Origin of the sequence: Roseovarius sp. B08 (assembly GCF_051417955.1) — a bacterium.
Lineage (GTDB): Bacteria > Pseudomonadota > Alphaproteobacteria > Rhodobacterales > Rhodobacteraceae > Roseovarius.
The window spans coordinates 113631-169395 of sequence record NZ_JBPRLW010000002.1 but is presented as its reverse complement, the minus strand read 5'-3'; the positions used below and the strand labels follow the sequence as shown (position 1 = coordinate 169395).

Sequence of the window (55765 nt, the reverse complement as noted above, 5' to 3'; positions counted from 1 at the left end):
TTTCCACGCTGCGTCCGATTGCGGCGGCGCGGAGGGCCGCGGTCATATCACCAAGACCAAGCTCGACCTGCATGTTGCGCAACTCTTCACGCCCCATGACCAATTCGAAGATCATGCCGAAGGTCTTGGTGACATCGCGAACCCGCTGGACATTTGGACTGTTGCTGCGCGTCGCGCTGTTTCGGCTGCTGTTGGCGGCCTCGCATAGCTGTTGCATGGCCTGCTTCCAGGCACCGTTTTTGTGAACATAGCGCTGGCATCGCGCCCAATCGAAAGCGCGATCGATGGCCTCTTCGAGAAAAGTGAGCAGGTGTTTCAGTTCAATTAGTGGAGGAGGGGCGGTGGCGGCGATATTGAGGGCTTCGGCAGAGACCACTCCGGTTGTGTATGGACGGGTACTGCAAAAGCTGTCGTTCTTGACGAGCTCTTTTGCACACATGGTCAGGACCGCATTGTAGACCACCTTCAGGCGGGATTCATTGCCCGCCTTGATCATGGTGCCGTCCAGCTCATCGAATGCCGCATCACCGTATTCGGGAACAAGGAGATCAGCTAAGTCAGCCGGGTTAAGTGATTTTTCGGGATCAACCCTGTAGTAGGAAAAGAGCAGCTTTGCGATTGCGCCGGTATATAGAATCGCGTAGACAGCCGGTCCATGCTTCGGCTTGCGATTATCTTCTTCGATAATTGCCACTCACTAATCCAATTCTGACAACTCCCACAGAGTTCCATCTCTCAAACATCATTGAGAGTTGCAAGTCTTTCGTTGAGCGCGGAGTTGGTGAGCGGCGCTATCAAGATTACTGGTATGGAAGGATGTGGCGTCTTGCCAGAAGGCAAGAAAATGGGATTTTCTGCAGTTGCGAAACATCAGAGTCCCCCAACGCCACAAGCAACAAGTACCTATGTAGTAAGTGCGGTCAAGGGGTTCTTCCAACAGGAGAGCCAACTGTGACAGGCAGTGAACCATCCGGGTATCGGCGCACGTGTTGTAGCTGCCCCCGAAACAATACTCGCGCAAGCGACGAAAATACACCGTTTCCCGAACACGCAGATTGCAGCCTTGGTGCTTGTCCGATCTGCTTGGCCATGGTGACAGACAGTGATGTCATTGTAGCGCGAAAGTCGGATTGGGACGCTATCTGCGGGCCAATCACTTACCCCCGTCAGGCCAAAAAGCGGCGGTGGGTATCTCATGACTGAGCTGTTGCAATTTGAACCGCCAAGGGATTTCCGGTTGCTCTTTGCCGCCCGGCACGTCCTCGAAGACCAAGCCACCGCACCTGCGATCTCCGGTCAGTATCCCAGGTATCATCAGGAAATTCGCGAAGCTCTGGAGGCCGTCGCCGGGTCGATCGACGTGACCGACAGTGAAGTTGGCATCGAGGACCTGATTCCCGCGTCAGACTACGTTTTTTCGCTGATGAACAGGGTGAAGATGAACAACGGTGAGGTCTTTGTGTCGACTCTCTGCGAATATGCCGGTGTAAAATACCTAGGTGCTTCTCCCGCGGTTCGGGCTCTGGCAGAAGACAAGCATCTCGCCAAGCATCTGGTGCGGGCGTTGGGGGTGCCAACTACCCCGTCGGTGATCAGCTCCCGCTACCTGAGAGCGCCTGATGAGCAACCGTTCGCAGGCCCGTTTTTCGTGAAGCCGCGCCTTGGCGCTGCGTCTGAACAAGTGACGCAATATTCTCGGCAGACAACGTGGCAGGGCGCGTGTGCACAAGCTGACGCACTTCATACGGATCGCTTGGACGCACTGATCGAGCAATTCGCGCCCGGGCGTAACGTGACTGTGCCGATCATCGGCAACGCCGAACCGATGGTCTTCGAACCCGTGGTACTGCACGGATCGGGTCCATTTCAGATCATCACCCAGGATGACAAATTGCAGACGGGCTCAGATATGAGCTTTGAATTTTTGGACAACGCCGAGCTCGTCGCAGCGCTGAAGTCCGCCGCGCTCAAGATCTATCGAGAACTCTGTCCACTGGACTACGCACGGTTTGATTTCCGCGTCGACGACGAAAGCGGCACGTTCCAGTTCCTGGAAGTGAATATCTGCTGTGATATCTCCAGCTTCGGCAGCTTGATGTTCTCGCTTGGAAACGCCGGCATCAGCCAAGAGGCACTGGTCTCACATGTACTAGCATTCAGCTATCTGCGGCAGCAAACGTCGGGGCAATAGTCCAAGAGCATCAAACGACCAATATTCCAGAAATCCAGGGCTATACGCTTTTAACACCGCTCCGGGGGTCGGGGACTCCCGGACAGACTCTATCTTCCGCACGATGCCATCCGCCACGACTTTGTTCTGGCCCTGGGCAGACGCGACAATTTCATTCAGTTCTTCGATCGAACTACGTTCATCACCCAAGAGCAACTGCAAGAGCGCCGTATTCAGTTGGTGCCGGATTTGCGCGACCGGAACCTCAACAGAGACACAAAGCGCATCGCCTTCACTTATGTAGTTTCGTGCCTTATCGTGGTGCCCCAGCATGGTTTCCAAAAGGGCCATGTGATCAAGTGCATAGAGCTTCGGCATGTTCGGCTGACTGTACCGCAGCATGTCGCCGAGCCGGTGCGCAGCGCTTCGGTGATTCCCGTCTCTCACATCAAGGAACGCCAAGTTGCACAGCACTTCTTCCATATGCCCAAAGCCGAAAGGCGACAGGGCAGTTAATGCTCCGTTGAATTCCGCGGTGGCCGTATCGAAATCTCCGGCATTTGCCCGTATCGAACCAATATTCGCTTGACAGGTGCCAGCGCCAAAGTGGTCTTTCTCGCGCTCGAACGCGACCTTTGCGTCAAGAAGGTACCGGATCGCCTCTGTCGCTGGGAAAGCAGCAGCCCCGTTCCTTAGGAAGTAGCCTTCGTTGCTTGCGCCTTTCGCTTTGGATGCAAGTCCTTCGAAAGTCCGTTGGGCGCTCTCCACCTCGCCAAGGTGCATCAACCCTGCGATCTTAATGGCACCGAGCACGCTAATCACTTCGGGCTCTCTGATCTTGCGCAACAGGTCGCCGATGAGCGCGTTCGCTTCAACGTGTTTGCGACACCGATTAAGTGAGATTGCGCGATAAACTTGTGCAGTCTCCGACGCGGACCACGCGGTTTCTGGAGCCTGGTCAAGCGCAACTAGGGCATCTTCATAGCGTTTGGTCGCGATCCGAAAGGCCACCGTCAAGAGGAAGGCTTGCTCATCTCTTGTTGAATTTGGTTCGGGCAGGGCATCGGCGAAAACTTTCGCCGTCTGCAGGCTTCCCGATCGGATGGCGCCGGCCACCAATTCCAGCGCGTAGCGCTGGCTCCTCTCGGGATCAACATCTAGCGAAAGAGTGTAGAGCAACGCTGCCTTGTAGTCTTTTGAAGGTTCGGTTTCGACGTGATCCCGCACTAAGGCCTGGTAGAGACTATTGCGCGCCGTGAGCATCAGTACACGGTTGGCCCGTAGACCGGCGACTTCCTCATCAGAACTCACAGAGATCTCAGCGGCGAAGGGTTTGCCGAGATAGGATTTCCAAGAGATAGTAGATTGCCGCTCTAGAGATGACAGGGCCCGCGCGACTTCGCTATCGTCCATGTCCTTGACCGTCGGGTCGAATTTTGTCGCCCCCGACAGTACTGAGATCGGCAGGGGCTGTTCGGCTGCAACCAAGTATTGCAGCAAGGCTTTTGCTTCTTTGGACAAGTCTGCGGTGATCCCTTGCGGTGCACCTGATTTGAGCGTCCTTACCACTGAAATCAGGCGGTGTGCGTTACCCTCAGTCTCTTCGGCAATCCTGGCTGCCTGAGATTCACTTTCAAACACACCCGCGGCAGAAAGAATATCCTCGGCCAGTAGGTGATCCGGTATCTTGAACGGGCTGACAGTCACAGACTGACCAACACTTTCGATGCGATCTTTCAGGTCAACAAGCGACACACGTGAGTTTGGTCGGTCCACATATCCCAGCAGAAACCTGACGTTGGACTTTGCATCACCGATGGCATCGCGAAAAACATCGAGATCATCGGATGCAATGAACTGGGCATTGTCGATCAGAAACAGGATCGATTTCGATTTCAAATGCGTCGTCACGAGACGCGCAAATCGATCCGCCGCTTGGGACGAGTGGTAGGTAGATCGGATACGATCAAAAGCCTGCTCGGTCGCGGGTTTGAGCATCGCGCCGCCGGGTAGGAAGAATGACAAACCGCCACCGATAGTATCTCGAACGAATTTTCGGAAGGCCTCTGGTCGCTCGATCCTACGAGCAAGTGCTTCCATTTGCTGACTCAGGGACAAAAAGAAATCATCGTAGATCAGGGACGAGCCGCTACGAAGACTGCTTGAGTAGATTGTGAGGCAGTCTTCGCTCTGAACAAGTTGGGCGGCGTGCTTCAGAAAGCTTGTCAGTCCGGCTGCAGGGGCAGCGCGCAGGATGCACACGCGCGCATTATCGGGGGCACCCAAAGCGACTTCTCGCACAATTTCGGATTCAAGCTTTCTGTTTTGAAACGCAATGTCTGATGTAGTGAGCAATGTACCTCTAAGCCTAAAATCTAAGGTGAACACCTTGAGGCAAGGTGCCACTGATTGCGTGTTCCTGCCAGCCAGATTTCGGGCCCGCGGCATCTAGACTTGAAATAATTCGGCCGGCACAGATTTTCTTGTGCCAGATGGCTTAATCCAATTTTGTAAGTCGCTACGAACATCGGCCGTCTGCCGACCTGGACATGACTCAAGCATGAAAGCTCGCACCTCCAGTCCTAGTTGGCTAAGAGAGTGAAAGTGGGCTTTGGGCCCTGTCGGATCCGGAGAAGGCTGGAAGGGGGTCTGGCAGGGTTCCGTAGAAAGACTGCCGCTCTTCCGTGGAACTGCTAAGGATGCCGTTTGCTGTTACAGCCTGTTCAAATGGACAGCTCGAAAAGTTTTGGCTTAACTTCGGTAACGCATTGGAAGCTACGAGGGGGAGACATGGCGGAATACAAAGGGTTTCGGTATGCGGTAATGCACCATGAAACCGATCAAGGGTCCACGACTGGCGTCAATAGTCTTGCAGTTGCGGACAATCCTATGCCGGTGTCGGCGATTGGCAGTACGATCGACTTGGACGATCAGGTCGATGGAAAAAAGATTAAAGGCGTCGTCACCCATCACCATGTTCGCATCGAAGGCAAGGTGAGCGGTGGGATAAACATCCTTTACCACTCAACCGATGTCTACGTAGCAAAATAGCTAATCTGAATTCCGGTTAACCTTTACCCAAGCAAGGCGGACCCTTCTTAGTAGATCCTCCGCCCACTCTACACACGGCTTCTGGAAAAAAACCGTCTGCGCACCGAGCGCGGCGTATCGGCAAAATAGTCCGTCCACCAATCGTCCGTCCGCAATGGCTTGGGCGGCTTTGACCCGCGAAACCTCAAGGACTCCCTGAAGGCGTGATGGCTGTAGAGCCGCATGAACTCGCCCAGATAAATGTCGGCCACCCGTTTGTCGCCGCGCACGACAAGCATGTTCTCGTCATTCTTCTCGGTTGATGCCTTCGAGAAGTTGGCCGAGCCGCCGACGACGATCGGGTCATTGCCAAGCGGATCGATCAGCATGAACTTGTTATGGACGTAGCGCACATGGCTGTTAAGCCCGGTCAGCCGTTCTTTCACCCAGCCGTCGATCTTGTTCGTTTTGATCAAGCTGCCAATTGCGAAGGTGTTTTCCGGCATGTTCCGCAGGACCTGGATTTTGCGCTCTTCCGCCTTCCGGGCCTCTTTCGTACGTTTCGGACCGGCCGCCTTTTCCATCAGAGCAAGCCGGAACGGCGCGTTGCCCGAACGATAGACCTCCTTGAAGACGTCATGCATGCCGAAGGCAAACGTCATCATCAGACCTTCGCGCGCCTTGAAGGCGATGTCGGCGTACCAGTTGAGCGCATCGATCGAATCGCGCGGGCTGAAAATGGCGATCGTTCCCGCCGGCGTCTTGCCGGTTGGCAGAAACGATATTGCCTCGACCTTGTGTCGTGTCGGTTCGCCGTTCAGGTCTTCGTGCAGGATCGCCCAGTAGTCGAGAAACGACTGCGCGACATCGGGGTTCTCGACGACATGGGCGACGTTGGACTGGCCGAATACCCCGCCCTCGGAAAAGTTGGTGCCGCCGGTCCAGACGCTCTCAGGTGCGCCCTCTCGAAGCTTGACCATGAACTTGTTGTGTTGAATGGCGCTCTTGAATTCCATGCGCTCCTTACAGACGCTGGCAAGGCCTGCCGCGGCAACGGCCTTCCGGTTCTCGTCGCGCGGGAACTCCTTGCGCGCATCGTAGATAATCTGCACATCGACGCCGCGGTCGACGGTTGCCTTCAGCCGATCTAGGATCGGGCCGTAGCGAAACTCGTAGGCTGCAACACGCAGGCCGTCGCGACCGCCATCGCACTCGTCGATGAAGACGGCCATGGCCTCCATGAGGCCGCGCGACAGCCAATCGTAAGCTGCATTGTTCGGAACCTCTTCCGGCCCGCGATCGCCGAAGCGTCGCGCATAGGCCTGCGAGCCCGCAACGCCGCGGTTGAAGTAGATGTCGTGATCGCCCGCTTCAGGTGCTTCGGTCGTGATTTTGATTTCCACTTCGGCATGGACCGTCAGGTTCTTCGGGTCGCCTTTCAGCGCTGAAACCCGGTAGGTGTAGTCATGCCCGGGCTTGGCAGTGTAGTCGGACCACTGGAAGGATTGGACGGGATGGTCCTTCGTCGAGTGAGGCGTTCCAGGCGGAAAGCCTGGATCAGTTTCTTGGAACGCCTTTTGGCCGCTCAGGTAATAGGCCTCGTCTTCGGTGTGGTCGGTTCGGTGAATGGAAAATCCCATCAGACCGTCACAGTCATCCTCGGGCAGATGCCAGCCAAGCAGGACCACATAGCTCCCAGCTACCACATGCAGTTTCAGTCCGTCCCTGGTTTTGTCTCGCGCATTTCTTCCTCCTCCGCTCAGTCCTCATCGTCGGATTGCTGCAGTTCCTCCAAATCGCCGATCAGCTTCTCGAAGACCTCAAATTCCTCGCTGCCTGGTTCGATGAGGCGGGTGCCCCCGTCGGGAGTGACGATCCGCATGTTGCCCCGGCCGCTTTCGTCGCGGGCACGCTCGTAGTCGTCGAGGAGCTGCTGCGAGGTATCGGTCGGCGCGATCGCGTGGTTCATCTTGAGCAGGCGGTATTCCAGGTTTTCGTGCGACTGGCTGTGATCCCAGAAGACGTCCGGTGAGCCGAGGACGCGGCAGCCGAAACAGTCGAGAGAGGCTTGGGCGCTGATCACGACGGACAGGTTTGAGACGAATGTGATCGCCATCACTCCCGGAATGAACGCTTCGCCTTCGTCCATGGCGGTGATCTCGTCGCGCAGGATCCCGGCCGCGAAGGCGTCCGCATCCTCCTCGCGCTCCTTCGAAGCTGTCGGGTTCAGATTGAGGGCCGGTGCCTGATCGGACGGGATGAAGCCGCCATAGTGGTCGAGATGAATATGGCCGAGCTCGTGCAGAAGCAGAAGCGCGAGCATCTCCTTTTCATGACCCTTGATGAGCACGTTGCCCTCGGCGAGCTTTGGGAAAGACTCCTCGAATTCCTGAGTGCCAATCAAGATGGCCCGGCAGCCCTGCCGGACATGGGCCACCATCCCGTTGGCATCGGAGGGTTTGACGGCAAACACTGGGATCTCCGATCCTTGCACTTCGCCGTCCTTGGCCAGTTCAAGACGTAGCTCGGGATCGCCGAGGAGACCGTTGACGATCTTGACTGCGTCCGTGAGCTGCGTCTCAGTCGGCTCGATGAGCCGACTTTCGAAAGAGCAGTCCTGCGCTGGCGCTGGCTTGACCCCAAAGGTGACCGCTATGAGGAAGGCGCCGCAGACAGAAATTGCCCGCGAAAATCTCATGCGGGACACCGCGCGACCTTGCGTTCCATTTCTCCCAGATACTGATCAGCAAGCGCCGCGTCGCTCTCGGTGCGGATGTCCTCAACCGTCTTGCGGACCTGTTTCTCGATCTCCGAAATGCATCCGAAACTCTGCTTGGCCTGTCCGTCCAGATACCCGGCGGCATAGGTCGAGACCGCCGAAAGGCTGCCGAGCAGGCCGATCGCCACGGTGAGCCAGACCTTCTTCTTCTTGAGGTCCTCATACATTTTCTGCAGGCCGGCGAAGAAGGCTATCAGCGACCCGGCGACGAGGACGAGAAAGAGGAGACGCTGTGCCCAAGTCTGATAGCTAATGCCGCTCTCGTTGAGCGTGTCGGCGCGTTCGTTGGCGGCTTCGACGGCGGCCCGCAATCGATCCGGATCGATGGCGATCGTGTCGTTGGCGCCGAACACCGCGTCGGGCAGGTCGGTCGTGACGCCGACTGGGCTCGGAAACACAAAGAACGCCCCAATCCCGGCGAGAAGCAGGACGACGCCCAGTCCCATGAAAAACTTGCCCATGTCCCGGCTCTCCTTGCCGCTATCCCTGTTACCGTGTCACCAGCTCGATCATCACCGGCAGATGGTCTGAAACGCCGGTTCCGTTTTCGGGGTTGAAGCGCTTGGATGATACGAAGCCTTCGCCATTCGCCTCGATTTGCTCTCCGCTGGTTACCGCGGTCCGAAAGGATCCAAGATTGACGAACCAACCGGACATTGAGCGCTGTTCGGCGAGCATGTTTTCCGAAACAAGGAAGAAGTCGAGAAACGACCATGTGAACCACGTTCCGAACCCGCGCTCCCGATGCTTGCTGGTGCCGGGTTCCGCGCAGCCACTCGTGACCTCCGGCGGAACACCCCACCTGCCGAACCGGACCATGCGTTGAAACAGATCGCCTCGCGTTTCGCTACAATTGAGATTGAAATCGCCGCCGGCGATGACGAGTGCGTCTTGTGGAAGTGCGCTACGGGTCGCGATCAACGTTCGCATCGCATGTTCGCGGCAGGTCAGCGGATTGCCACCGGAGGGCAGATGGACGCCGAAGACATGCAACGCCTTGCCATCGGGGAGCGTCAGGGGGACCTCAATGATGTCACGTGTGCCCCCGCAGAGCTCGGTATCGGTTCCGAAGTCAACCTGATGCGCTGTCGCAGCCGCCGCGAGCGGCAGGCGGCTCGCGATGGCAACGTCGATGCCCCGGTCGCTTGTCACCGAGGTCGAGTCGAGCTGGACCAAGGTCTGAAACCGTAGCTCCGAAGGTAGCGCGTTGTTCAACCGTGCCACGATAGCCGGGTTCTCAGTCTCCGGCATAATGAGGATGTCGGGATAGGGAGCGGCGGCCACGATCACATCAGCAAGTGCGGCGAGCTTTTGGTCGAGAACTGCTTCGCTCCAGTCGAGATTGATGCACTGCTGGGCGTAGAAATCGATGTCGTTGTGGGCCCGGCAATTCGCTTCGTGGTCAGGATCGGCCTGTTTCACGGCGAGCGGCAGATAAGTATCATCGCCAGTGTTATCGGGGTCGTCTTCCGCATCGAACAGGTTTTCAACGTTGAACGCCATCACCGTCACACGGTGGAACTCTTGGGCTGAAGCTGTGCTGACGATCGCGATGAAGGCCGCTGTAAATGCAATTGGCCGGAGTTTCATTTGAACGTCTCCCGAATCTGTTTGCGTGCTAAAGTGCTTCAACATCAACTCGGTCCTTATAACCCATTCTTTGCAGAAAATCATGTCGGCATACCGGCAGTGCAGAAGGCTTTTTGAGCTCATGCCACTCGTCTGGATCCACTTCCCATGTCATCCTCTTGGATCCCGCGCATTGTCTATCCGTTCGCTCTCTCAGCGACGAAAAGATATGGATTGACGAGATAGCCGCGGAAACCTGAAAGACTGGCTGCTGCGCACAGGCAATCAGCGCAACGAGAGTCATTAACGTAAGGCAGTTGACGGAGGAAGAGTTGAAGAAGCCAAGCCCACCCCGCCGTGTCTACAAGTATCGTGCCTTCAGCGGCAGGGTGCTTGACATGTTGGTCGCCGACCAACTCTACTTTTCCGATCCGGCCGATTTCAACGATCCGCTTGACAGCCGTCCCAACGTCGAAGGTGACATTTCAGCTGACGAGCTTGAGCGGATCCTGAGCCATCTCGTCGAGCAGCGGACGAACGCCGAAATGACGACGGCAGCGAAGTCCCTGAAATACCGCGGGCCAAGGACCGTCGAACACATTGCGCGCCATAGCCGCAAGCAGGCTGACCGGCTGTTGAGCGAGATCCGGTACAACGCCGGAGATCCGACCTATGAGATGGCGGATCCTGAGCTATTTCTGCTGACACTCTATCTCGAGGAAGAGCTCTTGAGGCGCTACGACAGGGGCATCGTGTCGTTTGGCGCCCGAGCCACATGTCCTTTGATGTGGAGCCACTATGGCGATCAGCACCGGGGCATATGCGCCGGATATTCGGTTCCCGAGGACACAGCGGATCGGCTGAACAAGATCAACTATGGCGGTAGCCGCAACGTCAAAGCGAGTGATGTGGCAATCAAGGATCATGACCCGGCCGCGCGGCGACGTGTCGACGAAGCCGTTCTGCTGCGCAAGGCGAGTTCCTGGCGCTACGAGCAGGAGTGGCGGCTCATCGGCAACCGGGGCTTGCAAGATTGTCCTTTGGAACTGGAAGAGGTCGTGTTCGGGATAAGATGTGGGTCCGCCTTGAAGTACACGATCTTCAAAGCGCTCAATGACCGTCAACGGCCGATCCAATTTTACGAAATGCGGGAGCAACGTGGGACCTTCCGGCTTCGCAAGTGCCGCATGGATGTCGACGAGCTTGCGGCTCACTTCCCGCGCCGCGCAAGGAGTTACATTGAGGCTTTTGACGATCTCGATGTTGAGGAAGCGCCTCGTGAGGGCTCTGAATAGTCACGGGGCGGCGATGGGATTGCCAGACGTATGACAGACGAGACGACAGAGAAACCTTATTTCCAATCCCTTCTTCGAACGGACTTTCGACGGCCGATAGAAGGAGATTTGCCGTTTAGGCAGTCGGATAACTGGGTGCAGAACGCCTATATCGACCAGTTCGGTCACGGCCGCATGGTCATGATAATTCTCGGTTATCGTTACTTCATGAAGTATCAGGGTGGTCAGGGTTGCAGGATAGCATCTGCCAAACATCGTTCGTGTCAGCCTGCCATCTTGATGATGGCATTCGCAAGAGGGGCTTCGGATGTATCGCTTCCTGAAATTACATCGACTTTCTGAATCACAAGGATTAAACGCCACAACATATAGACGTCTTCTCTCGGGTTTTGCCGGGGGAAGACGTGAGTTTCAGGGTAAATCACACCACATCTTGTTTTCCCCACTTTGGTCACGATGTAGACCGCTTATTCTGACGGCGCGGTGGACATTTTCCCTGGGAAAATGTCTACATCAAACCGCCTGGCCGGCATCGAGAGACAGACAAACTGACAGGGAGGAAGATTGGTCGGCGTCACCCGTCCGGACCACCATGATCGCCGCCGCGAACACCGCCTTCTGGCCCCCCATTGACGACGTAAAATAGACCGAAAAACAGGATCGCTCCAATCCACACCGGAAGGGCTGCGGCCAGGTTAACGAACGCGATAAGCGCGCCGATAGCGGCAAGGCCCCAGAATGTGCTCTTGATGTTTGTCCATGTCAGCCAACTCTTCACTACCAATCTCCTTAAATCTCCGTGGGATGCGTTCCCGACACCATCGCGCACGACTTTCAGTATGAAAACCGGTTTTTGTTCGGGTGTTCCAAAATCTTTCGCTTCACCCGAGAACGTAATACTGTGGCAGCGTCATAATGGGGTGTGGTCGTATTCATGACGGAGACCAAACGCAATACATCCTTATTTCTCGATGCTGATGTTCTCAAGAGCGCATCGGAGCTTGGGATCGACGTCTCTGCAGTCGCCGAGGCGGCACTCATCAACGCTGTCGCGGAAACCCGACGCAACAACTGGCTTGCTGAAAACGCGGACGCGTTCGCGGAGCAATCTGATTGGCACGAGCGCCATGGACACCCGCTCCGAGACATCTTTATAGCTCCTGGTGGAGCCTCGTGGACCCGCTAACTCTGCGCGCAATCACTCCTCATACAATGACCCCGATAGAAGGCTATTCGTGAGGCTCTGCACTCTGGTCTATCTCACCCGAGCTCTGGTGTTGGCACAGCAATCCATGGCGATCGATTCAATCCGCCCGGTCGGCTCGCCCTCTACACATCAGTCGCCAGAGGCGCGCTCCCTGCGCTTGCGAACCAATTTCCTCCCTTGGCAGTTCGAGTTTGCCTTGGTTGTCCCGTCCACGCGTAGACGTCTTGGAAGAAGCGGTGATGGATCGCCCGATAATGCTCATAGTCGAGGGCACCTTCAGGCAGCGCCTCCTCGGATCGAGTCAAGAACATGAGCTGTTCGAACTGATCTAGTTCATCTTGATCGGTCAGGTCGGCCTTGTTTCGAAGAACGTTGGTGCCGGGGTAACAGAGGGGGTCCTCTGTGACGTCGTACCGACTCATTTACCTTTTTTGGTGACAAAGGAACCCGTAATCGCGGAGCGAAGGGCGTCGCCATTGAGCCGACTATCGGAATAGGTTTTGAGAGCCCTAGCGGATTTGGTACTGGTCGTAACGCCCTCGACCTTCGCGAACTTTGTGGCTTTGCTCTTACCCAGGGGCTTTGTCACAAAGCGTCCTGTGGTCGCCGATCTCTTAAGTGCGGAGTTTTTGTTCATAGTTGCAGCATACCACGCACCGAATTGAATGTGTATGAAGATCCCGTACGTCATCTTGATGATCGAAGCGGGGATGCCGGGCGTTTGGGCAAGTGTCCGGGCTGCCATCAAGTGCGTCGGGATCGAAGGCCAGCCAGGTCACGATAATGGCCCCTCCTTTTCAGCTTCGGAGTTATCCCCAGAAATTGTGGATAAGTCCGAGCGCCTAGGCAAGCCCACCGTCGAGCCCCAGCTTTTGGAACTCTAGGCCGTAATCGACACGGATTTTGTTTCGAAGATTTTCGACAGCTAGAAGCTGAAGTCCCCGACTTCAGCTTGTCTGGTCGTCGACCCGCGCACCGGGTGCATTGGATTTCACTGACGCGATTCCAGTTTCGCGTGCCGACGCGCTGCTATAGAATTCGCTGGTTCCAATGACTTGGCCGTTGCTGGCTTTGAGATTGAACATTGGCTTTCCGGCGGAATTGGTTTTTCGTTCATACCGCTCGTCCAGGGGCGCATTCGATTTTACCGATGCGATGCCGTTTTCTGCGCTGGCCTTTTGTTTGTAACCCTCGCTCGCCAAAATTATCTCTCCGTTGCCCGCTTTCAGGCGGAAACGGAACTCTCCTGCCTTGTCTTGGTACAGTTCGAATTTACCCGCCATTAACTAACTTCCCCCGGCTATGTCATTGATACCGATAATTGAAACGGCTGGAGACCAATTGGCAAGGATAGATTTAGGGGATCAGCCATATCTGATCCAGCTATGTTTAAAGTTCATAATCCGCCTCGATTCCGCCGGGATAAGGGTACAGTGTCAGCCTGACCGAGATCTTCGGCAAAGAGATCGTCCGCGATTTGTTGGTCTGGTTGCGCTGCAAGGAACTGATTGCCAGCGCACCGTAGTCGCCGCGCCATGGCGCGGCGCAGACCTTTGCGACGACGGAGATCGTTCTGGCGTCCTTCGATCTTTAGAGCCTCAGGGACCTGCCGGAGTTGGAGCTGCATAAACCTTGATGTCCGAAATATATAGAATTCTTCTGACAAGCGAAGGCGCCTCTTTTCGATCGGTCGGGCTTTGACTTTCAATCAGTCGGAGGCTCGCCCGAACCTGAAGTACATGGGCCCAGGTCGAAGCCATGCTCGCGACACCATACTTGGAATTTGTAAGTGATTGGCGAAAGTTCCGCAGAGTGATTGATGCGAAGGCAGCCTCAGAGCGTTCTTGATATTCTCGTATCAGTTCATCGTGATGGTTCTTGGATACATCGGCCAGCTATACGACTGTCGCCATGCGTTCCGCTTCTCGATCAAATTCAAGTGCCAGTGTCCAGCCCTCCACAAGCAAATGCAAATTGGGTCATGATACGTATCTTCGGAGCCTTGCGCCGCAGCAACGCCGCGATATCGGCGGCTGAAACTGTATGGCAGCCGGGATTCATCACCGTTGCCCCAAGAGCGTCGGACCGCATCTCCAGCAGGAAAAACGTTCCGCGTCTTCGTTGGAGATCAGACTTACACATAGTTCTACGAACAGGGGAATCTCAATTCTCCCCGTCTCGCCAGATGGTTCAGCCCCGCCGAGGTTTAGGTCGTAAAACCATGCCGCCTCCTTCTATGGCGATACTCAGTATCATTATCCCAACACATTCCGATGCCGTCAGGCGGAGGCATCTACGCCGTCAAAAGTTATCGCATGACATTCGCCGAGAGTGCGATCGTCATCGCCAAGACAATATAGCGAGCACCACCAAACATCGTTGACGCAACGTCACGCGGACGCGGATTTCCGGCGGCATGGCGTCGAAGACATCTCCCTGTCAGGCGCCGGAGAGACCGGCGTCGGAAATGAACTTAAAGGAGAACAAGAAATGGCTTCCACCATCCACTTAGCGGCGACCTTCGCCACGGAACTAACGACATCGCCCTGGTTGCGGCAAGTTGTCGGACTGCTTGGAGATGTGACGAAATCGGACGCTGGTCTAGTAGGCGTTGACATCGGCCATGTCGACGTCCCGGGACATGTCGTTTCGGAACCCTGCGTCGGCTTTGTGTCGCGGGGTGCGCAGATCGAAGCTGTCTGCACCAGCTTTCGTCCCGAAGAAGGACGGAAATTCGAGTGTGTGCGCAAGATCGTTTCGGCCAATATCGTTCCCTCCCGCATGACCCATTGGGCTCTCTGTGACAAGCGCCCCCAGATCAACACTGTGGTGTTTCCTGCTTTCACCCTGGTCTACGGCTACGATTGCGATCTGACGGGGCCTGCGCGCGTGGATTCCAACCGGTTTCGCCTGATCATGCATGCCACGGCAGAGACGTACGAACCTCGCACTTTGAGCCAGTCGATCCAGGAATGTCTCGACGCCGTCTCGTCGGCACATGATGATCTGCGGGAACTGCACATGGTGGCGCCCGGACCGCAGGATTTGGAAGTGGTGCTCAAGAAAGCGACACTGCACTCGTAAACCCGATCTCAACGGGACCGGTTCGAGTACACCCAACATGTTTGAAGGATTGGAAGCGGCTCCGAAGTGCGTAGAGCTCAAGCGGATCGACCTGTTGACCTGCCACGGGATTTTTCCTCCATTTGGAATTAGAGTCCGCCCCAACGAAGGGACGGACAATGAAGCGAACGAGATACAGCGAAGAACAGATCATCGGCATCCTTACCGAGCATGAGGCAGGCGCGAAGTGCGCCGATCTGTGCCGCAAGCACGGGATGTCGGAAGGCACCTTTTATGCCTGGAAAGCCAAGTTTGGTGGGATGACGGTTTCGGACGCCAAACGACTGAAGGCGCTGGAGGACGAGAACGCCAAGCTGAAGAAGTTGCTGGCGGAGCAGATGCTCGACGCTGCGGCGATGAAGGAACTGCTCTCAAAAAAATGGTGAGGCCCGCCGTGAAGCGCGAAGCCGTTGCGCATCTGCGGGCCAGGCTTGGCCTGTCGGAACGGCGGGCCTGTCAGATTGTTGGAGCGGACCGCAAGATGATCCGCTACCGGTCCGCGCGACCGCCCGAGACCGGGCTGCGCCAGCGGCTTCGGGATCTGGCCAATGAACGCCGCCGGTTCGGTTATCGGCGGCTATTTGTGCTGCTGCGCCGGGAGGGAGAACCCTCCGGGATCAACCGTATCTACCGGCTGTATCGAGAAGAAGGTCTGGCGGTGCGCAAACGCCGGGCCAGGCGCAAGGCGGTAGGAACCCGGGCACCGATCCTGGTCGAGGCCCGGCCCAATGCGCGCTGGTCGCTGGATTTTGTCCATGACCAGCTCGCCTGTGGCCGGCGGTTCCGCATCCTGAACGTGGTCGATGACGTGACGAGGGAATGCCTGGCGGCCGTTCCGGACACATCGATCTCGGGGCGGCGTGTCGCGCGGGAATTGGCGGCCCTGATCGAACGGCGTGGAAAGCCCGGCATGATTGTCTCGGACAACGGCACCGAACTGACCAGTAACGCGATCTTAACCTTCGCTACCGCGCAGGGGATCGAATGGCATTACATCGCCCCGGGCAAGCCGATGCAGAACGGGTTTGTGGAGAGTTTCAACGGGCGCATGCGCGATGAACTCCTCAACGAAACCATGTTCCGCAACATGCCCCATGCGCGCGCCGTGATCCGTGCCTGGGCAGCAGATTACAACGAGGAGCGCCCACATTCGGCGCTTGGCTATCAGACGCCCAAGGCGTTCGCCGAGCGCCTGTTCACCGCAACCGACACCCGCGCTGCGCCATCTGAAAGCTCCGCGCGGATGTCGGTTGCTCCACCTGCGCCAATCGGCGTATCAACCCGAAGGGCTCTGGTTCCGGATGGGTGAAAGTTCAGTGGCAGGTCACTGTCGCTCAACATGCGTCGTTTCTACCGCATGAGTTTGCAGCCTGATCTCTTCGGCGGCTTTGACCTCGTGCGTGAATGGGGCAGGATCGGATCTCGGGGTCAGTGCCTCATCGAGCGACATGCTTGCCAGGACGAAGCCGTATCGTCGATGCTAGGCCTTGAAGCGACCAAACGAAAGAGAGGCTACGTTTCGGTTGCGTGGAGCAGATCCTGAGGACAGTCCACGAAACCAGGCGTGAAGGCATGTTCTTCTGGCTTCTGGGGCACGTAGTAATCAGCTTGACCGGCGGTCCAAGTCTTGTGGATTTCGAGCTCGGTGGATAGAAGCCAGTTTGTCAGCGACGGTTGATCATGGATTGTCGATGACAATCCTCCCCTGTTGGACTTTGGCCGAGCTTGTCTCGGCTATCTTGGGGCCCGATCGATATCATCCGTTGAATGGGTGCGCCGGCGCACACGACACGCGCGGGTTGACGTGACTGAGAGCCGTGGGCACGGTCAGCACTCTTGTCAGACGGCTCGCCGGTCGGCCCAGCCCCTGCCGATAAATGTTGATCAGACGTCAGCGTTGTCAATTCTTCCTACGCTAAAGTGCAGGCAAACCTCTCGAAAATGTCTTCGAGAGGTTTTCATTACCAACGGCACTTGTGCTATATGTTGTACTGCTTTATGTGTATCAATATGCACACTAATCCGCTTGAAAGCGAGGTTATCATGCCTTCACCACTGAATATTCGTGACATCGGTGAGGATCGCAAGGCGGCTCTCGAATTGGAGGCGAAAGCCACAGGCAATTCCATTGCCGAGGTTGTTCGGGACTGGATCGACGCTGGCATCGCAAGGTCCAGGGCTGAGCGCGACCGTGCCGCCTGGATCGCGTCCGCTAAAGAAGGCATTGCCGATGAAAGCTCTTATCTTGAGCAGAACGGACCCAGCCTTGCACGCTTCCGACAGGTTTAAGCGAGAAAGACATGATGCAAGGAAACATCCATCGCATGCGCGATGGGAACGAAATTGTGTGCCGTGTTCAGAAAGATCTCGGCATTGAGACACCCTATATTCTTTGCGCGCCGGTCCTCGTTCGCTCCGAATGGGGCGCACTGATTCCAAAACTGCATATTCCCATTCACTTGAACGGCGTCCCGCACATCATAATCATGTCGCAGTTGGTTGCCATTCCGGGCACACAAATCGGTTCTGTTATCGGTGATGCATCGGCTTGGCGCGACGAGATAGTCGCTGCCATAGGTCTCTTGGTTTCTGGTTTTTAACCAATTAGAAACCCGTCAACATTTACCGACAGAGGCTGGCCGGTCAGCCGCCCTTTTGCGGGCGATGCCTATCTTCATATCAATGTCCGTTGTCCAGCAGCGGCATGAGTGTTCAGCAAGCGGGCTTTTCCCGATTTGATCGTTTGCCGATTAGATCGGCTCACGTTTTTTATTGACCCCAATTGAACGCGATCTCGACCAGGATCCGTCGACCCGGCCCGTAGTCGTTGACGCGGTAATCGACGATCATGTCCTTACCGCGCGTATCGAATTCGTCTGCGCCCTTCACGCTCGGAAGGCCGATCGACCAGAGGTATGGGAGATACTGCATCAGCTGCTCTGCACAGTAATACTCCCGAGTGTCGAGATACGCCCTGATCCGATCCTTGAATTGCGATTCGATACTCCCGGTGTGGCCCGTCTCGATCGCCTCGACGGCCAGGGGTTCAGGGATCCCAAGGCCGTCTGCCGTTTCAACGAATATGTCTTGGAAACTGGTTTCCGGTTTGACCCATACCGCCTTGAAACTGTCGAAACGGCTGGCGGAGGTTTCCTCAAAACGTTCCGAGACAACACCGAAGATTTCGAGGGAAGGGTCATCGAACTCGTTGCGAAACTCCGCCGTGCAATACTTTTCGACGGCCTGGGTCAGCGTTGCCATATCGCAGTCCTGCGGCAGCGCGAAATCCGCTTCGTCCAGTAACAGGCCCTTGTGTCTGAGGTCGTTTCCCATTGTGTGCTCCTTGGGTGGTGCGTGTTGGAGATTGAGGGGTCTTGGCCGTTGCGGCGGCCTTTTCGTTCAATGTCTGTCTGGCGTGAGGTCGAGCGGTGTGGCCGTTGCGCTGCGCGCAAGATGCTCAACCCGGGGCAGTTTCAGGCCGTCGCACGGCACGGACTCGGCGTGCAGGTAATCGAGCCAGCGCCGCACTGTTCTGTCGAACGGATCTTTGCGAACGAAAAAGTCCTGCGTGCGATGAATATCTCGCGTCACAAGACACATCGTCGCTTTGGCGGTCCCATCGAGCTTTACTTTGAGGCTTTGGTTCATGATGCCGATCGCGTCGGGAAAATACACCACCTCGATAGGACCATGGATCTGGCCTGACTGCAGCATGTTCCGGGCGCGAGGCAGGACGACCGTGGGAAGGTAGCGATCGTATGCAATCGCGCGGGCGAATGCCCAGCATTTCTCGGTCTCGATGGTTGAAGTCATGCTCAGGGACCCCTTGTGCATGGATCTCCAGGTCTCCGGGTCGAGATGCTGGCGGGCGATTGCGTCACTTGCTTGATCGAACGGGCCTCCCCCTATCAGATCCTCGATCACCTCAAGGGTATGATCTTCGTAGAGGCGTTGGACGGGATGGACGGGCAGCAAAGTCATTGTAAAGTTCTCTCGTAAGTCATGGTTCGGGCTTGTTCATCGCCGAGCGAAGCAGTCTTCTCTCGCGTGTTGTCCGTCGGATCGCAGGTCATGGGTCGAACCGAAGACGTGCCTCCGGTTTCAAAACGGCTCCTGGCGCCTGCTGAACAGGAAGTGGTACCGGTCCCGGTTCTTCGGGAACCCGATTGATGATGACGGCAGGTCAAGTTCGGTGGCTCTCATTCGAGCCGTCGTGCGCCGTCGCGTGAAGGCCGGGCTTCAAACCCGGCCCCGCACGTCAGCTCAGGTTTCGGCCCAGGCAGAGTCGTCGAGACGTATTTCGAAACGGGTGTCGTGGAAATCCGAATGGGCATCCGACAGCCCCTCGAGGCCCATTTCGATCTCGGGCCTCAGTTGCTCAAGATCCCGATCGGTGCATTCGCCGTGAAGGAACAGCCGGGACTCTGGAATGAGTTCGTAGCAATCGCCCGAGCCCATTCTCCGATAACCGTAGACGAAGGTGAAATCACGGAAGATGAGGGTGGACGTTTGGAGCTCCGGCCAGTCGAGCGCGTCGAACGAGGACGCGAACTGGTCGCCGCGACGGTCCACGACCGTGGAAATCAGATCGCATTTGGAGCGTTCCTTCTCGGGGATCTCCAGGATGTGAGCACGGCAGAGGTCGTTTTCCTTGAAAAAGTACGCGCATGTTTCTGTAACGGGTGGTCTGCCGCTGGCTCTACGTAGATGACCCAGATCAACGCCGATGAGGGTCCGGTCTGGCGCCTGAGATGGGCTGCCGAGCAAGGTGATGAAGGGTTTCCAAGGGATCTCGAGGTTCTTCGGGAGAGGGCGCGGGGTGAGTGTGCAGAGTGTCGGTTTTGTCATAGTTGCCTCCAAGGCTGAAACAAGGGTCTGAAGTTGGCGTGGGGTCTCCCCGCCATGTTGAGACGGCCGGTCTCGACCGCTGGAAGGGATTTGGCTGCGATGCTCAGCCGCCGGAAATCAGACACAGCTTGACGTTGCGTCAACATGCGTGGGGCAGCATGGTTTGACCTTTGTATTGAAGGCGGTCTCCGAGTCGCTTGGAGGGTGAAATTTAAAAGTAGACACGGCAAATTTGGCGCTCAGGACTGGTTGGCCTGTGTGCTTCGCACAGAGGACATTCAGACGACCATTCGCGGCACAACCAGATAAGACCACGGCCGGAGATTTGGACAGCGCATTGAAACACGCGTCTCGCAAAAATCGTTGGCCGTATCGCCTGCACCCAAGCATTTGATAATCTGCCCGGGAATTTTGGCTTTCATCCGTCCCTCGAGCAAAGCGAGCAAGGGAAGCTATCTCCCGCGTCGCGCGACCCTATTTCCAATCAATTCTCTGACTCAGGGACTCATGTCCACGGCCTCCTTGGGCACAGGACGCGTGTGAAGCGAGCTGCGGTGGCGGCGCGAGGGAGACGGTTTCCGGAAGCGGAACCGCACCCTGCGCGGCGCCAAACGCAACTTTCGAAAAGGAAATCCCCAATGATTAACCAACTCCCCGTCACTTTCGAGAACATCGAGGGCATCGCCGCAGAAGCGTTCGCAGATGCGCGCATATGCGCAACCGCCCTGCGCGAAGATGTTGTCCCGAACCTCGCGCGCATGGAGCGCAAAGCGCCGGAACGGCTGATCAAGGCGATCGAGACGGGACAGATCTTCGACGATGAGACGCTCGTCGAACTCGACGTTCTCATCAACAAGCTCTCGCGACGGATTGCGGACGGCACGACGCAAGTCGAACGCGTCGACGATCACCCTTACTGTTTTTCCGAGGATCCGTCCTGGACGGAAACACATCGGACGTGTGTGGCCGAAGATATGTCACGCGCGCTTACCGTGCTGTTGAGCTTCCACGCTTCTCTGCAAGCAGTGCATGATCTGATGAATGCGCAGCGCGAGCTCGAGAAGATGCGCCAGCGCACGCAACCGTAAAAAGATCATGAATGTGGGTGCGCTTTCTCTCTTTTCCCCGAAAAGCGTGAGCGCGTCGGTCGCATAGCTTGATCATTTGCAGCCCGCACTTGAAACCGTGCGGGCTGCTCAGCGCCAGGAGCGCCTGGCCACGGGTCCGAGCTGGTGTTTGCCCAAGCCTCTGCTGAACAAAAGGGCAGGGCGCGTGGGTCGTTCCCCCGTGCTCGCTCAATCCCGCCGGAGCCTTCAGCCAAGGAATGAACGCGAACGATTGTGAATCCGGCTTCGGAAAAAACATCCTTCGCTCAAGAAAATCGTCCATCCGGTTTTGCCGCTCGTCCATTCGATCCGACGTCATTCCCGGGCGCCGAAAAGGTCGTCCGTCAGGAAATCAGGAAAAGGACAATACCATGCAACATTCAACGAAATCCGCGAGCGCGTCCGGCACTGGCTCAAGCCTCTCGCTGCTGGACATCGTGATGCAAGCGCTCGAAGTGACCGGACGCATTCCCACCACGCAGCCCGAGACAGGTTTTCCGGACGCGTTCACGGCCGACCGGATTTCTGATTTCTATGTCGAGGAACTGAACGGTGGTTGGGTTTCGACGCTCCGGTTCCGCGACATACCGGAAGGCCTGCCCGACGCGTTGGGGTCGCCGGATATCATGCCGTACCGTGAGCGCCGCGATGCCTTCCTGCACGGCGCTGGCATCCTTTGCGAGATCGTCACCGGAAGCCGTGAGTTGCCATTCACGATTGTCGGCGATCAACTCATCGTCGCGGCTTATGGCGCTTGAAGCCGTACGGGAAGGCTTACGCGACCGGGGCGGTTCAATCCGCCCCGGTCCGTTCCGCCGAACGGTTCTCACGTTCCCAATTGATCATGGTTCGCGATGCCCGGCCTTTGGGCCGGCTGGTGACCAGCACCTCAGGCGCGGATCAAGCACGGCACCTGCCACCGCGTGACAGCCTTACGGATCGACCCGCACGGTATATTGCACGCCACCTTGCGGGCCCCAGGTCCAGGAAATAAGAACCGGCGTCTCATTGAAGCGTCCGCGGACCGCGGGCTCTCCGCGTCCGACCGTTGTTTTCTCCAGTTCCGTGATGCGCCCGCTGCGGGCAATGTCTTCTGTCATCTCGGCGGCCTGGTCAACGGATACGGCCGCGTCCGAGATCCAGCAGGTGCGCGATCCTTCCGAGACCGTCGCAATCGTCTCCCCGCGAACTTCCTGAACAACGCCGTTCTGGCCGTCGATCGGGGTCGCGTCGGGAAAACGACGGTCGACCGGTTGCCCCGAGAGCACGACGTAAAAGCACTCCCCCATGGCGGTCTTCAGCGACCGCTCATCCGCGAGCGATCCGGTCGCGACGCCGATACAGGCAATAATTGGTATTAATCTCATTTTGGTCCTCAAAGTCTGTTCAAACTGTCGAAGGATGGCGAGGACGGATCGCCGCGAGACAAGCGCTGGCATCCGCCAATCGACCCCTGCAGCACGGAGCTTATGCTATTGTCGATGATGCCGCCATGGTTGGGGTGGAGCCGCTGGCGTCGGGTTTGTGAATCTAGCACCCGTACTAGCAATCACCTTACCGGATATTTTGAAGAAACACGAAAATTGCGAACGCGATATGGTGTTGAATTGGCCGAGGCCGTTGCGGAAATCTGCAGGGCAGTTTCATCGTTGCGGATGTCGGATGTGCGGACGAAGGATGAATTCGCTGCAAACGCGCGCATGTCTGCTCGCGAGAAGTTCGGCAATTTCATATATTTTTTGGAAGGCGAAACATCTTTTGACCCTCGCGGTGTTGCCTGTAAAAGCCCCCCGAATCATCATGTGCCAAATAACATGCTCCTAAGGAAAAAGAAGAAAATTACCAACACCACGCCGAGCACGGCCATGGCAAACAGGCCTCCCAGAATTGCGCTGAGCGGTCGATGAAAGATCAAGATGAGAACGACAAGGAAGAATGTGACAAGGTTTTCCATTTGGCGGATTTTCTCACTATCCGCCCTGGGGATTAGCGCGCCCGATTTTTTGGGGATTGTTTCTCGCATTCTGCTCCGCGAAAGCAGATTCACCTGCGGCGCGTGCATCTTTGATGTGGTGGAATTTCCCAGGAAGTTGCTGACTCAGGATTTCAACAGAGTAAACGTCCTTTTCTGTGGTTGAGTGGTTTGCACGCTTGAATATCGTTCCAACAACGCGGCCTTCGTGAAATGCTCGAAACGAGTATATCTTGTAATCCGGCGGACGTTTCTCCCATCCGAGCAGGCCAGTCTTTTCGAGGTTTTGGGGTTGAGAGTTGACATCTTCGAAGGCATCCAGCTCTTGGAGAACACGATGGGCATCTTCAGGCTTTTTTTGTAAGTTATCTTCGGCGTTCTTACGCAGTCTTGCTCTCGCTCTCGCGTCCATAAATGGAATGCGGGCAATGGTGGATTCGATATGGCTCATGGGTTTTCCTTTGGTCAAATCTGAAACGTTTCAGCTTTGCTATTCCACCAGGCGGTGAGTTTGCGAGCGGCCGCCAGCCCCTCTTCAACTTCCGAGACTTGCGCGTCGAAGGGCTGCTGGATGTGGAGTTGAGGCGTGTCGAGTACGAGACCCAGAGATTGCCCGGCGGGGCGGATGTATCCTCCGATTCCGGCCAATGATTGCGGGGCGGCGATACTACCTGCCTGACGACCCATTCCGCCCAGCATGATCTTGACCGAAGCTGACGGCGCGCCGAGGTCACGGCATTGAAGAGACATGCGCGGGCGTGGCAAGTGCGACCAATTCTTCAGTGTGCGCGGCACATCGAAATAGATCGTATTGGAGCCGGCCGGCCGCACGCCGTTCCCATTCGGGTTCTTCTTGATGATCAACTCGGGGAAATGCAGAGATGCGAAAGTTTTAAGATCAGCATGGAAGGCACCGCTGCTGGCGTTTGGAATCGGATCGTAAGGTGTAGCAGCCTGCACGATGGCCGCATCGAGAAGCGCCAGATCCTCGCCGTTCAGAGTGCAGCGTAGCGCTTCATAGCTGACGAGATGATCGAAGGCGTCCGCATGACGGGTGCCAGCCAAGTAAAGATCGGGTGCGAGCAAGACAGAAGCAGCTTTTTGCCTCCGGTTCCTGAGGGCCTCCACGCTGGCGCGGTAGCGTTCGGGCTGAGGCTTGCCTGTGCTGGTGACGCTGTACCCCGCGTCGATCTTGTTCTCGACCAGAAGGATCGTTCCATCGGCGCGAGTGATTTCCAGATCGATACTGCCGCGGTGTCCGGTGCCCCGGTGACGGATCTGGGTGGACAAATCGATGATCGGGTTCGCCAGACGCCCGTCGATGGCGTTCAGAAAGGTCGTGGCAAAGGTCGAATTATCGACCAGGGCTTTGGCAAAAAGTGCATCTGTCTGGCGTTCGCAAATGCGGGTCATGAGCAGTTTCTCTGTTCTTTCTCGTCAGCCTTCCAGCGCTTCAGTAGCGCATTGCTGTGTTGTTCACGTGCATGGTGCCATTCGGTCTGCAAGGCCCCAACTTGGTCTTTCAGCCGATCAATGGCGGCCTGAAGTGCCTCTTCGATCAAGCCATTGTGCAAACAGCACTCGATCCAAGTCGCGAAGCTGAAATCGGGGAAATTCAACTCATGAATCGGCGGAAGCTTGCGGTTCCATTTGCCTTCCAGATTGTCCGTTTCAAAGTTCAAACGGTTCCACGGACACACGCCTGGTTCAATTCCGAGACGCCAGTCCTGGGTAAACCAGTGACGCAGATAGGGCGCCGTTGCCGGGGTGTAGGATAGATACCAAGGCTCGCTGGACCAGTCTCCAGGGTGGCGGATCGGATCTGGATCGAAGCACCAACCGGTGGTTTCCGGGTCTCGCTCTACAAAGCGACCCAACCAACTTTCGTCTTCGTTCTGCAGCACGAGACGCAACCGCCAGAGCATGCCATTCGGGTCGCAAATATGCGGCCAGACTTGCCCACCATCCTCGGCACGAGCATAGAACAGCCCACGCTGTAGGTCAGGTTCATATCCACCGATGACATGGTGCCGACCTGCGAAGGGAGACTCCTCTTGGAACTCGACCTCGACCCTCGGGCGGGATTCGATCGCTGGGGCAAAGCCCCCATGGCCATCGGGCACAAGGCAGAGCCGGAGTTCACGCGACCAGATGAGTTTTCCATCCACCTTGCGCATGCCGGGCGCGTTTTCCGGAACATTGTAGTGATGGCCCCACATTGCCGCTCCGACATCCGGATGATCGCCATCAGCAATGCGCCTCGCATCTTCCTGTCGCAGCATTGCTTCAGGTGCCAAGGCGAACTCGGCCTCCCCTACAAGATAGGGAACGTGAAGCAGCGGAATTGACGGGAAGGGAAACATTTCTTCGAAATAGAGGCTTTCCTCGCAGACAGGGCTGATCGGGCTGTTGATCGCCTCCATGCAGATCGTGTCGTTTGTGACTGGGACCAGCCGCTCCTCGAACATCTCCCACCGACAGCTCATGCGCTGAACGGCGTCGAAAGTGGCACCCAACTGGTTCTTGCGAGCCAGGTTTTCGCAAAGTGCATTGAGCAATATCGCGAGGGTTTCGGCGGGCCGGTCATCTTGCGGCGCAACATCCGGTCGTACTGTTGGTCGTGACCAGACAGAAAGATCGCGCATCATGTCGAGCTTCCAATCGTCCGGGTCCACTTCGCAATACTCTGCGGCGACAGTGACCCCCACGAGGTATTGTTCCAGCGCCTTCTGAGGCGTGCTCTTTCTTTCATATGCGTCCGTCAGATCTTGCTGAAACGGATCCTCGCTGCGTCGCAGGGCCCAGTTTGTCAGGCGAAACTCCTGGCGCTTCCCGTGCGTCCTCTGAAGGCGGGCAAAAACGCCATCCTGAAAATCTGCCTTACGCAATCCTGCCTTGTTCGCTTCGTTCCAGGCCCGTGTCAGGTGAAACGCGGCCTTGAGCCGGTCCCTCGGACCGAGTTTTGTTCCGGAGCGGACTGCCTCTTGTTCAAATTGACGAAGCTTTTCGACCTCTGCGGAGCGCAGTGCCTCGCGGGCCTCGGCTTTGTTCGTTTGAGATTCCATAATGCGCCTCTTCAGTTTTTGCGCCGGTAGCGGCGACCTGCGGGCCCATCATGGAGCGGCATGACTGTAACGATCCGTGCGGTATCTTCGCTCCAGATGATCGCGTAGCGGCCAAGCCGGTCGTCGATGTTCAGCCGCGCAGAGCGCCGACGGCTCACACGCAATAAAGTACAGTTGTCTCCGATGGGGTGCTCGACATCTGCGTGAATAAGAATGTGCTCGACAAAGCGGGCCGTTACACCGCGTTGGGAAGCACGAGTCTGGCTATGTTCAGAATGTATCATCGAATTCTCCGTCGTATCTGCTCACTGAAGATGCGCGACGGCAGAATGCATTTCGAGTCCAATTCTGATTCTCAGGGTCACATTTTTCTGACTCTGTATTATAGGATTTTCAGACCCTACTCGTTAAAAACGACTTCATATCAAACCTGCAGAATTGCGAGCAGAAACAAACCTTGCTTTCCAATAGGTGTTAGTAGTCGCCTGGGCGGGCATTCATTCACGTTGCAGCATCGCGCGACTTGGGATCAATCCAGACCTTTGCCGCTGGTTGTAAGAGCGACGGCACAGCGGGACGAAGCATGGGTAATCGGGCTGGCCTGATGGATGGGTTGGGTTCTCGATAGAGTTGCAGTGATTTCTGCAATCTGAGGAGAACAAGATGAAATACTATGTTGGATTGGACGTATCGCTGCGGTCAGTGGCTGTCTGTGTGATTGATTCCGAAGGTGGAACCGTACTTGAGCGCGCGGTCGCTTGCGAGATTGATGACATCAGCGGCTGTCTTTCTGTCTTCCCCGCCAGTGATCTTCGGATCGGGTTCGAAGCTGGTGCGATGAGTCAGCACCTGTTTTTCGGGCTGCAGGCCGCTGGCTTCAACGTGGTCTGCATGGAAGCACGTCAGGTGAATGCGGCGCTTTCGGCCATGCGCAACAAGACCGATAAAACAGATGCACGGGGGATCGCCAACGTACTTCGTTCTGGCTGGTTCAACCCTGTCCATATGAAGAGCCGGAAGGCTCACGCCGTGCGTGCGCTGCTGAGCAGCCGCAAAGCAGTCCAGCGAAAATGCATTGATCTGGCAAACGAGATCCGTGGGCTGTTCAGGATCTTCGGAGTGCGCCTTCCATCTCGTATCGACCAGGCGTCTTTCGATGAAAAGGTGCGTCCCATCATCGAAGCAGACCCAGACCTGTCACATGCCTTGCTGCCGCTGTTGGATGCGCGAGCGGTGCTCTTTTCCACGTACCGGGAACTGGATCGACGCGTGAAGCGGGTCGCCAGCAATGATGAGACCTGCCTGCGCTTTATGGCGATCCCCGGCGTCGGGCCGATTGCAGCTCTGACATTTAAAGCAGCGGTGGATGATCCCAAGCGCTTCACCAGTTCAAGAACGGTTGCCGCGCACTTTGGCCTGACGCCGAGGCGCTACCAGTCCGGGGAGATGGACAACCCCGGCCGCATCTCAAAGGCTGGTGATGCCGACGTTCGATCCGCGCTCTACGCAGCCGCGAACGCGATGATGATGCGATCGGTTGCCAGCTCAGAGATCAAATCTTGGGGCCTGCGCTTGATGCGCCGGAAAGGTCGTCGGCGTGCTGTCGTCGCGGTCGCCAGGAAGCTTGCCGTCGTGATGCACCGTATATGGGCCGACAACACCGAGTTCCGTCAAAGACCTTTGGAGGGTGCCGCATGAATTGAACCTCCAACGATCAACGACGGGATCGTCCCTCACCGGACGAGGTCAGCGGAAGACGCCGAAAATGGCTGCTGCGCCACTCGAAGCGCGAGACTAAGCTGGGCGCTCCGCGACCGATCCGACACATGCATGCAGCGGCCCAACCGAACCGGACCAACAATGACTGCGAAGAGAAGCTTGACCCGGATGAGAGACCTGATCCCAACAACACGGAAATGAAACGATGAAATGAACTTGACCCAAACGCCCGATTAGAGAAGCTGCTGTTCGATGGCTGGTTCTCTATGTCAGCTTATCGATTTTCCCAGCTCGATTGCGGCCGAACCTGCCGAACATCACGGCATTTCCCAACAGAGCCAGGGCAACACCGAGGACCGCAGTGACGGTCCACTCATAGCCCTCGAAGAAGGTGGAAATCACCAGGGCGACGACTGGGAAAATCACGGTGGCATAGCCCGCCTGTGCCGAACCGATCTGCGAGACAAGCATGAGATAGGTCGTGAACCCGATGCCAGAAGCGAACACGGCCAGATACAGCAGGGCGGCGAGGTAGGTCGGGTCGGTCGGTACAACCAAGTGCTGGCGTGTCGCGAGCGTCAGGGCGAGCAAAACACCCGCGCCGATCCCCATGCCCCATGCGTTGGCAATGATCGGGGTTGTTCCTGACGCGCTGTTTCGACGGGACGCCATGTTGCCCCAGGAAAAAATCATGGTGCCCATCAACGCCCAACCTACGCCACGCAACGTGTCCGGATTGAACGAGACGGCCAGACTGTCCCAGAACAGCAGCACAAGACCGGACACTCCCAGACAGCCCGCCAGAACGACACGGAGCGTGATCTTTTCACCGAAGAACACTCGGGCGTTCAGCGCGTTGAAGATGGATGCCAAAGAGAACACGACCGAGAGCAGCCCGGAAGGGATCAGGGCCGCGGCGTTGTAGAGCGCCACAAAGTTCAGGCTGAACAGGCAAATCGCCTGAAGAACCACGAACCGCCATTGCGCAGGAAATCTGAGACGCCGGGTCGCGGCCAGCGCCACCAGCAGGAGAATCGCTGCGAGCGCGATCCGATAGAAGACCGAAACGCTGACCGGCACCGGGCCGATCTGCAAAGCGATTGCGATCCAGCTCGTTCCCCAGATCAGAACCGTGACGGCAAACAAGACTACGCTGTTCAAGACCCGCACCTCCCGTGCGGGCAATACCAGCGGACGGGGGTGCCGGGCTTGCACGATCTTGCGGTTTTCCGCGGGCTGCCCGGTCTTGCTACTTTGGCCAGGCCGGAAAAGCGGCTATAAGAGCTTATGTTTCCAACGGTTTCAGACTATCTGGAGCGATCACCAACCGCTCAGGCGCACGCTCGGCTCGATCTGGGTGCAGGCCGGACCGTGACCATTTGGGAGAACCGCAGCGACCGAATTTACTATGACAAGCCCAAAGGCCACACCTTCAGCCTGTATCTGAGGGGTGGCACGGGGACGCGAAGGCTGGACGCCGGTGGCATAGCTGGCTGGCCGGGCGCGATTTGTGTACTGCCGGAAGGGCAGACCTCCGATTGGGAAATCACGACCCCGTTCCGGTTCCTGCATCTGGTCCTGCCGGATGAGCTGCTGCGCGCGTGGTTTTCCCGTATCCATGATCGCGACGCCAGATATTTCGACGTTACCGAGATCATGTATGACGCAGTACCCGCCATGACGGCCCCGCTTGCCCAATTGGCGTACGCCGCCGACACCAATGATCCTTTGTCAGCGGACGGGGCAGTTGCAGAATTGATCTATCGCCTGCCGCAAGGCCCTAAGGCGCTGCAAGGCGGTCTTACTGCCCGTCAACTGAGGCGGACAGACGAATGGATCGATGCGAACCTCGCGGCTTCCATAAGGCTTTCCGATCTTGCAGCGGAGGCGGGGCTGTCAGAGTTCCACTTCCACCGGATGTTCCGTGCCTCACGCGGCACGTCTCCGCACAAATGGGTCGTGATGCGAAGGATTGAAGCGGCGAAAGCCGGATTGAGCGGCAGCGGGAGCATCTCCGACATAGCGGCGGCCTGCGGCTTTTCCTGCCAGAGCCACCTGACCCGCGCATTCAAGACGCAGACCGGCATGACACCTGCGGTTTATCGTCAACGGCTCTCGGGCGGCTGATGACGGAATATCTTCCCCAGCTTGCACTTGCCTGGTCAATCCAGTTCATGGGGGTGATTTCGCCGGGGCCGGGCATCATGCTCATTCTCGGTGTCGCCATGAGCCAGGGACGGCTGGCTTCAATGATCACCGCGTTCGGTAGGTATCGCCTGCGCGTCGATCATCCTGTCTTCTGCCACGGTTCTTGGCTTGGCCGTCATACTGGCTGAGACGGCCCAATTGGTGACAGCCGTTCGATATCTGGGGGCCGCCTACCTCGTCTGGCTTGCATACAAGGCGTTTAGAACCGTCGCGGTCAAACCTCCGCTGGGTCAACTGAACACTACGCCCCGAAGTGCCTTGCGGAAGGGCCTGACGGGGTTCGTTCTCCAGCTTTCGAACCCGAAAGCCATCTTCTTCTGGCTGGCCGTTGCGAGTGTCGGCGGTGTGGGAAACGCGCCCGCCTCGGCCACGGTGCTTTTCATCGCAGGTGCATTCGTGATTTCGTTTGTCGGTCATGGCGGGTATGCGCTTCTTCTTTCGTCCGAACCGCTTCGCAGAGCCTACAAGAGGTTTCGGAGTTGGGTTGAAGCGACCATCGGATGCTTTTTTCTCTATGCCGGGCTAAGGCTCGCAACGTCAGACACGCGTTGATTGATAGTATTGCAGAATGCCGTTGAAGCGGCCATTCGTTCGTGGCGCAGCATTTGGAACTTTGGGCTCAAACCGGTTATTAGCCGCAGATTTCATCGATGGCTGCAATGCGGGACTTTGCTGCCATTGGGCAATGTGCTTAAAGAGCGCCATGTTACAGCGCACGATCAATACCGAACGACTACTGCTGCGAGGCTGGAAGCCTGATGATCACGCACCATTTGCGGCAATGTGCGCTGACCCCGACGTCATGCGCTACATCGGAAATGGGAAAACGCGAACCGCGGACGACGCGGCACGATACATCGCGTCCTTCAAGAAAGAGTGGAACGAGCGGGGCTTTGGGTTGTTTGCTGTCGAATCCAAGCAAACCGGTGACCTGATCGGCTTCACAGGGTTGTCTTGGCCGGACTTCTTACCCGAAGTGCTCCCCTCCGTCGAAATCGGTTGGAGGTTTTCTAAGCCGAGTTGGGGGAAAGGCTTCGCAAGCGAAGCAGCGGCTGCCGCTCTTTCATTCGGCGTCAACGAACTGGGCATCACCGATATCGTGAGCATTTACCAGCTCGAGAACGGCGCGTCGGCGCGCATCATGCAAAAGCTCGGCATGATTTTTGACCGACAAACGATTGATCCAACCTGTGAACGCGAGGTTGAGGTCTATCGTCTACCTAAACAATAACGGTAGGTGTGGGCTCATTCCGGTCATTAGCTGCCAACGCTTGCTCAGCGGACGGAGCTGCCTTTCACAATCAGAACCCGAATGGCTGGTCAGGTCCGCGTCCCCGCCTCGCCGTTCTTGCTAAGTCGATCAACGATACGTCCGTCGATCGCCAGCAACCCGACGCCAATCAGGCCCATTCCGGCATAGTGCCGCAACGCGAGTTGCTCCCCGAGAATGAGCGTGCCAAGCAATATGGCGCTGACCGGGACCAGAAGCGTCACCAGCGCGACATTCACCGCCCCGGCCGACGCGAGGATGCGAAAGAAGATCACATAAGCCAGCGCAGTCGAAACGATGGCCAGTGCCAGAATCGATGCGATTACAGGCAGGCTTGGCGCAGACGAAGCCCAGGGCCGGTCAACGGCCGACATGATCGGAACCATCATGAGGGTCGTTGCAACAAGCTGGCCGAACGCGACCTGCGGTACGCTCAGGTCCATCGCCTTGAATCTGCGCCCATAGACCCCGGCGAAGCCATAGGACAAGGCCGCTCCCAAACAGGCGAGCATCCCCAGAGACGCTATGCTGGCCCCATTGAGAACGTCGCCCCCCAGCAGAACAATCACGCCCAGAAAGCCGAACAGGATGCCGATAGCCTTGTTCGCCGCCATGCGCTCATCTGCCAGCAGGAAATGCGCAACGATGATTGAAAAGATTGGCGTGGTGGCGTTGAGGATCGAAGCAAGACCACTCGGGATCATCGTCTGCGCCCAGAACAGCAGACTGAACGGAAGCAGATTGTTCAACAAACCCATGACAAAGAAGGCCGCCATAACCTCCTTGGCGAAAGGCAAGGCTTCGCGGCGCATCTTCAGAATCACGATCAGCGTCAGTGCGGCAATGCCAGTGCGCAGTGCCACGACCGTCAGTGGAGGCACCTCCCGAACCGCAACTGCAGCGAAAAAGAATGATCCTCCCCAGAGGAGCGAGAGAAGGAAGAGCAGCGCCCAATCCTGCACTGTCATGCGCATAGCCGGTGTCCGTGAATCAGAGATTTGTCAGAGACCTACAGCCATGCGTTCTCCAAAACTGGCCATTTTCGGACGTCATCACCTGAACGGCCTCGCACCACGCCGATCCGGCAGCTAGACTTCTGCCATGCTGGATTTCGAGACCTGCAACGCGGCGCGACTGAGGCGCGACCCCGCCTTCGACGGGAAGTTCTTTACGGCTGTCCGCACGACGAAAATTTACTGCCGTCCGGTCTGCCCGGTGAAACACCCGCTGACGAAGAATGTCAGCTATTACCCGACCGCGGCAGCGGCCGAGCGGGCCGGCTATCGCCCCTGCCTCAGATGCCGGCCGGAAACGGCCCCTTTCTGCGCGGCGTGGAACGGCACACGGACGACCGTGGAGCGGGCGCTGAAACTGATCGAGGCGGGCGCTCTGGATACCGGCACGGTCGAGGAACTGGCCGACCGTCTTGGTGTCGGCACGCGGCACCTGTCGCGCCTGTTCGAAACCCATGTCGGGGCATCGCCGCTTCAGACCGCCCAGACCCTGCGCATTGGGCGCGCCAAACGCCTGCTGGATGAAACCGCGCTTCCCATCACGGAAATCGCGTTCAAGGCAGGCTTTGGCAGCGTCCGGCGGTTCAACGCGGCCTTTCTGAAGCTCTATGGCCGTCCGCCATCCGTGATCCGAAGGCCGAAGCCATGACCGAGCTGTGTTACACCCATATCAAGAGCCCGGTCGGGCCTCTTTTGGTCGCGGGCACCGACGAGGCGTTGCATTTCCTGAGCTTCCCGACGGGCCACAAGGCGTTCGGCCCGCAACCGAACTGGCAGCGCATCGATGCGCCATTTCAAGAAGTCAGGCGGCAACTCGATGCGTATTTCGCCGGTGACCTGCGCCAATTCGATCTGCCCCTTCACTTAGGCGGCACAGCGTTTCAGAACAGCGTCTGGAAATATCTTGCCGGTATCCCGTTCGGCGAAACGCGAAGCTACGGCCAGATCGCCGAGGCCCTTGGCCGCCCAAAGGCCAGCCGTGCCATCGGAGCCGCAAACGGCAACAATCCCATACCAATCATCCTGCCTTGCCATCGCGTGATCGGTGCGAACGGCTCACTGACAGGGTTCGGCGGCAGCCTTCCGGTGAAGGAATTTCTTCTGCGGCATGAAGGCGCTCTTCACCAATGCGGTTCTCCCGGAGCAGCCATTCATCCGCAGCGCAGCATTCGGTAAAATGGGCTCGAACCAGACCTTCGCCGCAAAACGGTTGAAGGTCAGCAATTCGGGTCCTTGCTGCTATTCTCGAGATCTGTTCCGACGTTTGTCTTCGGTTCACCGACTTAAACCTGTCGTATTTTGGGCAACTATGGTGTCGACGACTTGCATCGATCACCCTTTCGCAGCATTGCGAAACCACTTGAGGCGGCAAAGAACCAAGACATTCGAGTCGGCAATTAGCGCTCCGCCCGCACCGGGGGAGGCGAAGGCAGAGCGCTACTATTTGGGAAAGGCGATTGAGACGGTAAACCGAGCTCAGGAAACACCCGCGATTTTGCGTGCATCAATCTCAATTTTTGCGCGCTCGTGCGCGGAGGCATTCAACGGCATGTCTTGGACTCTGAAGTCCGCCCGCAGCTTTTTCGCGGCATAGAGTTCAGCGGCAATGGTCTGACAAGGTGACAGGCATACATCGCAGATGCTGCGATCGCCGGACCTAACATGTGCTTCCGTCACCTGCACCAGGAACCAATCCCGGGCTCCGCGCTCAAGAATCAGGTCTGTAGACTTCGCAGGATAGCCATAAGAGCTTGCAGAGGGGCCAGCGGGCCGGCATTCGACCCGGGCCCCTTTCCATCCTGCCTTCGGCAGAATACCCTTGAGCTTTTCTTCGGCGCGCGCGGCATAGTCCCCGAGAACGTCAGGGTTTGTCACGGTAAAGGCCGTGGCACGTTTGTTCACCTGGTCCAAAGCCGTTTGGATCTTGGTCTTGTTCGTTTCAGAAAGTTTGATGCGCATCGTTTGGTTCTTTCATGTTCAGAGTTGGTATCGCCGTGATTGCATCGGCTGAACATGAAATCGGAGCGCTTCCAAAAGATCGGAAGAATAATCGAAAACTTTTCTTAAGAGCAGTGCCACTCCACGACCCTGCGGAAACATCGAAAATCCGGCTCTGATCGCTTGCTTCAAATTTTCGCCAGATTCCGATGTTTCCAACGCCATATGAAAAAGAAACCTGAACGACATTCGGATCCTGGTGTTGGGCGCTCAGCACCGGTTGGTGCTCGAGTTGAATGCCCGGGCTGCGCGGTAGGATTCGTCAAAACACGCAGCAACAAGCTTTTCTGCAGTCGTGCCTGCGCGAAAGCCCGTTCGGCACGCCTGGCACTGGAAAACGCCGACGCTGAGTTCATTGAACGACGTCGGCGTCGGAAAGCCGACGAGAACGCGCGGCTTGTCGAGAGACTTGACCAGTTGTCGGCGGACTACATCGAAACAGTCTTGCGCGGACAGAAGCCGGACGATGTCGATCGATTGATGGAAGATGTCTTGGTTTCCGCGCGAAGCGGCGGTCCGTTGCGACTGGCATTGCTGAACCGGCGAATGAATGGTGATCTGCCGCGGCCCTCGGGCCTTCAGCGCGGGCGCCGCGCGTACGCGGCACGCATAGCAGGACGTCGTCTGAAGTTCGTCGCGGCACTCAGGCACCATTGCAGCAAAACGCGGGGTGTTCCACTCGCGCGTTACCTTGCGCGGCCGACAAAAGTGCGTCTGACACCTTCAAGAACGCGCCGTGCAAAAAATAGCTAATTGTCTGATATTAGATAGATATTCGTTCCTTCCCATCATGTATTGAGCTTGACCGCTGCGCGGTAAGAGCGCGCGGAGAATGATAATTGCGCTTCTGCGTCGATGCTTTGGCGATCGACCCCGGGTGTGGCTCGTGCCACCCGGGGTCGCCGCTGCGCATCTTTGAGGGTGGTTCATTCCAACCCCCAGGAGAACTCTATGACTGTTTTCGCATCCGCCTCATCAAACCTGCAGACGCAACGATTCCACTTGGCACGCAGTATTGCCAGCACTTGGTCCAGCTATACGTCGTCTCGAGGCAAGACACTCCACTGCCGTATGCCGCGCCGGCAGAACGGCCTTGCGCGCCATGACTTGATCCCGGGCGATATCGTGTCGTTCCGCTTCCCCTATCTCGACGAACGGGAAGAGGGTGTGTCGGGCCCTCTTCCGAACGCGCGGCCTTGTCTTGTCGCGGAGGTCGACCCTGAGACGGAGAGCGCGCTGATCGTTTACGGAACATCGCGTTGGACGCGCGCCAATACGGGCTATGAGTTGCGAGTCAATCATGATCTCAACGCGTGTGGCTTGAGCCGACCCACGCGGTTCGTGTTCTCCAGGCGTGTCAGGGTTTCGCTTTGCGACCAGCGTTTCGAGCTGCTCGCGCACGGGATGCCGGTCACGGGACATCTGCCGAAGTTGTTGATGGCGCGGATGACGTGGTTACTGAGCTTGATTTCCAGCAAGTACGACGGAGATGAAGAGCTGCGACACGTTCACGAGTGGCTTGGAGCCAATGAAATCAAGGATCGGGACATCGTGGGCAAGCTGATGCGTGGGAACGCTCACGTCGTATCCTGAACTATGCAACTGAGGCAAAGCACCCCGGAGGCCAGATTGGTCTCCGGGGTCCGGGGAAGCGACGAATCCTTGGATTTCGGGAAGCACGAGACCGAAGGGATGCGCTGTCGGTCACGGACAGGGCGTCCGGCCTGCGTCTCTGTCAACTTAACCATTCTTGGCACAGTTGTGCCCCCAATCCCCGTCATTGCGCCGGCCCGACGTGCGCGCTCGGCACAAGATGCGCCGTGTACGATTTGGCATCGACCTCGATCGGCCAATTCAAGCATTGAACCTGTGCTGACTGAAAAGATCAGTGCGACGCCTGCCTATGCATCGCAAGCCAGAGGGTCACTTTTCAATTCCGCGGAAATCGCAACTCCCGCTTTGCTAGTCTTCCCCTGGTCTTGAACCGTAGAGATCTCGGTTGTCCTCGCAAAACGCGTCCTCCATACACATCTCGTACCCCTCGATTGCCTCGATCAGAAACTCGCGAAAGCAACGAAACTTTACGATATACGCCGCTGGAACAACGATGTCTTCAAGAATTTCACACCCAACCTTTATCGAGTGGTCTCCTCCAGGGATGAAGTCTTTCGATACCTCAAGGAAAAAACCTTGAGAGTCTTCCCTCGTCGACCATGCGGAACAACGAACGTCGATCTCGATTAGCCCTTCTTCTGTAAATATCCTCTTAAGATCTTGCTCGGAAAATTGTCCCAGCAGGTAGTCAGTAGCTTCGTCCAACACCTTGTCCGTGTTCAGCCCAAAAAAGGCCGCCATCTCGCTACTCTGGTAAAGGCAGGTATCCATTCTGGTTCTCCATATCAGCCGTGAGCAACATCGCTCACGAAAGAGACATGGATATTTGCCAAAGGAGCAGGAAAAATTTTTTCAAACTTTTTTAAAGTCGGCGCTCTTTGCCGAGTAGCATGGCGTCTTCCGACGGAAGTGGCTTTCTTGTCGCGGCGCTCGAGATCCCCATTGAAAACAGTGCCATCAAGTCCCGACCCTTTGCATTTCGTGGTGCAGATGACTGCGAACTGCTGCGGCAGCGCAGAAAATGTCGGCAATGAGCCCAGTTTGCATGACGCTGCACGGTGTGCCAACGTCTGCTCTTCGTGGAGCGGCCAAAAACGTGACAAAACGAAAGGTGGTTTGGCCAAGAGATTGTGTCTACTAAGCTTCTAGCGATTTGAGCGCTTGGACACACACCAGCGTTTTTGACACGCCGGTTTTAATCATTGCCCAATTCAAAGCCCTAATTTTGCCAGGAAGTTTGACTACGCACACAGCATGACTCGGGCTCCACACATGCTGGCATTCCTGTTGGTGTTTTTGTTTACCAACTTAACCGCTTTCCCTCAGGCTGTCTCGGCGCAAGTCCAGTATTCAGAGGGCAATTCCGGAGATCATTTTGTATATCAGCCTGGGGGATCACAGGAAATAACCGGCATTTTGGTCATAGCCCACGGGACGCGCCACAGCGATGAAATCGCGAGAGATACGTCAAAGCGTTTCTTACTTCGATGGACAGGCTTTGCTGACGAGAACGGCCTTCTCCTCATCGCGCCGGTTTTTGATGATGAGCGTTTTGGAAATACAGGAGGTGGCTATGGTGGTTACAGGGGGCTGTTCGGACGCGATCTTGCGGCAGACGAGTTTGTTATAGATATCGTTAGACATCAACAATCAGTTCATGGGCTGACTCCTAGCCAGTTTTTGCTCTACGGCCACTCTGCCGGTGCACAATTTGCAGGGCGATTTACTGTCAGGCATCCTGAGTTAATCTCGTTCGCTGTTCTGTCTGCGCCTGGCCGCTACTCTTACCCAACTCTTTCCGCGAAGTGGCCTTATGGTGCTGGTGTATTGCAAAGGGTCGTTAAATGGCCGGACGGCACGATTGAAGAAGTTAGGGTGCGTGGCGACCTTGGCAAATTTGCCGCTGCGGCAGGTCGTATGTTTGTTCTCGTTGGCGCGAAAGATACAAGCACGCAACCAAGTAGGCCGGGGCACACGGGCACAAATCGGGTGGAATTGATGATCTCTTGGCTCGGTGAAATGAACGAAAATGCAGCGCGGCAAGGTTATCAGGATCTCGTTCGTGGCTACATAGTTCCTGATATTGGGCACGACTCAGAGGCACTCACACCATATGCACAGCGAGTTTTTAAAGAGCATTTGTCACTGAATTAAGTCATTGATTTCAGATCCAGCCTGCATGGAATCAAGGGCTTCAGCCCGCCGTGCAGCGCCAACCCTCCCCACGGCTGGCGCTTTATCTGACGCATGTGCCGCGTTGGAGAGTTGTGATGAATTTGGCTGAGATAAACTTGCAAACGGAGATTTCTGAACCCGCCATCCAGGGCTAGCGCCGCCCGGTTCCCGTTTAGAAGATCACAAAATCCAGCCCTTAAGTCAGCCATACTGACTTAAAATTCTTGCCTCTTCTTATTTCTTGGACGGGTTTTGTCAGGAGTTTTGTGGGCATGGCGAACACCAGAGTTTTGTCTCTTCGCGCCAATTCGGACATTGGCGCAGCCTCGGCAAACGACGGCTTCGTCCGCTGAGCAACCGTTGGCAGCTAATGACCGGAATGAGCCCTTCCACGACATCCGCCTTTAATCCCAGCTTGGTCTTGAACATCGGCACGGATCGTAACATATGATGTTACATGAAGAGAGACAGCCGCCTTTCCTCCGTCCTCCACGCGCTCCTGCACATGGCAGAGCATGATGCACCGATGACCTCCGAGCAGCTTTCGCGCTGTCTGGGCGCCAATCCCGTGGTGGTGAGGCGGACCATGGGGTTCCTGCGCCGGGCCAAAATAGTGTCGTCTGACCGAGGGCACGCAGGCGGCTGGCGCATCACCGCTGATCTGTCCGCGCTCACGCTGCGCGATCTGCACGTTGCGCTCGAAAAGCCGGACGTCTTCGCCATCGGGCACCGAAACGAGGTGCCCGAGTGCCTCGTGGAACAGGCGGTCAATGCAGCGCTCGACGGGACGCTCGCCGAGGCGGAAGCGCTCCTGCTGCGGCGGATGGGGGAGGTCACCCTCGCGGATGTCGCCGCAGATTTTGCCCGCCGCCACGCGGCGCGGGGCCACCAAAACAAGGATCAACGGAATGATGCATGACGTGATCGTCATAGGCGGAGGATATGCCGGAATGGCAGCCGTGCTCCAGTTGCTGCGCGCGCGCCGTTCGGTACTCGTGATCGACGCTGGACTGCGCCGCAATCGCTTTGCCAACCACGCGCACGGCTTTCTCGGTCAGGATGGCGTGCCGCCGGACCAGATCGCGGCCGAAGCTCGAGAGCAGCTGAGGGCCTACCCTGATCTCACCTGGTTCGAGAACGAGGCGGTGTCGCTCGGCGGCGACCGGGACTCCTTCGAGGTGACCTTGCGCAATGGCCAATCCTGCCGGGGGCGGCGCGTCCTGTTCGCCACCGGTGTCCGCGACACCCTCCCTGCGATAGACGGCCTCGAAGAACGTTGGGGGCGTTCGGTCTACCACTGTCCCTACTGCCATGGTTACGAGCTCGACCAAGGGCGGATCGGCGTCATCGGCAGCGGACCGATGTCGGCGCACCAGGCCGAGCTACTGACCGAGTGGGGCGACGTGACGTTTCTGCCGAATGGTGCCGTGTCGTTGGATGACGAGACACGCCAAAGGCTGGAGGCGCGTGGCGTCACGCTTGAGGAGGCGCCGATCGAACGGGTGGTAGAAGACGCCGATGTCGCGCTGGCCGACGGCCGGGTGCTGTCCTTCGCGGGATTGTTCGTCGCGACCACCGTGTCACCCGCCAGCCCTCTGCCGGCGCACATCGGCTGCGAGATCGATGAGACGCCCATGGGCACGACACTCCGCACGGACGCGGCCAAGCAGACCACCGTTCCCGGCATCTACGCCTGCGGAGACATGGCGACCACACCGCATTCGGTCTCGCTGGCCGTCGGGGACGGCGCGATGGCCGGGATGCAGATCCACCGGTCCCTCGTGTGGCTAGAGCACTAAGTTCGGCGTGAGTGCCATCTGGGTGCGCGGCACCTTGAAACGGAGAACCACGATGCAGACACCCCGGGCCTTCGGAAAGCAGACGGACTACGTGGAGCGGACGACCAAGGTCGTGCCCGGCGTCCGCGACATGCACAGGATGGCGGGTGTTCTCCTTGCCGAACGTGTTCCGGACGGCGGTCGGGTGCTTGTCCTAGGCGCAGGCGGCGGAATGGAGCTGCGGGCTCTGGCCGAGATGCAGCCATCCTGGCGATTTGACGGCGTCGATCCGTCTGCGGACATGCTGGACATCGCAAGGGAGACCATCGGACCTGCATGCGACCGGGTCACGTTCCACGAAGGCACGATCGAAACGGCACCACCCGGACCTTTCGACGGGGCCACATGTCTGCTGACGCTGCATTTCCTGCCCGAGGCGGACCGCGTCCGAACGGTTTCGGAAATCCAGAGCCGTCTCGCGCCGGGAGCGCCGTTCGTGGTTGCCCATCACAGCTTTCCCACCTCGGATGCGGAGAAGGAAAAGTGGCTGACACGCTTCGCCCGCTATTCGCAGGCTGCGTCGTCCGAGAAAGGATCGGGGGGCATCGACGTCTCTGCCATGAAGGACCGTCTGCCGGTCCTTTCGCCCGCACAGGACGAGGATGTCCTGCACAGGGGCGGCTTCAGGGATGTCGAACTCTTCTACGCAGCCCTGAGCTTCAGAGGCTGGATCGCGTTCAAGGAGTAAGCACCTTCTCGTGGTCGTTCGCTCGCTTGATTTTTTTGATCGCGACGTCGGCTTTGTCCGCACAGCGGACCTTGGAGGGTCTCGGAGCCTCGCAGGTGCGCATATCCACATCGACATCGTCCAGATGGACCAGACGCCGGTCATGCACTAATAATCAAATCGGACCACTCAGGTGGGGTTGATCAACTCCAGTGCTTTCGTGAACGGTAAGAATTTTAGGGCGAACAGAAAAACGCAAACCCCGACCCGGAGAATGAAGTAATGAGTTCAACCCGCGTGCCTTGCGCAATCTGACAATCGGTTTGTTCGATTATGGCCCGTCCTATTTGGCGCATGTTTTGGCCTCCGGTATTTGTGGCAATCATGGTTGAAACCGGTGTGGTGTTGTAGACGATCTTACGTACGGTGAACGATTTTTTGGGCCCTATTAGAGTCGTTCCCGGCAGCTTCGAATATTCTTTGAGCGCTCTTGCGTGTTGGTTCTTGTTTAGCCTGCTCTCGTTGGAAGACTGATAGGTTTTTACAGAAACTTCGGCTGCAACACCTCCAGCGGTGAAGCAGATCAGAAGAGTTAGCATTGTGAAAGCACGCAATTGATTTCTCCTCGTAAACTTCTCGAACAGGTAGAATGTGAATATGGCGGTTTGCGGGCGATTAACGAGTTTTATTGAGTTTGTGACTGTTCCTTTTAACCGCCAACCATGGACAGGAAGGTTTGTTCCGAGGCGCTGCAGGTAGTAAACTTAATCTAGTAGCGTTTCCCTGCGAGTGTTGGACACATACTAGTTCCGAAAGGATTTGTGAGCAGCCGCGGCGAAAGCTCACTTCGTCCGCAATGCCGACCTTCGGCGCAGAAGTCTCTCGAATTTTGCTTCGGGAAACTTTGTCGGACATAGCGTCATGCCCGCAGACATCTCGGCCATGAGTTGCAACACGAAACGCAGAGGGCTGGCATCAATTCTGCGGCCCCGGTTTCAATCTCTAAACGCGCAAGTCCGACGCCGTTCTAATCACAAGCGAGGAGTAATCGCTACGCGACTTGAGCATAGGTCTCCAGACTTTCAGGCTCTGATCGCAGAAACTCCGATTATTTCTTCGTCCCGCCGTCCTCGCTGGACGGCTTTCGCCAGTTTGAGGGGATTGGGAAAGTCTGTATGATCTGTTGCATGTTCATGCCCCTGAATGATGAGGTATTTTAACGTACCTGTCTTGGAAATCCAAATTTTCGAATGGGCTCCGGGAATTGCCGGCAAGGATCATGAACACATGCGTGCTGGTCATGTTCCCTGATGAAGCGCTTCACTTTCATGGCTCAAGAATTGGTCGCGAAGCGCATGAAGCTGGTTGTCTTCAAACGTTGAGATAGAGCGCAGCGATTGTCGCACGGCGACAGCGGCGCAGCCGCTCATTCCGCGCCAAGGTCAGGCGCTCAGCACGCGAGTTGCACGATAGACGAGTGCCAATCATCTGGTCGATTTCCGTTCTCGCCAAGCATTGGTGTTTCTGCTCCCCCAGAGCTCCACCCATCTGTTGGACAGGGCTTCAGCCCTCGTCAGACCAACAAAATGGAAATCGTTATGACTTCAAAGTACCCACACGTTCACGTGCCGCTCACTGATGAAGACAGTTCAGCGCCCGCCATAGTCTCGCGTTGTCGCCGTGCTGCGCGGCGTGCCGGATTGCCCCAGGCCGAATGTGACGAGTTTACGCGCGCCGCATTCTCCGGAACTTACGACGACTTGGTTGCAACGGCCATGACATGGTTCAAGTGCTCATGACCACACTTCCTAATCGTCACAGGGAAGCAGTCGTGGAGAAACCGTCCAGCCAGCTGGGTCGGCAGGTCCGCAGTCTTGCCGTCTGTCTCCGGGCCGCGTTTTGCGCGTAGAATTTGAAACCTCTCCATCCGGGACCTTTCTCCAGCGAAAGACCTGGAGAACCGGATGCGACTTTCGACCACCTCGGAACCTGACGCCCTTCGCTTGTTCAGCCGCAGGCGTCTTTTGCAACGCTGGCAGCACGGGAGCGACGCGTTTTTCTGGCGTGCGGAGCGCGACGGGCTGCTCGTCCCGCGGCGTAACGGGCGCCGGATTGGCTATGCCGAAGAGGATGTGTTTGCGTTCGAAGGCGGTCAGCCGCCGAAGGGCATGCTCGACGCATATCGTCTCGATCTGCTGACACCGGAGGAAGTCGCGGCGCGGTGCACGCTGAAGCGGGGAACGATCCTCGAACGTGCCCGGCGAGGTGCGCTGCCGGGCCGGAGAATTGGCGCGGCCTGGCGCTTTGTTCCCGCCGAGGTCGCAAGATGGCTGCAGACGTGGTGCTGATGCACGCACCATAGCGAAACGTCACATCAAACTTTCCGAGTACACTTCAATCAAAGGACCAATCCATGTCGAAACACCCCAAGCATGTCAGTGTCGCCGAGCCGACCCTTATCGTTTCCAACGCTCTGCATGTCGGAGCAACATACCGTATCGCGGCCGAATGTCTTAACGCCGAGGGCCATTTGCCTGAGGACGATTTCCGTCTTGCGCGCGATGTCCAGGACGTCGATCAGCGGCTGCCGGACTTCAACGCAGCCTACCTACGCGATTGCCATGATCATGTCATAGCGCTCCGGGATGAACACTCTCCTCTGGGGCGATCCGACGCGCAGACCCTGACGTCGCTTCTTGCAGTTCACGGCAAGCTCGTAAATGCAGCCGGCCAGGGTCCGCTCAATCAGTTCGAAGGCCTCGGCGGTCTCGCGATCGTGGAAGAGGACATCGCCCTGTTGTTCAAGAAGACCGGTACGCAAAAGGGAGATACCGCTGCGCGGGCGGTGATCGCATGTGCCGCCAATGCCTGCGACACGGCCGTTCTCAGCCGCCGGCACCAGGAATTCAACGGCCTTGCCGGCCCGGTCTCCGCGGAGGCGGGGCTGTCCTTCACCCGGAGTGTCCACGACCTCTGGCGTCACGGGAAGATTGAGTGGGACGACCCGCGGCGGAAGCTCGATCCATCGTTTGTCAAATCACATCCGCTCTTTGACGCCCCTTCGGGGCAATTCCTGGAGGAAGCCTCCGCTTCAATGCAGGATATCATGCCCGAGTTGACAGGCGCCCGAGATCACCCGCTGTGGGGACGGGCGGCCATCGAGACCGATATCGGGGAGTTCCAGGCTGCGGCCGAGCAGATACGTGCTCCGATAAAGTCCGGTCAGAAGGCCCGGACAAAAGCACATGCCAGAGTGATGATGGCCCTGGCAAGCATGACTGAGCGGGCCGGGCTCAATGTGTCACACTCGGCTCCGGCATCCGGGGCCGCAGCGAGCTTGTTTGCGATCTGCGCCAGCGCCTCAGCCAGATGCCATGTCCATCGGAAGCGCGCGCGCGAGCAGGTCTCGCCGACAAGGCAATCCTCCGCACGTCGTTGAGCCTGGCGGCCGCCGGGGCAGGGGCCACAGGCAACCGTGTCGACCGGCGCGGACATGCGGCCACAGATCTGTTTTCCACGAGATTACGCACTGGCAGGACAAACGGCCATGAGAGAGAACAGATCTCGAAAAAGAAATGCACAAAATCAGTGGCTTATAAATTTCTCGGGATTTCTAGTTCCGGAAAGGTGCCGCCGAACCCTTATTTTGAGTGTCGGCAGCAGCGAAGCGAGACCCAGGCCCCGTTACACCGCTCCGGCGCATCAGACCGGGAGACAATGCAACTGTCTTTCCGGGTTTGCCGCCGAAGAGGCGGCTGAGAAGAAAAAGGCGTATACCCGCACCGTTTCACGGACAGCGTGGGCAATAATGGACCGGATGTCCGGTACCGCGCCAAAGCAGTTTGCCGCCGCATAGGCGGCTGAGACATCGTATGCGGTCGTGAGACCGTGGCGGCTGGCCCGTGCAACGGGCTGGCACCGGACCGGAACTTCCGGCACGGCACGCCAAAACCCATTGCCGCCGAACAGGCGGTTCGTGTTCCAAACGCCCGGGTCACACGACCTGGAAAGATGGTCTCCTTTTGCACTTGCGGCCCGCAGGACTCGTTCCTGCGGGTCTTTTTTTCGTGTTCCGACCCGCCAATTTGAAACCGGCTCTTCGGGGAGCTTTCTCCGTCTCATGACTTCGATGAAACCCCGGAAACGCCCCATGGAAAACCCTTCCGAAAACCGGCCTCACGGCCCGCAAATGGGCGCGTCCGCGAACCGCCCGTCTGAACGGACAACCAAGCGTTTGAAGGGCATTCAGAGCCACCTGAACGAAACGCCTATCCAAGTTTACGGTCCTTACCTGCACCCCCGTTCCGTTCAGTTCGGTGTGACTGAACGGACGGCGCTGCCGATGAACACTCAACCTTCCCGATGAAAGAAAGGAAAACCGATGCAAATCGAAACTCTTCAACATGTCTATCAACTGCTTCCGGATCTCTATTCCGAAACCTCGCGGGACGCGTATCGCGCCGCCTTCCGGCGCGCGGAGCGCCTGACGAACAAGAAGCTCTCGCAACTTGCGGCGGACGAACGGGCGTGGGAGCAGGAGCTCTCCAAAATCGTCTGGGCCGGCGAATTCCGCGCAAAGACTCCGGAAGCTGCCGAGCGCGCGTTCGAGACCTGGGGCGGCAAGATCCCCGCGGCGATCCGACGTGCGCGCAAGCATACCGGATCGGGTCCAGCCGGCGATCGCGACGCGCAGGGCGCTTGGGACCGGATCGCGGACTATGTGTCCGACGTGGAGAACTGCTTCGACGAGACGGGCCAGAGGATTCTGCCCAACATGTCGGGCCTGTCGATCGCAAATCTGCGCGCGCGGCTCGGGCACATGCGTCCACAAACGGTGGACACCGAAGGTGCAATCGAGGCACTGCGAAAGCTTCCCGCGGACAAGACGGAGAGTTATCGGAATGCTGTGCGGTTCTTCAATCGCCTGATCCGCGAACAGAACTGTCACGCGCCCATCGCGGACCTGCTGCCGAATTCACCGGTGGGGACGTTGCCCACGCGGCGCGATGCGCCGATCGACTGGTCACTCTTCTCGCAAGAGTTCCTCGACGCTCGTGACGCCGCGCTGGACGAAGCGGTGGGGACCGAGGCCGACAAGAAAAGCTCCCGCGCCGCCCGGATTGCCGCGCGGCGCCAAAACAAGCGTACGCGCCGGCGGCGCGTCTTCAACCCGGACGCGACACGGAAAAACTACGTCCGTTCGCTGTCATGGCTTGCACGTCACGCCGAAGCAGACCGCGGGGACGTCTACGATGTCAAAACGCTCGAAGATCTCGTCACGGAAGATCGCGTCGAGGCGGCGGTAAACCGGTTCATTGCCCGCGGCCAGTCGGACGAGGAGCTCCGCGATACGAAACAGACGAGTTCGCTCAAAAGCTACCTGTCAGCTCTCGTGTCGCTTGTGCGCCGCAACGGAATGGACGAGGACCTGGTATTCGCGATCGAGGATATCGCGGATGACCCGGACTATGTCTCGGATCGTGCGGGTGAGATGTCCGCGACGCGCGAGGAGTTCATCCGTCTTGTCGATCGCGACCCGGCGATCGTGCGAGCGATCGTCGCAGGTCCGGAGACGCTCATGAAGGAGTCCCGGCGGGGTTTCGATCGCTGGGAGCGGTCGCGTGACTCTCAGCAAGCCGAAACCCTCCATCTTTCGGTCGCAGGCGCCGCGATGGCTGTGCAGCTGGCGCGGCCGCTTCGGACGCGCAACGTCAACGAGTTCGACGCGGGCGGGCAGGGGGCTGATCTCATCGCCCCGCGCCGCGCGGGCGCCCAGGCCTGGATCGAGATCGATCGAACGAAAGTGAAGAACCGCCGCGCGATCGAAGGCCCGGTGCCGGACTGGCTGTGGGCGGTTCTCGAGAGCTGGCAGCACGAGGGCCGCCCGCTCTGGATCGCGCGGCACAAGAAGACTGGCTGCCGCGACACCGATGCGCTCTTTCCCGGAACGCGGGGTGGCTATCTCACGCGCTCGACATTCAACAAGTGCTGGAATCGAGGCATGTCGCGCCTTGGGCTTACCGGGCTTACACCGCACATGATGCGCCACGTTGCGGCGACGCTCTATCTCGCGGTGCATCCCGGCGACTATCACGTCGTCGCTGCACTGCTCTGCGACGAGTTGAAGACCGTCGAGCAATTCTATTCCCGCGGCGAGGGACGGGCGGCCGCCGAACTTTTCGCGCAGGTGCTGGAAGACCTGCATCCCACTTTGCGCTTGCGGGGGGCCGCGTGATGCCACCCAAGCCCAAAAGCCGCGCCGCGCGCGCCGATGCGCTGGTGGTCGCAATGCCCAGTGTCCCGAGGGACGTGGCCGAACGTCTGCGCGAGGCCGCGCTCGTCAAGGACCTTGCGCCGCGGGGCATGCCCGCGGCGCTGGATCGCTTCTTCTCCCGCCTGGCGGCGGAGGGCCGCGCGCCGGAGTTCGCACAGGCAGAGGACTTTGCCGCATCGGCGCAGAGCCGGACGGTGTTCCGCACGCTCTTGACGGCGCTGTCGCGGTTCGCGCCTGAGGTGCCGACCGCGGCGGCTGTGCCGGTCAAGCGCGACTGGGACGCCTGGCTCAACGGGCGGTACAACACCCGCACTCCGCGTCCGCGCCGCTCGCGCCGCGAAGCCCTGAGACCCGAGGATTGGCCCGCGCCCTGGCGCGATACGTTGCCGTGCCTCGAAAAGCGCGTTCGTCGCGACGGGCGGCGGTATCGTCCCCTCGCGCAGAAAACCCGGGCCGCGGTGGTCCAGGCGGTCGGTCTCCTGGCGCTCGCGCGGGAACACGCGATTGCCGAAGGCCGTGAGCCGGGCGACGGATTCACGCCAGAGCTCGCGGAGACGTTTCTCGGCTTCCTGATCGGTCGTGTAAACCCAGCCAGCGGTGAGCCGATACGGTTCGGGACAATCGCCGATTACTTCGAGCGCGTGATGTGCTTTGCCGCCCGGGCCGAACTCTACGGGCCGGACGGTGAAGCGTCCTTTGGAGAGATCCTCGCAGCCTGTCGCGCGGAGGAGGCCGAAGAGACCCCGGCAAAACGGGCCGCGATGCGCGCGTTCCGCGAGACGCACGGGCTTGATGGCGTTCTCGAGGCCGCCGTCGCAGCAAGCGAGGAGGCGCGCGATCTGCCCGGGCATTCGGACAAGGCGGCCCGCCTGCGGCGCAAGGCGGTCGTCTTCGCGCTTCTTGTCAACGGTGTGGACCGGCAGGGAGACCTGTCCGAGTTTCGGATTGGCCGCGACATCGTCCGCCGGGCGGACGGAACCTGGGAACCGGCGTTCCGGCAATCGAAGACGGCTCGCTGGAAAGAGAACGGTCCGCTCTGGGGGCTCACCGGCTTGCTCATCGATGCCCATCTGCTCGAGGGCCGACCGGCCTGGTGCATCGAGACACGCATCGCCGAGCTCGACGGGCGCAATCTTTTGAGCCTGCGGGACGAGGGCTTCGACACGTATCACGCGTCCAAGCTGCTTCGCGAGGCGTTCGGGATATCCGGGCATCTCATTCGGACAGCCGTCACCGATCTGCTGCGCCGCCATCGCCCCGATGCCGCCTGGGCCGTCCAAAGACTGCTGGGACACTCGGTCGAGTGGATGCAAGAGCGCTACCGCAGTGAGTTCGCGGAAGTAGCCAGCGTGGAGAAATACCATGCCGCGCTCGAAATGCTCGTGCGAGGAGGCGCATCCGCCGACCCCAAGCAAAAGCGACGAAAGCGCGGATAATGCAACGACTGGTCGCCTCCGTTCCCGAAGTCAGGCAGTGGCGACCAGTTGGCCGTGTAAACATCTTGGGGCCGCCCGAATAATCAAGTCCGAAGCTCATGGAGAGCTTGTAGGCGACGAGGATCCGGCGCCGCACCGAAGGTTTTATTGTTGAACCATCCGGAACGGGGTGCGGGGCTATTCAGAATGTTTCGAGGTTCCTGGCGCGGCGGAAAAGCTTGGACGGCGCAGGGTATCTCGCATTGAGGCGTCGCAGTGTGTCGGCCTGTGTTTCACGGGTCACATTCGCCGAGTCCTGCAGAGAATTTGCCACGCCTTGCCAGAACCGCGGCGAAGGCGTGATCACGCGTCTGGCACGTATCAAATGCGTCGTGCGTTCGGTTGCCTCGATCGTCAGCGGCCACGTTGTTGCATGATTGAGTTCATGTGCGCGCGAGAGCGTCCGGGCCAGCCTCCCGCGGCTGTCCGGAGTTTCCAGCCCGAGGGAGAACGGCGCATCGAAAACGAGGGTGCGGAACCGGAAGAGGAATAGCGGGAATGCTCCGCCACGGCAGGCAACGCGTACGTGCCCGATCCGGATTTTGCCATTCTGCACGGCCGCTACATCCTTCTCGGACAGGTTGGTATATTGAATGCGGAAAGAGGCGGAGATGTTGCGCTCATCGCCTTCGATGGACATGACCGCAGCATCTGCGGAAAACGGCGGTAAGGAGGAGATGCCAACGTGGGTGATTGTGTTCATGTTTAGGGCCTTTCTTCTGAAAAAGAGGGGTCAAGGGAGGCGGCTCATCGCCTCGAAGTAAATGTCGGATCAATGCGGAAGGCGCGGAAAAAGAAGTTTGGTGGGGATGTCAATTTCCAGGAAATCGACCAAGGGGCAGCGAGGTACCAGGCCGAGTGTAACTGTACTCTTATTGATCAGATTCCGCGGCTCTCAGGCGCGTGCCGTCGATCGGACGCGTGCGGTCGCGATACGCAAGGACAAGCTGGTCGATCTCTTCCAGAAAACCAAAAACGGACGGCAGATGGACATTGCTGCCGCGCATTCTCCGCTCGTCCAGCCAGGCTGTCGCGTTTCGGCGTTCTTCGTTCCTGATGGCCGCGTTTTCCGAGGCGAAGACTTGGCTTGCGGCCCGTCGTTTCATGCGCTGATGGGTGCTTTCGGAGAGCCGCGCTTCCTGCTCCAGAGATACGGCCGCACGCAGGAGCTGAAGAGAAAACCCGTCGTTTCCGTTGAACCAGGCGCGCGCGTCCTGCAGCGCGCGTGCGAGGCGCGAGAGTTCCTCATCCGGAACCTCGATCAGTTCCCAGTTTCCGGCGCTGGCGCGGGCTTTGACTTCGGCTCTGGCGACATGCTCGAGGAGCGGGCCGAGCGCGGACAGGTTCCGAACGAAGCGCGCGCGGAAGACATCAAAGGCGCACTGGAAGACGCAGGTTTGCCGCATCGGGGGCCGATCCATGTACTGAACGAGCGTCACCTGGCGCACGCGCATGGTCTTGAAAAAACGCACCCGTCCGACGCAAGGCACGAGAAAATGAAACCGAGCAAGCCGCCGGCGTGCCTCGTTGACGGTCATGTTCCCGTACTCACGGCAAATCGGGGCTGCGGCTTTCAAGAGCTTGATTTCAAGCCGGTCGGGTGTATTGACCGGAGGACGTATCAGCATAATGGCAATCCCTTTGATCTCGGTTGTCGATAGAGATTGGCCCATATCGAAATACCCGAAATCGAAAGACTGCGGGATGACGCAACGTCAGGCAGGACCTTGTACCCGGGTCCAGTGCTCTCGTGCGCGCATTTCGCCGCGGGTCAATGCAACGGAGCTTCCGTTGAACACCGCGACGGGTGGCTTGTCCGCAACCCGGTGATAGAGACGGCCGGGAAACCACGTCGTGGCGTCGTGAGAGATCTTGACGCGCATGCGGATCACGACGTCGCTCGCGAAATCCACTTCCGGGCAAAATAAGTAGCCATGCGGCAAGACGCGAGAGAGCTTGCACGCGGCGCCGATCCAGCGGCGCCGGATCTTCGACCAGGGCGACGTTCCGGGATCGAGGCCGGGTATGTAGAATTCCGGGACTTTGGCAGGCGCGTGCATTGCGACACGCGTGTAGAAGAGCAGCTGTGCGGAGGATGAGGCGCAGGACAGCATCGACGTATCGATCATTGCGAACTGTCCGTTCTTCGGCCGGCTGGTATATGCCTCGATTACCGCACGTGAGAAGCGGAAGCTTAGATCGCGAGCACTGGCGCCGAGCTGGAAGCTTTCGATCAGCCTCGCGTCGCCGAGTTCGGACATTGCGGGCCCGATCGCGCGCAGGTCGTTTGTCGACCGTGGGAAAGCGCAGGCGATGAGTTTCCGCGACAGCACGTCGAGGGAGCGCTGCACGGGGCGTGACATCGACGTTATTTTGAAAAACGGATGCTTGTCGGTGATAAAACACAAGGCGTGAAAGACACGAAGGGCATCGAGGGAGAGATTTGCGTGCTCGACAAGCGCGACTAATTCCGCGGGGCAGAGGTATTCGTTGGGTTCGGACATGATGATCTCGGTTGCGTCGGTTTCTCCGGAGATGGATCCGAAGGCCGCCCGCACAAAATGCCGAACCGGCCGTGAAACCCGCCAACCTGTCCGGATGATCCTCCAACATACCCGAAAGTTTTGTCTCGCTGCCCGGAAGAGCCGCGTGTGAATTCCGGGATTTGGGCTTTGTCATCCGGAGATCTTCGCAACATGCCCGGGAATTATGCGCGACAATCCGAGCCGTGTGCCGGTCCGGTCAGACAAACCCGGGAGATCATTCGGTTATCCGGCGCGAGAACCTCCCAGAACGTAGAACCTCTACAGACCCTCAACAGAAGGGATTGGTGGGGGATTTGAGAAGAGGGGCAGAGCGCCGCCTGAGCTATGCCCGTTCGCCTCGCTTCTTCGCAAGATAGGGCATTTGTCGCAGCCCATTCTGGAATGCACCGGGCGACAATTTGAAGTCGCATAATGTATCTTATGTTAATTTCCAGACCTCGCCATCTTGTACCACCCTCGACTCAGACAACAGCTTCTCCAGATGCGCCGCAACGTTTCGTCCTGCGGCCATTGCGATATGTGGGTCGGTTTTCTGGTAGACGGAAGCGGCGATATTCTGGACCGAATCCGGGGTGTTTGAGAGGTGGGCGAGGATCTCCGCCTCGCGACGCATGCGGTTGGAAAGCAACCGTTTGACGTAAGGTTGCGGATCCCGGAGTATAGGTCCGTGCCCCGGAAAGTAGATCCTATCGTCGCGCTCAATCAGCCGCTGTAGCTGCGCGCAGTAGTCGTGCATGTTTCCGTCAGGGGGCTGACACGATCGAACTGTTCCAACTCATAACGTGGTCGCCCGTGAAGAGCACTCCGTCAGGTCTCGCGAAACAAAGGTGGTCGCTCGCGTGACCAGGTGTGTGCAGGACGGTAAGACCGGCAATGACCTGTCCGTCCTCCAGAAACCGGTCAGGTCGAAATGCATCGTCAGGGAATGCCCGTGAGGCATAAACAGGTGCGTCTGTCCGTGCTCGCAGGGCTGGGACGACTCCAAAATGATCAGAATGGTGGTGTGTGAGCAGAATCCCGGATGGTTTGGCCCCCAAATTTTCGATGATTGCCTCGAAATGTGCACTGTCTTCTGCTGGGCCGGGGTCGATTATGAACCGACCATCAGGCGTATCAATGATGTAGCTATTTGTCCCGTGGTAGGTCATCTTTCCGGGATTATTCGCGACGATCCTCAAAATTCCAGGGGCCAATTCGACTTCCTTCGCGCGGCAAGGCTCCGGCTCTGAGAAAAACATGCTGCTTCCTTTCATTGTGTGCGACCAGGTATTGATTGTGAACAATCCTGTTCGTACAGTTTTGCGCATTGCTCTTGCATGGTGCCGGAAACCTCAATCTGGCGACCGGTGCCTGTCAAATCTGGCATCCGGACCATTTCAACTTATATTGAACCAAGACCGTATGAGACTGAAACAGTCTGATACAGTCTTGGGCTGGCAGTCACACAGGTTGGCGATTGTGGAAACCTGTATACAGAGCCACTGCGATCGCCGCTTTTATCAGATCCCCAGGAAGGAACGGGTATAGCCCGGCGATCAGTAGTTTCTCGCCATAGCCGACAAAGCCACCCAACCAGAGCAGCCCTGCGCAATACATGACTATCGAACCAAAAAAGACCGCGACAGATGCTCTGAACGCAGGCCGAAGTCCTTGCAGTGCTTGAACAATCCACCCGGCAGCGGCCGCTGCAAGTGCGAAGCCTACCAAGTATCCGCCTGTGGGACCCGCAATATACGCCAGTCCGGCCGGAGCCGGAGGCGTGCCTGCGAAAACCGGCAGGCCAAGCAGACCTTCAAAAAGGTATGTCACAACAACAAGACTACTGCGCACCGGCCCCAGGAAAAGGCCCAGACCCAAGACAACCAGGGTCTGTGTAGACATAGGTACGGGGTAGAACGGCACCACGATTTTGGCGGATAGTGTCAGAAGAATTGTGCCGACGAGTATTATCGAGATCTCTTGGGTAAGTTTTGCGAGTGTTTGGCTTTGAGTGGTTTCCAGATTCATCTTTTTCGTCCTTGTTTCTGTAGACCGTTGATTTTTTGAATAGTAAGCTCACATGCGCTTGGCGACTTCTTCCAACATGACTTCGCTCGCCCCGCCGCCGATGGCCTGCACACGGGCATCGCGTGACATGCGTTCCACCGGTGTTTCGCGCATATAACCCATGCCGCCGTGAAACTGGACGCAGTCATAAAGCACGCTGTTCACCAGTTCGCCGCAATAGGCTTTGACCATCGAGACCTCTTTCACGCAGTCACCGCCCGCGGCATCCAGACCGGCGGCGTGATAGACCAGCTGACGTCCTGCCGCGATCCGCGTCTGACAGTCGGCCAGCCGTTGGCGCACGGCCTGCTTGTCCCACAGAACACCGCCAAAGGCCTTGCGCTGCTTGACGTAATCCACGGTCATGTCCAGCGCGGTTTGCGCTTCGGCACAGGCCATCGCACCCAGCACAATGCGTTCGTTCTGGAAGTTCTTCATTACCGAATAGAAACCGCGGTTGACCTCGCCCAAGACGTTTTCGGCCGGGATGCGGACATCTTCGAAGATCAGTTCGGCGGTGTCCGAGCACAGCCAGCCGGTCTTGTTCAACGCCCGTCCGACCGAAAAGCCCGGCGTGCCTTTTTCGACCGCAAATATGGTGATCCCGCGCGACCCCTTGGCATCGGGATCGGTCTTGGCACCGACAAAGTAGAGATCGCCATGCACGCCGTTGGTGATGAACATCTTGGTGCCGTTCAGCACCCAATCCGACCCGTCCCGCACCGCGCGGGAGCGCATGCCCGCCACGTCCGATCCCGCGCCCGGTTCGGTCACAGCAACGGCGGTGATCATTTCGCCCGAGACGATCGACGGCATCCAGCGCGCCTTCTGTTCCGGGGTGCCCGCGTTTTCCAGATGCGGCGAGGCCATGTCGGTGTGGACCAGAACCGTGGCCGAGAACCCGCCGAAAGTGGATCGCCCGACCTCTTCGGCCAAAACCACGCTGGACATCACGTCCAGCCCCGCGCCGCCATACTGTTCGTCATAGCGCATCCCCAGCACGCCGAGATCACCCATCCGGCGCAGCACGTCGCGGGGTACCTTGCCCTCCTCCTCCCAAGGCTCGGCCTTGGCGGTCACCTCGGCTTCAATGAACCGGCGCAACTGGTTGCGGATCATCTCGAGGTCTTCGTTGAACGGGCCGGTGACCTGAGTAATGCTGTCTTGTCTGGTCATGTGTTTTCCTCTGGATCGAGTTTGATAAGTGGGACGTGCCCGGCAACCGTATCGCCCGGAGCACAATAGATTTCCGTCACCACGCCCGCGACCGGCGCGGGCAGGCTTTGCAACAGCTTCATGGCTTCCAGCACCACCAGCGTGTCACCGGCTTCGACGCGGTCGCCGGGCGCGACGCGCACCTCGGCAACAGCACCCGGCATGGGCGCCGACAGCAGGTCAGCGCCGTCAGATCCACCCGTGGCGCGTTGCAGATGCTGATCCTCCAGCGTGCGCAGGTCTGCCGCTGTCATTCCGGCAGAGGTTTGCAGGTGCACCCGCCAATGATCGCGGGCACGTTCGACATGGGCGATGCGCGCAAATGGAACACCGTCGATGCGTCCGCTCAGACGGTCCCCGGTCAGGGCGGCGGTTTCGACCGTGACGGTCTGGCCGCCTGGCGGCACGGCGGCGAATATTGTTCCGGAGCCGGTCACGCGGATCGGGTCGTCATTCGTTGTATCCCAATAGGATGCCGCACCGGGCCGCCCCGCAGGGGCCGTGAGCCGCCATGACCCCAAGCTTTCCCAGGGCGACGCGCCCGCCGCCGCTGGCGCGAGATGCAGATGCAGCGCAATCGCGGCAAGGGCCATGTCCCGGGGATCGGGGGTCGGGTGCGTCCAGCCATCGGGGAACATCTCGGGCAAACCCGATGTGTGGTGCCGGAACGTCTGAAAATCCGGATGCAGCAGCAGGGCACGTTGATAGGCCAGATTCAGACCGACGCCACCGACGGCAAAGGCATCCATTGCGGCAACCGCCTGACGGATCGCCCCGGCCCGGTCCGGCGCATGGACGATCAGCTTGGCAATCATCGAATCGTAATGGTGGCTGACGACCGAGCCTGCTTCGACCCCTGTATCCAGCCGCACGCCGGCGGGCGGAGCCCAAAGGGTGATCTGGCCCGTCTCGGGGCGGAAGTCTTCGGCCGGGCTCTCGGCGGCGATGCGGATTTCGATGGCGTGCCCGTCGAATTGCACATCCGATTGCGCCAGTGTCAGCGGCTCGCCCCGCGCGATGCGCAACTGCCATTCAACCAGGTCGATGCCGGTGATTGCCTCGGTTACGGGGTGTTCCACCTGCAAGCGGGTGTTCATTTCCAGAAAGTAATATTCGCCACGGGCCGGATCATAGAGGTATTCGACCGTCCCCGCGGAGCGATAACCGATCGCCTGGGCCAGCCGCACAGCCGCCGCGCGCATGTCGTCGCGCACAGTCTCGGGCAGATCGGCGGCGGGGGCCTCTTCGATCAGCTTCTGGTGGTTGCGTTGCAGCGAACAGTCGCGGTCGCCCAGATGCAGCGCGGTGCCGTGGGTGTCGCCCAGCACCTGCACCTCGACGTGGCGGGCACGGGGCGCGTAGCGTTCCAGGAACACCGCCGGATCGCCAAAAGCCCCCTGGGCCTCCGCCCGGGCAGATGCGATCGCCTCGGGCGCCGCGCCCAGATCGGTGACAAGCCGCATCCCGCGCCCGCCGCCGCCGGCGCTGGCCTTGACCAGAAAGGGGTGCCAAGCGCCTTGGCCTCTTTCAGCAGGCGCGTGTC

At 58.2% G+C, this 55765-nt stretch carries 57 protein-coding genes (1 of these 57 running past the window's edge); 27 read left to right on the top strand and 30 right to left on the bottom strand.

The features are described 5' to 3' along the window. Positions 1-694, bottom strand: partial view of a hypothetical protein gene (locus ACSQ76_RS22115; RefSeq protein ID WP_437158358.1) — the 5' portion only. It extends 671 nt beyond the left edge of the window; 694 of the gene's 1365 nt are visible here — the first part of the coding sequence; its start codon is at positions 692-694; the stop codon falls past the left edge of the window. A 501-nt stretch (positions 695-1195) separates the two neighbouring features. On the opposite strand from ACSQ76_RS22115, the gene ACSQ76_RS22110 reads away from it, so the two are divergent. Beyond that, complete coding sequence (locus tag ACSQ76_RS22110; RefSeq protein ID WP_437158357.1) at positions 1196-2191, top strand: hypothetical protein; 996 nt, start codon at positions 1196-1198, stop codon at positions 2189-2191. Here the strand turns inward: ACSQ76_RS22110 and ACSQ76_RS22105 are convergent. After that, positions 2150-4576: a hypothetical protein gene (locus ACSQ76_RS22105; protein WP_437158356.1), complete on the bottom strand. Its 2427-nt coding sequence runs from the start codon at positions 4574-4576 to the stop codon at positions 2150-2152. The genes ACSQ76_RS22110 and ACSQ76_RS22105 overlap by 42 nt on opposite strands. 384 nt (positions 4577-4960) lie before the next feature. Between ACSQ76_RS22105 and ACSQ76_RS22100 the strand changes: the two genes are divergently transcribed. Further along, complete coding sequence (locus ACSQ76_RS22100) at positions 4961-5221, top strand: hypothetical protein (protein ID WP_437158355.1); 261 nt, start codon at positions 4961-4963, stop codon at positions 5219-5221. Positions 5222-5289: 68 nt separating this feature from the next. Here ACSQ76_RS22100 and ACSQ76_RS22095 read toward each other — a convergent pair whose 3' ends face one another. The 4 genes from ACSQ76_RS22095 to ACSQ76_RS22080 all read right to left on the bottom strand — a co-directional run bounded on the left by ACSQ76_RS22095 (position 5290) and on the right by ACSQ76_RS22080 (position 9614). After that, on the bottom strand, positions 5290-6888 hold the full coding sequence (locus tag ACSQ76_RS22095) for a phospholipase D-like domain-containing protein (RefSeq protein ID WP_437158354.1): 1599 nt from the start codon (positions 6886-6888) through the stop codon (positions 5290-5292). A 71-nt stretch (positions 6889-6959) separates the two neighbouring features. Then, a complete protein-coding gene (locus tag ACSQ76_RS22090) occupies positions 6960-7898 on the bottom strand; it encodes a hypothetical protein (protein ID WP_437158353.1) in 939 nt (312 codons plus the stop codon). Then, positions 7895-8440 carry a hypothetical protein gene (locus ACSQ76_RS22085; RefSeq protein ID WP_437158352.1) on the bottom strand — a complete coding sequence of 182 codons (546 nt, stop codon included), beginning with the start codon at positions 8438-8440 and terminating at the stop codon, positions 7895-7897. Before ACSQ76_RS22085 ends, ACSQ76_RS22090 begins: the two co-directional genes overlap by 4 nt. A gap of 28 nt (positions 8441-8468) precedes the next feature. Continuing rightward, positions 8469-9614 carry an endonuclease/exonuclease/phosphatase family protein gene (locus tag ACSQ76_RS22080; protein WP_437158351.1) on the bottom strand — a complete coding sequence of 382 codons (1146 nt, stop codon included), beginning with the start codon at positions 9612-9614 and terminating at the stop codon, positions 8469-8471. 332 nt (positions 9615-9946) lie between these two features. On the opposite strand from ACSQ76_RS22080, the gene ACSQ76_RS22075 reads away from it, so the two are divergent. Beyond that, positions 9947-10843, top strand: a complete 897-nt coding sequence (locus ACSQ76_RS22075) for a DUF2971 domain-containing protein (protein ID WP_437158350.1) — start codon at positions 9947-9949, stop codon at positions 10841-10843. A gap of 574 nt (positions 10844-11417) precedes the next feature. Here ACSQ76_RS22075 and ACSQ76_RS22070 read toward each other — a convergent pair. Then, positions 11418-11621 carry a hypothetical protein gene (locus tag ACSQ76_RS22070; protein WP_437158349.1) on the bottom strand — a complete coding sequence of 68 codons (204 nt, stop codon included), beginning with the start codon at positions 11619-11621 and terminating at the stop codon, positions 11418-11420. Between the two features lie 156 nt (positions 11622-11777). On the opposite strand from ACSQ76_RS22070, the gene ACSQ76_RS22065 reads away from it, so the two are divergent. Then, on the top strand, positions 11778-12029 hold the full coding sequence (locus tag ACSQ76_RS22065; RefSeq protein ID WP_437158348.1) for a type II toxin-antitoxin system CcdA family antitoxin: 252 nt from the start codon (positions 11778-11780) through the stop codon (positions 12027-12029). Positions 12030-12997: 968 nt separating this feature from the next. Here ACSQ76_RS22065 and ACSQ76_RS22060 read toward each other — a convergent pair. Further along, a complete protein-coding gene (locus tag ACSQ76_RS22060; RefSeq protein WP_437158347.1) occupies positions 12998-13333 on the bottom strand; it encodes a YegP family protein in 336 nt (111 codons plus the stop codon). 1207 nt (positions 13334-14540) lie between these two features. Here ACSQ76_RS22060 and ACSQ76_RS22055 point away from each other — a divergent pair. The 5 genes from ACSQ76_RS22055 (at position 14541) to ACSQ76_RS22035 (ending at position 17773) form a co-directional block, all read left to right on the top strand. Further along, entirely contained in the window at positions 14541-15134 is a 594-nt protein-coding gene (locus ACSQ76_RS22055) for a hypothetical protein (protein WP_437158346.1), read from the top strand. Between the two features lie 158 nt (positions 15135-15292). Next, positions 15293-16482 (top strand): IS3 family transposase gene (locus ACSQ76_RS22050; protein WP_437155805.1). Its coding sequence is split into 2 segments (ribosomal slippage): positions 15293-15554 and positions 15554-16482, totalling 1191 coding nucleotides; the frame shifts between segments, so codons are not numbered across the junction. An 18-nt stretch (positions 16483-16500) separates the two neighbouring features. Then, positions 16501-16716, top strand: a complete 216-nt coding sequence (locus ACSQ76_RS22045; protein WP_437158479.1) for a WGR domain-containing protein — start codon at positions 16501-16503, stop codon at positions 16714-16716. A gap of 500 nt (positions 16717-17216) precedes the next feature. Then, positions 17217-17462, top strand: coding sequence for a hypothetical protein (locus ACSQ76_RS22040; protein ID WP_437158345.1), 246 nt, complete (start codon positions 17217-17219; stop codon positions 17460-17462). A gap of 11 nt (positions 17463-17473) precedes the next feature. After that, positions 17474-17773 carry a CcdB family protein gene (locus ACSQ76_RS22035; protein ID WP_437158344.1) on the top strand — a complete coding sequence of 100 codons (300 nt, stop codon included), beginning with the start codon at positions 17474-17476 and terminating at the stop codon, positions 17771-17773. Positions 17774-17942: 169 nt separating this feature from the next. Here ACSQ76_RS22035 and ACSQ76_RS22030 read toward each other — a convergent pair whose 3' ends face one another. From ACSQ76_RS22030 to ACSQ76_RS22020, 3 genes are all read right to left on the bottom strand, one after another. Beyond that, positions 17943-18506: a hypothetical protein gene (locus tag ACSQ76_RS22030; protein WP_437158343.1), complete on the bottom strand. Its 564-nt coding sequence runs from the start codon at positions 18504-18506 to the stop codon at positions 17943-17945. A gap of 66 nt (positions 18507-18572) precedes the next feature. Continuing rightward, entirely contained in the window at positions 18573-19154 is a 582-nt protein-coding gene (locus tag ACSQ76_RS22025; RefSeq protein ID WP_437158342.1) for a hypothetical protein, read from the bottom strand. Between the two features lie 282 nt (positions 19155-19436). Continuing rightward, positions 19437-20021, bottom strand: a complete 585-nt coding sequence (locus ACSQ76_RS22020; RefSeq protein ID WP_437158341.1) for a hypothetical protein — start codon at positions 20019-20021, stop codon at positions 19437-19439. A 638-nt stretch (positions 20022-20659) separates the two neighbouring features. Here ACSQ76_RS22020 and ACSQ76_RS22015 point away from each other — a divergent pair. Continuing rightward, positions 20660-21109: a hypothetical protein gene (locus ACSQ76_RS22015; RefSeq protein ID WP_437158340.1), complete on the top strand. Its 450-nt coding sequence runs from the start codon at positions 20660-20662 to the stop codon at positions 21107-21109. Between the two features lie 236 nt (positions 21110-21345). Further along, on the top strand, positions 21346-21885 hold the full coding sequence (locus ACSQ76_RS22010) for a hypothetical protein (RefSeq protein WP_437158339.1): 540 nt from the start codon (positions 21346-21348) through the stop codon (positions 21883-21885). A 174-nt stretch (positions 21886-22059) separates the two neighbouring features. On the opposite strand, the gene ACSQ76_RS22005 is transcribed toward ACSQ76_RS22010, so the two are convergent. The 5 genes from ACSQ76_RS22005 to ACSQ76_RS21985 all read right to left on the bottom strand — a co-directional run bounded on the left by ACSQ76_RS22005 (position 22060) and on the right by ACSQ76_RS21985 (position 26448). After that, positions 22060-22566: a hypothetical protein gene (locus ACSQ76_RS22005; RefSeq protein ID WP_437158338.1), complete on the bottom strand. Its 507-nt coding sequence runs from the start codon at positions 22564-22566 to the stop codon at positions 22060-22062. A 531-nt stretch (positions 22567-23097) separates the two neighbouring features. Then, positions 23098-23550 (bottom strand): hypothetical protein, encoded by a 453-nt coding sequence (locus ACSQ76_RS22000; protein WP_437158337.1) that lies wholly within the window; start codon positions 23548-23550, stop codon positions 23098-23100. A gap of 14 nt (positions 23551-23564) precedes the next feature. Further along, positions 23565-24512: a hypothetical protein gene (locus tag ACSQ76_RS21995; protein ID WP_437158336.1), complete on the bottom strand. Its 948-nt coding sequence runs from the start codon at positions 24510-24512 to the stop codon at positions 23565-23567. Beyond that, entirely contained in the window at positions 24509-26164 is a 1656-nt protein-coding gene (locus ACSQ76_RS21990) for a hypothetical protein (protein WP_437158335.1), read from the bottom strand. Before ACSQ76_RS21990 ends, ACSQ76_RS21995 begins: the two co-directional genes overlap by 4 nt. A gap of 11 nt (positions 26165-26175) precedes the next feature. Further along, positions 26176-26448, bottom strand: a complete 273-nt coding sequence (locus tag ACSQ76_RS21985; RefSeq protein ID WP_437158334.1) for a hypothetical protein — start codon at positions 26446-26448, stop codon at positions 26176-26178. A gap of 379 nt (positions 26449-26827) precedes the next feature. Between ACSQ76_RS21985 and ACSQ76_RS21980 the strand changes: the two genes are divergently transcribed. Continuing rightward, positions 26828-27862 (top strand): IS110 family transposase, encoded by a 1035-nt coding sequence (locus ACSQ76_RS21980; protein WP_437158333.1) that lies wholly within the window; start codon positions 26828-26830, stop codon positions 27860-27862. Between the two features lie 285 nt (positions 27863-28147). On the opposite strand, the gene ACSQ76_RS21975 is transcribed toward ACSQ76_RS21980, so the two are convergent. Beyond that, positions 28148-29044: a DMT family transporter gene (locus ACSQ76_RS21975; protein WP_437158332.1), complete on the bottom strand. Its 897-nt coding sequence runs from the start codon at positions 29042-29044 to the stop codon at positions 28148-28150. Between the two features lie 210 nt (positions 29045-29254). Here ACSQ76_RS21975 and ACSQ76_RS21970 point away from each other — a divergent pair, with 210 nt between their 5' ends. The 4 genes from ACSQ76_RS21970 to ACSQ76_RS21955 all read left to right on the top strand — a co-directional run bounded on the left by ACSQ76_RS21970 (position 29255) and on the right by ACSQ76_RS21955 (position 31322). Then, a complete protein-coding gene (locus ACSQ76_RS21970) occupies positions 29255-30010 on the top strand; it encodes a helix-turn-helix transcriptional regulator (RefSeq protein ID WP_437158331.1) in 756 nt (251 codons plus the stop codon). Then, positions 30010-30219: a hypothetical protein gene (locus ACSQ76_RS21965; RefSeq protein WP_437158330.1), complete on the top strand. Its 210-nt coding sequence runs from the start codon at positions 30010-30012 to the stop codon at positions 30217-30219. Before ACSQ76_RS21970 ends, ACSQ76_RS21965 begins: the two co-directional genes overlap by 1 nt. After that, entirely contained in the window at positions 30200-30643 is a 444-nt protein-coding gene (locus tag ACSQ76_RS21960) for a LysE family translocator (RefSeq protein ID WP_437158329.1), read from the top strand. The genes ACSQ76_RS21965 and ACSQ76_RS21960 overlap by 20 nt, the downstream gene beginning before the upstream one ends. 151 nt (positions 30644-30794) lie before the next feature. Further along, positions 30795-31322 (top strand): GNAT family N-acetyltransferase, encoded by a 528-nt coding sequence (locus ACSQ76_RS21955; protein ID WP_437158328.1) that lies wholly within the window; start codon positions 30795-30797, stop codon positions 31320-31322. Between the two features lie 89 nt (positions 31323-31411). Here ACSQ76_RS21955 and ACSQ76_RS21950 read toward each other — a convergent pair whose 3' ends face one another. After that, on the bottom strand, positions 31412-32335 hold the full coding sequence (locus tag ACSQ76_RS21950) for a DMT family transporter (protein ID WP_437158327.1): 924 nt from the start codon (positions 32333-32335) through the stop codon (positions 31412-31414). Positions 32336-32462: 127 nt separating this feature from the next. Between ACSQ76_RS21950 and ACSQ76_RS21945 the strand changes: the two genes are divergently transcribed. Together ACSQ76_RS21945 and ACSQ76_RS21940 are read left to right on the top strand one after the other, a co-directional pair. Then, complete coding sequence (locus tag ACSQ76_RS21945; RefSeq protein WP_437158326.1) at positions 32463-33023, top strand: bifunctional transcriptional activator/DNA repair enzyme AdaA; 561 nt, start codon at positions 32463-32465, stop codon at positions 33021-33023. Beyond that, positions 33020-33550, top strand: coding sequence for a methylated-DNA--[protein]-cysteine S-methyltransferase (locus tag ACSQ76_RS21940; RefSeq protein WP_437158325.1), 531 nt, complete (start codon positions 33020-33022; stop codon positions 33548-33550). Before ACSQ76_RS21945 ends, ACSQ76_RS21940 begins: the two co-directional genes overlap by 4 nt. Positions 33551-33850: 300 nt before the next feature. Here the strand turns inward: ACSQ76_RS21940 and ACSQ76_RS21935 are convergent, their stop codons facing one another. Then, the gene (locus tag ACSQ76_RS21935; protein WP_437158324.1) at positions 33851-34333 is read right to left on the bottom strand and encodes a hypothetical protein; all 483 of its coding nucleotides are present in this window, start codon (positions 34331-34333) and stop codon (positions 33851-33853) included. A gap of 249 nt (positions 34334-34582) precedes the next feature. Continuing rightward, on the bottom strand, positions 34583-35026 hold the full coding sequence (locus tag ACSQ76_RS21930) for a hypothetical protein (protein ID WP_437158323.1): 444 nt from the start codon (positions 35024-35026) through the stop codon (positions 34583-34585). Positions 35027-35323: 297 nt separating this feature from the next. Here ACSQ76_RS21930 and ACSQ76_RS21925 point away from each other — a divergent pair, with 297 nt between their 5' ends. Next, the gene (locus ACSQ76_RS21925; RefSeq protein ID WP_437158322.1) at positions 35324-35965 is read left to right on the top strand and encodes a hypothetical protein; all 642 of its coding nucleotides are present in this window, start codon (positions 35324-35326) and stop codon (positions 35963-35965) included. A 369-nt stretch (positions 35966-36334) separates the two neighbouring features. Here the strand turns inward: ACSQ76_RS21925 and ACSQ76_RS21920 are convergent, their stop codons facing one another. Together ACSQ76_RS21920 and ACSQ76_RS21915 are read right to left on the bottom strand one after the other, a co-directional pair. Beyond that, positions 36335-36757, bottom strand: coding sequence for a hypothetical protein (locus ACSQ76_RS21920; RefSeq protein ID WP_437158321.1), 423 nt, complete (start codon positions 36755-36757; stop codon positions 36335-36337). 14 nt (positions 36758-36771) lie between these two features. After that, positions 36772-37053 (bottom strand): hypothetical protein, encoded by a 282-nt coding sequence (locus ACSQ76_RS21915; protein WP_437158320.1) that lies wholly within the window; start codon positions 37051-37053, stop codon positions 36772-36774. 205 nt (positions 37054-37258) lie between these two features. Here ACSQ76_RS21915 and ACSQ76_RS21910 point away from each other — a divergent pair, with 205 nt between their 5' ends. The 8 genes from ACSQ76_RS21910 (at position 37259) to ACSQ76_RS21875 (ending at position 48376) form a co-directional block, all read left to right on the top strand. Continuing rightward, positions 37259-38140 carry a hypothetical protein gene (locus ACSQ76_RS21910; RefSeq protein ID WP_437158319.1) on the top strand — a complete coding sequence of 294 codons (882 nt, stop codon included), beginning with the start codon at positions 37259-37261 and terminating at the stop codon, positions 38138-38140. Positions 38141-38618: 478 nt separating this feature from the next. Further along, positions 38619-39080, top strand: coding sequence for an RrF2 family transcriptional regulator (locus ACSQ76_RS21905; protein WP_437158318.1), 462 nt, complete (start codon positions 38619-38621; stop codon positions 39078-39080). Continuing rightward, positions 39007-39960 (top strand): NAD(P)/FAD-dependent oxidoreductase, encoded by a 954-nt coding sequence (locus tag ACSQ76_RS21900; protein ID WP_437158317.1) that lies wholly within the window; start codon positions 39007-39009, stop codon positions 39958-39960. The genes ACSQ76_RS21905 and ACSQ76_RS21900 overlap by 74 nt, the downstream gene beginning before the upstream one ends. Before the next feature lie 52 nt (positions 39961-40012). Next, positions 40013-40687: a class I SAM-dependent methyltransferase gene (locus ACSQ76_RS21895; protein WP_437158316.1), complete on the top strand. Its 675-nt coding sequence runs from the start codon at positions 40013-40015 to the stop codon at positions 40685-40687. A gap of 1943 nt (positions 40688-42630) precedes the next feature. Next, complete coding sequence (locus ACSQ76_RS21890; RefSeq protein ID WP_437158315.1) at positions 42631-43014, top strand: helix-turn-helix domain-containing protein; 384 nt, start codon at positions 42631-42633, stop codon at positions 43012-43014. Positions 43015-43079: 65 nt separating this feature from the next. Next, a complete protein-coding gene (locus ACSQ76_RS21885) occupies positions 43080-44105 on the top strand; it encodes a hypothetical protein (protein ID WP_437158314.1) in 1026 nt (341 codons plus the stop codon). 942 nt (positions 44106-45047) lie between these two features. Beyond that, positions 45048-46901 carry a tyrosine-type recombinase/integrase gene (locus ACSQ76_RS21880; RefSeq protein ID WP_437158313.1) on the top strand — a complete coding sequence of 618 codons (1854 nt, stop codon included), beginning with the start codon at positions 45048-45050 and terminating at the stop codon, positions 46899-46901. Positions 46902-46975: 74 nt separating this feature from the next. Beyond that, positions 46976-48376, top strand: coding sequence for a hypothetical protein (locus tag ACSQ76_RS21875; protein WP_437158312.1), 1401 nt, complete (start codon positions 46976-46978; stop codon positions 48374-48376). A gap of 181 nt (positions 48377-48557) precedes the next feature. Here ACSQ76_RS21875 and ACSQ76_RS21870 read toward each other — a convergent pair whose 3' ends face one another. From ACSQ76_RS21870 to ACSQ76_RS21835, 8 genes are all read right to left on the bottom strand, one after another. Continuing rightward, a complete protein-coding gene (locus ACSQ76_RS21870) occupies positions 48558-49118 on the bottom strand; it encodes a hypothetical protein (RefSeq protein ID WP_437158311.1) in 561 nt (186 codons plus the stop codon). Positions 49119-49287: 169 nt separating this feature from the next. After that, positions 49288-50043 carry a hypothetical protein gene (locus ACSQ76_RS21865; protein ID WP_437158310.1) on the bottom strand — a complete coding sequence of 252 codons (756 nt, stop codon included), beginning with the start codon at positions 50041-50043 and terminating at the stop codon, positions 49288-49290. Between the two features lie 87 nt (positions 50044-50130). Further along, positions 50131-50919: a hypothetical protein gene (locus ACSQ76_RS21860; RefSeq protein WP_437158309.1), complete on the bottom strand. Its 789-nt coding sequence runs from the start codon at positions 50917-50919 to the stop codon at positions 50131-50133. A 460-nt stretch (positions 50920-51379) separates the two neighbouring features. After that, entirely contained in the window at positions 51380-51697 is a 318-nt protein-coding gene (locus ACSQ76_RS21855) for a hypothetical protein (protein ID WP_437158308.1), read from the bottom strand. 7 nt (positions 51698-51704) lie between these two features. Beyond that, on the bottom strand, positions 51705-52109 hold the full coding sequence (locus ACSQ76_RS21850) for an MBL fold metallo-hydrolase (protein WP_437158478.1): 405 nt from the start codon (positions 52107-52109) through the stop codon (positions 51705-51707). Between the two features lie 292 nt (positions 52110-52401). Beyond that, positions 52402-52968: a biotin transporter BioY gene (locus ACSQ76_RS21845; RefSeq protein WP_437158307.1), complete on the bottom strand. Its 567-nt coding sequence runs from the start codon at positions 52966-52968 to the stop codon at positions 52402-52404. A 48-nt stretch (positions 52969-53016) separates the two neighbouring features. Beyond that, positions 53017-54183: an acyl-CoA dehydrogenase family protein gene (locus ACSQ76_RS21840; RefSeq protein WP_057817041.1), complete on the bottom strand. Its 1167-nt coding sequence runs from the start codon at positions 54181-54183 to the stop codon at positions 53017-53019. Then, on the bottom strand, positions 54180-55685 hold the full coding sequence (locus ACSQ76_RS21835; RefSeq protein ID WP_437158306.1) for a biotin/lipoyl-containing protein: 1506 nt from the start codon (positions 55683-55685) through the stop codon (positions 54180-54182). Before ACSQ76_RS21835 ends, ACSQ76_RS21840 begins: the two co-directional genes overlap by 4 nt. Between the last annotated feature and the right edge of the window lie 80 nt (positions 55686-55765).

Excerpts from the sequence above, each read along its gene's own strand:
- ACSQ76_RS22110 (WP_437158357.1), top strand. The coding sequence starts at position 1,196 with ATGACTGAGCTGTTGCAATTTGAACCGCCAAGGGATTTCCGGTTGCTC.
- ACSQ76_RS22100 (WP_437158355.1), top strand. The coding sequence starts at position 4,961 with ATGGCGGAATACAAAGGGTTTCGGTATGCGGTAATGCACCATGAAACC.
- ACSQ76_RS22090 (WP_437158353.1), bottom strand. The coding sequence starts at position 7,898 with ATGAGATTTTCGCGGGCAATTTCTGTCTGCGGCGCCTTCCTCATAGCG.
- ACSQ76_RS22085 (WP_437158352.1), bottom strand. The coding sequence starts at position 8,440 with ATGGGCAAGTTTTTCATGGGACTGGGCGTCGTCCTGCTTCTCGCCGGG.
- ACSQ76_RS22080 (WP_437158351.1), bottom strand. The coding sequence starts at position 9,614 with ATGTTGAAGCACTTTAGCACGCAAACAGATTCGGGAGACGTTCAAATG.
- ACSQ76_RS22075 (WP_437158350.1), top strand. The coding sequence starts at position 9,947 with ATGTTGGTCGCCGACCAACTCTACTTTTCCGATCCGGCCGATTTCAAC.
- ACSQ76_RS22065 (WP_437158348.1), top strand. The coding sequence starts at position 11,778 with ATGACGGAGACCAAACGCAATACATCCTTATTTCTCGATGCTGATGTT.
- ACSQ76_RS22060 (WP_437158347.1), bottom strand. The coding sequence starts at position 13,333 with ATGGCGGGTAAATTCGAACTGTACCAAGACAAGGCAGGAGAGTTCCGT.
- ACSQ76_RS22055 (WP_437158346.1), top strand. The coding sequence starts at position 14,541 with ATGGCTTCCACCATCCACTTAGCGGCGACCTTCGCCACGGAACTAACG.
- ACSQ76_RS22040 (WP_437158345.1), top strand. The coding sequence starts at position 17,217 with ATGCCTTCACCACTGAATATTCGTGACATCGGTGAGGATCGCAAGGCG.
- ACSQ76_RS22035 (WP_437158344.1), top strand. The coding sequence starts at position 17,474 with ATGATGCAAGGAAACATCCATCGCATGCGCGATGGGAACGAAATTGTG.
- ACSQ76_RS22030 (WP_437158343.1), bottom strand. The coding sequence starts at position 18,506 with ATGGGAAACGACCTCAGACACAAGGGCCTGTTACTGGACGAAGCGGAT.
- ACSQ76_RS22025 (WP_437158342.1), bottom strand. The coding sequence starts at position 19,154 with ATGACTTTGCTGCCCGTCCATCCCGTCCAACGCCTCTACGAAGATCAT.
- ACSQ76_RS22020 (WP_437158341.1), bottom strand. The coding sequence starts at position 20,021 with ATGACAAAACCGACACTCTGCACACTCACCCCGCGCCCTCTCCCGAAG.
- ACSQ76_RS22015 (WP_437158340.1), top strand. The coding sequence starts at position 20,660 with ATGATTAACCAACTCCCCGTCACTTTCGAGAACATCGAGGGCATCGCC.
- ACSQ76_RS22010 (WP_437158339.1), top strand. The coding sequence starts at position 21,346 with ATGAACGCGAACGATTGTGAATCCGGCTTCGGAAAAAACATCCTTCGC.
- ACSQ76_RS22005 (WP_437158338.1), bottom strand. The coding sequence starts at position 22,566 with ATGCCAGCGCTTGTCTCGCGGCGATCCGTCCTCGCCATCCTTCGACAG.
- ACSQ76_RS22000 (WP_437158337.1), bottom strand. The coding sequence starts at position 23,550 with ATGAGCCATATCGAATCCACCATTGCCCGCATTCCATTTATGGACGCG.
- ACSQ76_RS21995 (WP_437158336.1), bottom strand. The coding sequence starts at position 24,512 with ATGACCCGCATTTGCGAACGCCAGACAGATGCACTTTTTGCCAAAGCC.
- ACSQ76_RS21990 (WP_437158335.1), bottom strand. The coding sequence starts at position 26,164 with ATGGAATCTCAAACGAACAAAGCCGAGGCCCGCGAGGCACTGCGCTCC.
- ACSQ76_RS21985 (WP_437158334.1), bottom strand. The coding sequence starts at position 26,448 with ATGATACATTCTGAACATAGCCAGACTCGTGCTTCCCAACGCGGTGTA.
- ACSQ76_RS21980 (WP_437158333.1), top strand. The coding sequence starts at position 26,828 with ATGAAATACTATGTTGGATTGGACGTATCGCTGCGGTCAGTGGCTGTC.
- ACSQ76_RS21965 (WP_437158330.1), top strand. The coding sequence starts at position 30,010 with ATGACGGAATATCTTCCCCAGCTTGCACTTGCCTGGTCAATCCAGTTC.
- ACSQ76_RS21955 (WP_437158328.1), top strand. The coding sequence starts at position 30,795 with ATGTTACAGCGCACGATCAATACCGAACGACTACTGCTGCGAGGCTGG.
- ACSQ76_RS21950 (WP_437158327.1), bottom strand. The coding sequence starts at position 32,335 with ATGCGCATGACAGTGCAGGATTGGGCGCTGCTCTTCCTTCTCTCGCTC.
- ACSQ76_RS21945 (WP_437158326.1), top strand. The coding sequence starts at position 32,463 with ATGCTGGATTTCGAGACCTGCAACGCGGCGCGACTGAGGCGCGACCCC.
- ACSQ76_RS21940 (WP_437158325.1), top strand. The coding sequence starts at position 33,020 with ATGACCGAGCTGTGTTACACCCATATCAAGAGCCCGGTCGGGCCTCTT.
- ACSQ76_RS21935 (WP_437158324.1), bottom strand. The coding sequence starts at position 34,333 with ATGCGCATCAAACTTTCTGAAACGAACAAGACCAAGATCCAAACGGCT.
- ACSQ76_RS21930 (WP_437158323.1), bottom strand. The coding sequence starts at position 35,026 with ATGGTGCCTGAGTGCCGCGACGAACTTCAGACGACGTCCTGCTATGCG.
- ACSQ76_RS21925 (WP_437158322.1), top strand. The coding sequence starts at position 35,324 with ATGACTGTTTTCGCATCCGCCTCATCAAACCTGCAGACGCAACGATTC.
- ACSQ76_RS21920 (WP_437158321.1), bottom strand. The coding sequence starts at position 36,757 with ATGGATACCTGCCTTTACCAGAGTAGCGAGATGGCGGCCTTTTTTGGG.
- ACSQ76_RS21910 (WP_437158319.1), top strand. The coding sequence starts at position 37,259 with ATGCTGGCATTCCTGTTGGTGTTTTTGTTTACCAACTTAACCGCTTTC.
- ACSQ76_RS21905 (WP_437158318.1), top strand. The coding sequence starts at position 38,619 with ATGAAGAGAGACAGCCGCCTTTCCTCCGTCCTCCACGCGCTCCTGCAC.
- ACSQ76_RS21900 (WP_437158317.1), top strand. The coding sequence starts at position 39,007 with ATGTCGCCGCAGATTTTGCCCGCCGCCACGCGGCGCGGGGCCACCAAA.
- ACSQ76_RS21895 (WP_437158316.1), top strand. The coding sequence starts at position 40,013 with ATGCAGACACCCCGGGCCTTCGGAAAGCAGACGGACTACGTGGAGCGG.
- ACSQ76_RS21890 (WP_437158315.1), top strand. The coding sequence starts at position 42,631 with ATGCGACTTTCGACCACCTCGGAACCTGACGCCCTTCGCTTGTTCAGC.
- ACSQ76_RS21885 (WP_437158314.1), top strand. The coding sequence starts at position 43,080 with ATGTCGAAACACCCCAAGCATGTCAGTGTCGCCGAGCCGACCCTTATC.
- ACSQ76_RS21880 (WP_437158313.1), top strand. The coding sequence starts at position 45,048 with ATGCAAATCGAAACTCTTCAACATGTCTATCAACTGCTTCCGGATCTC.
- ACSQ76_RS21870 (WP_437158311.1), bottom strand. The coding sequence starts at position 49,118 with ATGAACACAATCACCCACGTTGGCATCTCCTCCTTACCGCCGTTTTCC.
- ACSQ76_RS21865 (WP_437158310.1), bottom strand. The coding sequence starts at position 50,043 with ATGCTGATACGTCCTCCGGTCAATACACCCGACCGGCTTGAAATCAAG.
- ACSQ76_RS21860 (WP_437158309.1), bottom strand. The coding sequence starts at position 50,919 with ATGTCCGAACCCAACGAATACCTCTGCCCCGCGGAATTAGTCGCGCTT.
- ACSQ76_RS21855 (WP_437158308.1), bottom strand. The coding sequence starts at position 51,697 with ATGCACGACTACTGCGCGCAGCTACAGCGGCTGATTGAGCGCGACGAT.
- ACSQ76_RS21850 (WP_437158478.1), bottom strand. The coding sequence starts at position 52,109 with ATGACCTACCACGGGACAAATAGCTACATCATTGATACGCCTGATGGT.
- ACSQ76_RS21845 (WP_437158307.1), bottom strand. The coding sequence starts at position 52,968 with ATGAATCTGGAAACCACTCAAAGCCAAACACTCGCAAAACTTACCCAA.
- ACSQ76_RS21840 (WP_057817041.1), bottom strand. The coding sequence starts at position 54,183 with ATGACCAGACAAGACAGCATTACTCAGGTCACCGGCCCGTTCAACGAA.
- ACSQ76_RS21835 (WP_437158306.1), bottom strand. The coding sequence starts at position 55,685 with ATGCGGCTTGTCACCGATCTGGGCGCGGCGCCCGAGGCGATCGCATCT.